The organism is Streptosporangium sp. NPDC000396 (assembly GCF_042898655.1).
In the GTDB taxonomy this organism is placed as follows: domain Bacteria; phylum Actinomycetota; class Actinomycetes; order Streptosporangiales; family Streptosporangiaceae; genus Streptosporangium.
Window position 1 is genome coordinate 56,229 of the sequence record NZ_JBIAZA010000035.1, and the last position, 55,486, is coordinate 111,714.

The following is a 55,486-nucleotide window of genomic DNA, read 5'->3' on the forward strand; positions in this document are numbered from 1 at the left end:
GTGTGGGGAATCGCTTCCCGCCTCCACCCGGACGTTAGTTCGGGCGTTTCTGGTTTTCGACGTATCCCTCGGTGATCGATAGTGGTGCGCCTGCGCAGGAAGCAGCGAAGTGGGACGAGGACCAGAAACGCCCATCCCACAGATGCCTGCGAACATGCGCGTCGTACTCCTTGCGCGACGGCCACGCCGATACTTGGGGATGAAGATCAAATGCACGTGCAAGGCGTAGGCCAGGGTCTGGCTTCGGCGAATATCGGGGTGGATTCCCAACGCGGCGACATGGGCTGAATGTTAGTTTGCTCGATATGCGGCTGGTGGTGCAGGTGAGACTCCTGCCGACGCCCGAGCAGGCGACGGCGTTGGAAGCGACCCTGCGCGCGTGCAACGACGCCGCCAACTTTGCCTCGGCCATCGCGTTCACCAGCGGAGCCCGGCGCGAGTACTCCCTACGCAAGCACACTTATGGCGCATTGAAGGCGCGTGGCCTGGGGGCGCAGGCAGCCCAGCAGGTGATCAAGAAGGTCGCCCACGCCTACACCACCCTCAAGGCCCGCCTCACAGGCGGCACCTACGGGCCACGCGAGTCAGCACGGCGAGCGGCGATCGAGAGCAAGCCGATCACCTTCCGCGCCGATGCCGCACAGCCGTTCGACGACCGGTGCCTGTCATGGGACCACAGCACCCATACCGTGTCGATCTGGACCACCGCCGGGCGGCTGAAAAAGGTCGCGTTCACCGGCTCGGCGGCCCAGCTCACCCAGCTGGCCATCCACCGCAAGGGCGAAACCGACCTGATCCACCGCGACGGCAAGTGGTTTTTGTACGCCACCTGCAACCTGCCCGACGTGCCGGTCACTGAGCCGGACGGGTTCGTGGGCGTGGATCTGGGCATCGTCAACATCGCCACCACCAGCGACGGGACCAGGCATGCCGGCAAGGGCCTCAACGCTCACCGGCATCGCCAGCGCCAACTGCGCCGCCGCCTGCAGCGTAAGGCCACCAAGTCCGCCAGACGGCTCCTCAAGAAGCGCCGCCGCAAGGAAGCACGCTTCGCCGCTGACACCAACCATCGCATCGCCAAGTGCATCGTGACCGAGGCAGAACGCACCGGACGCGGGATCGCCCTGGAAGACCTCCAGGGCATCCGCGACCGGGTACGGCTCCGCAAGCCCCAGCGGGTCACGCTGCATTCGTGGAGCTTCCACCAACTCGGGAGCTTCATCGCCTACAAGGCCGCCCGCGTCGGCGTCGCTGTTATCCGCGTCGATCCGGCCTACACCTCACAAGCGTGTTCGGCCTGCGGCCACGTGGACAAGAAGAACCGGTCTGACCAGGAAACCTTCACCTGCACGTCGTGCGGCTTCGCTGAGCATGCCGACGTCAACGCCGCCCGTAACATCGCCGCACGCGGTGTCATGGGCTGGGCAGTGAGTCACGCTGCCGACGACGCGGCCCGAACCGTATCCGCCAGGTACGGCGAGGAGTTGCAAGCTCGGTCGTTTATGACTGGGAAGCTGACGTGCGGGTTGATGGTACGGAGTGAACTTCTCCGGTCATGAGAAAGGCGGCATCCTTCACGGATGCCGCCTTCCCCGAAATTTCCTACCAGCCGCGCTCGGCAAGGCGGTGCGGGACCGGGATGTCGTCGACGTTGATGCCGACCATGGCCTCGCCCAGGCCTCGGGAGACCTTGGCCAGGACGTCCGGGTCGTCGTAGAAGGTGGTGGCCTTGACGATCGCGGCGGCGCGCTGAGCCGGGTTGCCGGACTTGAAGATGCCCGAGCCGACGAACACGCCCTCGGCGCCGAGCTGCATCATCATCGCGGCGTCGGCCGGGGTGGCGATGCCACCGGCGGTGAAGAGCACGACGGGCAGCTTGCCGGTCCTGGCGACCTCGGCGACCAGCTCGTACGGCGCCTGCAGCTCCTTGGCCGCGACGTACAGCTCGTCCTCGGGCAGCGAGGACAGGCGCCTGATCTCGTCGCGGATCTTGCGCATGTGGGTGGTGGCGTTGGAGACGTCACCGGTGCCGGCCTCGCCCTTGGAGCGGATCATCGCCGCACCCTCGGTGATGCGGCGCAGCGCCTCACCCAGGTTGGTCGCGCCGCAGACGAAGGGCACGGTGAACTTCCACTTGTCGATGTGGTTGGCGTAGTCGGCCGGGGTGAGCACCTCGGACTCGTCGATGTAGTCGACGCCGAGCGCCTGCAGGACCTGCGCCTCGACGAAGTGGCCGATGCGGGCCTTGGCCATGACCGGGATCGAGACGGCGCTGATGATGCCGTCGATCATGTCGGGGTCGCTCATCCGGGAGACGCCACCCTGCGCGCGGATGTCGGCGGGAACCCGCTCCAGCGCCATGACGGCGACCGCACCGGCGTCCTCGGCGATCTTCGCCTGCTCGGGCGTGACGACGTCCATGATGACGCCGCCCTTGAGCATCTCTGCCATACCGCGCTTCACCCGGGCGGTTCCGGTGACGGCGGTCTCGGTGACTTCGGGCGTGCTGCTGGACACGGTCTCTACCTCACGACGGCTGGTTGCGGATCACGGGCCGTCCGCGAGGGCGGCCACCACTCATCCATGGTAGGCGCTGATCAGCATGCCCTCTTACACACCATATTGTCGCCTTCAGGCGATCTTCTTGGACATCGTGTAGGGCCCGGGACCGCCCGAGATCAGGGAATCACCGGCTTGGGGGCGGCCAGGACCACCCACACCTGGCCGGGGGCGAAGTTCATCGGCTCCCCCGTCTCGGTGGTGAAGACGGTGCCGTCCTCCTCCGTCTCGCGCGACCACCTGGCCTTGAACGCCTTCCCCTCGCGGAGCACCAGCGCCCTGCCCTTGCCGACGGTGTGAACCAGGGGCGTGTAGCTCTGGTTCTTGTCGTGGAACTCCGAACGCTCGGTCTTCGCGTACTGCACGACGATCGTGGGCGCGCCCAGCTGGCCGCCCTCGGCGGCCATGTCCTTCTTCCCGTCCTGCCAGACCAGCCACTTCCCCTGGGCCTGCGACCAGCCGAAGGTGAAGCGGGCCGCCGGATACTTCACGTTGAACATCTTCTTGGGCACGCCTCCCTCGGGGGCGTCGCCGAAGGTGAAGCCGATGTCCTTGGCCTTGCTCGCCTTGGGCGCCTGGGTCAGCAGCTGCCTGGTGTTGGCGAACAGGTTGTAGGGCGCGTAGCGGCCGGGCTGGCGGAAGTAGGCGCCCGGGGCCCTGCTGTCGGAGACGTCGAAGAGCGACGCCGCCTGAACCTTGGGGATCATCTTGGTCTGCACACCCGAGTAGGCCAGGGCCGGCTTGCCGAACTGCGGAAGGATGTGCAGGTCGGAGATCCGGGCACTGCGGACCGGGCCTATCTTGGCCGGGATCTTCGAAGAGAAGATCGCCATGATGCGTGTCAGGCCCGCCTCGACCTGCTCGACGTAGACGATGTCGGCGCTCTTGAGGCCGAGTTGCGGCTTGCCCGCCGAGGTGTTCTCGATCTTCGCGGCGAGCACGGGCCTGCGGGCGGAGCCGGGAAGCCCGGTGAAGGGGTGGGCAGGCTCCGGGGTCGGGGTCGGGTCCGCCGGCGGGGGCGTGGCCGCCTGCGCGTTCTTTCCCGGAGCGGGCTCGTCGGAGGAGCAGGCCGCGGCCGGGGCAAGAACGGCCACTCCCGCCAGTGTGACGGCGATCATCCGGGGCACCCGCACGGCTCATCTCCTCAAATCGGCCACGAAACGCCCATGAGCTTACCTGTGCCCGACTTACCGGATATCCCGCTTTGAGGATGACCCTATTCGGCGGCGAGAGCCTGCGGAGGCGCGTCGTCGATCTCGAAGAAGCTGGGGTACTCCGTGTATCCGGCCAGTCGCAACGTGCGGGCCAGCCAGCGGCGCTGAGCGGTGCGAGTCACGGCGACGGCGTTGTTGTAGAAGCGGCGGGCGTAGAGCACCTTGGCCACCGCGGCGCCGAGCTCCTCCAGCAGGTCCGGGCCTGCCGGAGTCGCGGCCAGCCGATCGCGGAAGCGCTCCTGGTCGACCACGGCCCGCAACGTGCGCGACAGGTCGCTTTCGGCGTGCTCGCGCTCCTCGGGCCCCGCCGTACGGGCCTCGTGAGCCGCTGCGGCCAGCACCAGGCTCGTCGCCGGATCCAGCAGCCGGGAGGCGGCCAGCTCCAGGCAGACGGCGGTCCGCCGGACCAGAGCGGCGTCCAGGGACTCGCGGGCCAGCTCCAGCCGGATGTGCAACCGGTCCAGCCGGCCCGCCCGCCAGGAGATGTAGACGGCCATGAGCAGCACGAGCGCGCCCACCACCAGGATCAGCGTGGTCGTCACGGCGTGTCGTCCTCCTGCACCCCCACCGTGCTCGCCACGGTCTCGTAGACGCGGAGAACATCCCGGGCGACCGTGGACCAGTCGTATTTCCGTACGGCCTGGCGGGCCTCCTGCGAGAGCTTGGCCCGGCGCTCGGGATCGTCGAGCAGCTCGGCCGCCTGGCGGGCGAGCGACCCGGCGTCGCCGGTCGTGAAAAGCGCCCCGGCCTGGCCCTCGCCGAGCACCTTGCGGAAGGCCGGGATATCGCTGGCCAGGATCGCGGCGCCGGCCGACATCGCCTCGGTGAGCACGATGCCGAAGCTCTCCCCACCCAGGTTGGGCGCGCAGAAGACGTCCACCGAGTGGTAGGCGCGCACCTTGTCCTCCTCGCTGACCATGCCGAGCAGGCCGATCCGGTCGTGGAACCGGGCCGGAACCTTCTCCAGCACCTCCTGCTCGTCGCCGGGCCCGGCGATGAGCAGGCGAAGCTTGGGCCGCTCGGCGGCCAGCAGGGCGAAGGCCTCCAGCAACACCGGAAGGCCCTTGCGCGGCTCGTCCATGCGGCCGAGGAAGCCGATCACCTCGCCCTCGTCCCAGCCGGGAAGGGGCTCGGCATGGGAGTAACGGCCGACCGTCACCCCGTTGGGGATGAGCACGGCGTCACCGCCGATGAACTCCACCAGGGTCTTCCTGGCCGCGTCCGAAACCGCGATCCGAGCGGTGATCTTCTCCAGCGCGCTCATGATCACAGGAGACGCGACCGAGAACGCGCGCGAGCGCCCGTAGGAGGCGTGGAAGGTGGCCACGATCGGCCCCTTGGCCACCCAGCAGGCCAGCAACCCCACCGAGGGGATGAACGGCTCGTGCACGTGCAGGACGTCGAAGCCGCCCTCACGCACCCAGCGGCGCACCCGGTTGGCCGACAGGAACCCGAACGACATCCTGGCTATCGACCCGTTGAAGGGCACGGGGACCGCACGGCCCACCGAGGTCACGTAGGCGGGCAGCGCCGCGTCGTCGCCCGCAGGCGCGATCACCTGAACCTGGTGACCGTCTTCGATCAGGGCCTCGGCGAGGTCGCGGATGTGCACCTGGACACCGCCCGGCACGTCCCACATGTAGGGACAGACAATGCCGATCCTCATGGCTCCCTCACCACTCCTCGCTCACTTCGCGGAGAGCTTGCTTCGCCGCGCTCTCCACTCCGCTCGCTGCGTCGGGTTCGGACAGCTCCCATGGCTCCCTCACCCACGTGGCTCCAAGTCCTCGAGCCAGAGCCGCTGCAGCATGTGCCAGTCTTCGGGGTGCTCGGCGATGCCCTTCTCGAAGACGGTGGCCAGGCTCTGCACGGCGGCGGCCACCTTCTCCTTCTTGGTGCCCTCGGCGGGAACGACGATCTCCTCGTGGAAGTGGAGTCCCCAGTCGCGCCCCTGGAAATAGAGGGTCACCGGGATCAGCGCGGCCCCGGTGTGCACCGCCAGCATGCCCGGTCCGGCGGGCATGCGCGTGGCCGAGCCGAAGAACTGGACCTCCACGCCCTTGGCGGTCAGGTCCCGCTCGGCGGGCAACGCGACCGGGCGGCCGGCCCGCAGCCGCTGCGACAGGGTGCCGAAGGTGTGGCCGTCACCACCGGTGAGCGGCAGCACCTCCATGCCCAGCCCCTCGCGGAAGGCGGTGTATCGGTGAAACAGCGACTCGGGCTTGAGCCGCTCGGCGACCGTGGTGAACGGATATCCCTTCGCGGCGAACCAGGCGCCCGCCTGGTCCCAGTTGCCCATGTGCGGCAGCGCGAGGATCACGCCCCGGCCCCCGGCGAGGGTCTCGTAGACCGCCTCGTCCCCGATGACGTGCATGCGGGAGAGGATCTCTCCGGCGGACATGGAGGGCAGCCGGAACACCTCGTGGAAGTAGCGGAAGTAGGAGCGCATGCCCTCGCGGCTCAGCGCCCGGATCACCGGGTCGTCCGGCGAGGTGCCCTTGACGCGGGCGAGGTTGGCCTCCAACCGGAGCACCGACTTGCCGCGGCGCTTCCACAGCCGGTCGGCGATCGCCCGGAAGGCCCAGGCCGTGAGACGTTCGGGAAGGCGGGGGACGATCGTCCAGCCGGCGCCGAACCCGGCCGCGACGAGACGATCCTTAAGGGACGGCTTGTCGTTCATCGCTCTCCCGATCAGCGGAGGGTCTGGGGCGGGGCGGAGACAGCCTGGCGGTAGACGTGCAGCAGCCGCTGGCCGACCGTGAACACGCTCGCGGCGGCGAGCAGCCAGAGCCCCACGGCCAGGATGTACGGCACGCCGAGACCCCCCAGACCGGCCGAGACCAGGACCACGACCAGCCGCTCAGGCCGTTCGGCGAGGCCGACGTCGCACGTCATGCCCAGCCCTTCGGCCCTGGCCTTGACATAGGACACCAGTGCCCCGGCCACGAGGCAGAACAACGCGACCCCGGCCAGCACTCGCTGGCCGCTCACCATGAACCAGATCACCAGTCCCGAGAAGATCCCGGCGTCGCCCGCCCGGTCGAGGGTGGAGTCGAGAAAAGCCCCCCAGACGCTCCCCGGCCCCGTCATCCTGGCCATGACCCCGTCGAGGAGATCCGCCAGCACGAAAAACGTGATCACCACTGTGCCGGGGAACAACTCTCCCCGGGGATAGAAGAAGAGGGCTGCGGCGACGGTGCCGAGTGTGCCGGCCGCGGTGACCACGTTGGGGCTGATCCCCCGGCGGGCGAGTGCCCTGCCCAAGGGGGTCAAGACTCGGGTGACGGCTGGGCGCAGAAGTTTCAGCATCGCGGTCTGATCGTAGGCCACGCGGCTGGTGAGCGCGCAGCCAACGCTCCGCCATCGGATTACCCCAGCCCTCTTGTGATATTCGCCACATGGGTATTTGGTGAACACACCGCGTCCTTGCGGTGTATGGACGCGGCGGCGGACCCGGGGTGTGGCCGCACCTGGCCGCGCTCCTTCGGCAACGACGCGGGAGGCGACGTGGCAGAGAAAGCAACGGGCGCAGCAGCGGGAGCCGCGGGGAGGGCACCCGCGGCCGACCGTCCTGACATGGTGCGCAATGTCGTGCTGGTCGGCCATTCCGGTTCGGGGAAGACGACTCTCGTGGAGGCGCTCCTGACCGCGACGCGGACCATCCAACGGGCCGGCCGGGTCGAAGAGGGCACCACTGTCAGCGACTTCGACGAGGTCGAGATGCGCCAGCAGCGCTCGGTGAACCTGACCGTGGCCCCGCTGGTCCACAACGACATCAAAATCAACCTGCTGGATACTCCCGGCTACGCCGACTTCGTCGGCGACCTGCGCGCCGGGCTGCGCGCGGCCGACGCGGCGCTGTTCGTGATCTCGGCGTCCGAGGGCGTGGACGGCCTGACCCAGATGCTGTGGGAGGAGTGCGCGGCCGTCGGAATGCCCCGCGCGGTCGTGATCACGAAGATCGACCACCAGAGGGCCGATTTCGACGAGGTCCTGACCAGCTGCCAGAGCGCCTTCGGCGAGGGCGTGGCCCCGCTCTACGTCCCGGTGGTGACCAACGGCCGGGTGAACGGCCTGATCGGGCTGCTGAGCCAGAAGTTCTACAACTACGCGACCGGCACCCGGACCGAGAACCCCGCCGGTCCCTCCTACCAGGGGTTGATCGAGGAGCGCCGCGGCGCCCTCATCGAGGGGATCATCCAGGAGAGCGAAGACGAGTCCTTGATGGACCGTTACCTCTCCGGAGAGGAGATCGACACCAAGGTCCTCATCGACGACCTGGAGAAAGCCGTCGCACGCGGTGGTTTCTATCCGGTGCTCGCCACCGGGACCGGCGTGGGCGCCCAGGAGGTCCTCGAACTCATCACCCAGGGATTCCCCTCCCCCCTGGAGCACCCGATGCCGGAGATCACCTCGATCGACGGCAAGCCGGTCTCCGGCATCTCCTGCGACCCCGAAGGGCCACTCGTGGCCGAGGTCGTCAAGACCACCAGCGACCCCTACGTGGGCCGGATCAGCCTGGTGCGGGTGTTCTCCGGGACGCTACGCCCGGACATGACCGTGCACGTCTCGGGGCACGGGCTGGCCGATCGCGGTCATGAGGACCACGACGTCGACGAGCGCATCGGCGCGCTCTCCTCTCCCCTGGGCAAGCACCAGCGCCCGGCCTCCAAATGCGTGGCCGGAGACATCGTCGCGGTGGCCAAGCTGTCCCGCGCGGAGACCGGCGACACCCTTTCCAGCAAGGACGAGCCGCTGCTGATGACCGCGTGGACGATGCCCGAACCGCTGCTTCCGGTGGCGATCCAGCCCAAGTCCAAGGCCGACGACGACAAGTTGAGCCAGGCTCTCCAGCGGCTGGTCGCCGAGGACCCGACGCTCCGGCTGGAGAACAACGCCGAGACCCGGCAGCTCGTGCTGTGGTGCATGGGCGAGGCGCACGCCGACGTCCTGCTGGACCGGCTGAGCAAGCGGCACGGCGTCGAGGTGGAGAAGATCGAGCTGCGAGTGCCGCTCCGCGAGACCTTCGGCGGCAAATGCCAGGTCATGGGCCGCAACGTCAAGCAGACCGGCGGGCACGGGCAGTTCGCCATCTGCCACCTGGAAGTAGAGCCCCTGTCCTCCGGCGGAGGGTTCGAGTTCGTGGACAAGATCGTCGGCGGTGTGGTGCCGCGCCAGTTCATCCCGTCGGTGGAAAAGGGCGTGCGCACCCAGATGCAGCGCGGGGTCCTGGCCGGATATCCCATGGTGGACATCCGGGTGACGCTCTACGACGGCAAGGCCCACTCGGTCGACTCCTCCGACATGGCCTTCCAGATCGCCGGGGCGCTCGCGCTCAAAGAGGCCGCGTCCAAGGTTCCGACGCTGCTGCTGGAGCCGGTCGACGAGGTGGCCGTGCTGGTCGCCGACGACTACGTCGGCCCGGTGATGTCCGACCTGTCCTCGCGCCGGGGCCGGGTCCTCGGCACCGAACCGGTCGGCGTCGGGCGCACCCTGGTCCGTGCCGAGGTGCCCCAGCTGGAGATCACCCGCTATGCGATCGACCTGAGATCGATGTCACACGGCACCGGGACGTTCCAGCGCACCTTCCTGCGCTATGAACCGCTTCCGTCTCACTTGGTGGACAAAGTCGCCGGGTGATCTGTGGGGGAGGCGCGCACCATCAGGATCGCGCCTCCCAAAAATTACTCGTGTAACAGTAGAATCACAAAACGATTTCTTTTTTCGGCTAAAGCATTCCGGTTCCAGTGCCAGACTGAGGAACCATGCGAACCGGACGCCCTCTGCTTGCCGCCGCCGCCCTCGCCCTCGTCACCACCGGGGCCGCCTACACCTTCGGGCCCGATGCCCCGCCGGCGGCCAAGGCCGCCACCCCCAAGCGGACCTCCGGCACGGCCACGACCTCCGAGACGACCACGGCCTCCCAGTCGACGTCATGCCCGGTGGACGCGAAATATCCCAAGCGGCAGATGCGCGGGGTCTGGATCGCCACGGTGAAGAACATCGACTGGCCCTCACGGACCGGCCTTCCGGTCGCCCGGCAGCAGGCCGAATACCTCAAGCTTCTCGACAGCGCGGTCAAGCGCCGGTTCAACGCGGTGTTCGTCCAGGTCCGCCCGGCCTCCGACGCCTTCTACAAGTCCGACCTGGAGCCCTGGTCGCAGTATCTGACGGGCAAGGCCGGCAAGGATCCCGGCTGGGACCCGCTGGCCTTCCTGGTCGCCGAGGCCCACAAGCGCGGGCTGGAGTTCCACGCCTGGTTCAATCCCTACCGCGCCGCCTACGACGGGGACGTGAACGACCTCCCGGCGAGGCATCCGGCCCGGGTCCACCCCGACTGGATCGTCAAGCACGAGGGCCGGGTCTACTACAACCCGGGCCTGCCCGAGGTCCGCGACCACGTCACCTCGGTCATCAAGGACGTGGTGACGCGCTACGACGTGGACGGGGTCCACTTCGACGACTACTTCTACCCCTATCCGGGCGCGGGCACGAAGTTCGCCGACGACGCCGTCTACCGGAAGCACGGCAAGGGCGCCAAGCTCGCCGACTGGCGCCGCGCCAACGTCGACAAGCTGATCGCGCAGGTCGACAGGGTCGTGCACGAGACGAAGCCGCACGTGAAGTTCGGCATCAGTCCGTTCGGGATCTGGCGCAACAAGTCCGACGACCCCACCGGCTCGGCCACCGGCGGCATGTCCGCCTACGACTCCATCTACGCCGACGCCCGCCACTGGATCCGCAAGGGCACCGTCGACTACGTCATACCGCAGCTCTACTGGCCGCGCGGGTTCAAGGCCGCCGACTACGACGTGCTGATGCCGTGGTGGGCGAACGAGGTCAAGGGCACCGACGTGCACCTCTACATCGGCCAGGCCCTCTACCAGGTCGGCAGCACCGGCACCCCGGCCTGGACCGAACCCGGCGAGATACCCTCGCATCTCGCGCTGAACCGCAGGCACAGGCAGGTCGGCGGCGACGTCTACTTCAGCGGCAAGCAACTCCTCACCAACCCGCTGGGCGTGCTGGACCGGGTCGTCAAGAACCACTACCACCGCCCGGCGCTGCTGCCCCTGATGAAGTCCCTCGGCGGCCAGGCACCCGCCCAGCCCGCCGACGTGAAGACGCAGGGCACCACGCTCAGCTGGAAGTCCTCCGCCGGCGCTCGTTCCTACGCGGTCTACCGGGTTTCCTCCGGCAAGGCCGGCCAGTGTGCCACCGCGGACGCACGCAACCTGGTCGCGCTCGTGCCCGCGGCAGACGGCGGGCGGCAGACCTTCGCCATCGAGGGCGGCGGCACCTACCTCGTCACCGCCCTGGACCGGCTGCACAACGAGAGCGCGCCCGCCGGGGCCGTCTAGCCGAGTTCAATAGGCTGGTCCTGTAGACCCGTGGCACGATCTTCCCCTACGGTGCCAGCATTTGCCCAAGGTCTGGGGAGGTCAGTGGTGAGGCGGACGCTTATCGCGTTTGTGCTGTTCCTGAGCGTGTTGTGGCCAGGGGCAGCGCAAGCCGCCGCGCCGGCTGACGGGCGGGTGGTGCTCATCGGCGTCCCCGGGCTGCAGTGGGGTGACCTCAGCCCCGAGAACACGCCGAACCTGTGGCGGCTGGCCGGCCAGAGTGCGGTCGGCTCGCTGTCCGTCCGCACGGTCGGGCGGGTGACCTGCCCCTATGACGCATGGCTGACGGTCTCGGCCGGTGTCAGGTCCGCGGTCGGCTACGGTTGCGGGCTCCCGCCGGTGCCCGAGCCCGGCACGACCGGCGCGGTCATCCCCGGCTACGAATACCTGCGCGATGTCGCCGGTCAGCGGAACGCCGGTGTGCTCGGCGAGGCCGTACACGCCGCGGGTGGGTGCACGCTCGCGGTCGGCCCGGGCGCGGCGCTGGCCCTCGCCGACCGGACGGGGAAGGTGGACCGCTACGTCCCCTCCCCCTCGCAGATCGGTCCGGGCGTGCTCACCGAGTGCCGGGTGGTCGCCGTGGACGTGGACGACCTGATCAGGCCGTACGCAGACGGCGGACGGCTGCCCGACACGGAGGAGAAGCTGGCCCCGGGGCAGCGGGCCGCGGCGCTGCGGCTGGCCGACGCCAGGGCCGGAGCGGTGCTGAACGCGCTGCCCGAGGATGCCGGTGTGCTGCTGGCGGGCCTGGCCGACCACGGGAACGCGCCGCATCTGCGGGTGGCCATGATGCGCGCCGGAGACGGGTCCGGCCGGTTTCTGGGAGCGGCCTCCACTCACCGCGAGGACATCACGATCCTGCCGGACATCACCGCCACGATGCTCACCATGGCCGGCATCCCGACGCCGCCGACCGTGATCGGCGTGCCCTGGCGGGCGAGCGAAAGCCGTACCGGCGGCATGGAGACGGCACGGGCCGAGCTGATGAACGCCGACGTGGCCGGCCAGACGATCAGGAACATGGGTGGGATCTTCTTCACCGCCGTCGCCGTGCTCCAGGTCGTCTTCTACGTCATCGCGTTCCTGCTGATGCGCCGCAGGCGGGGGCTGGGCGGGATCCGCGTGGCCGCGCTGGTGCTCGCGTCCGTGCCCGTGTCGACGTATCTGGTCAACCTCACCCCCTGGCACCACAGCCAGGCGCCGACGATCTCCCTTGTCGGCGGGGTCGTCGGATTCGCCCTCCTGCTGGCCGCGGCGGCGCTGGCCGGCCCCTGGCGGCGCGACCCGCTCGGACCCTTGGCCGTCGTGACGGGGGTCACCGCGGCGGTGCTCGCCGGTGACCTGCTGACCGGGACGACCCTGCAGCTCAACAGCCTGATGGGCTACACCGCCGTGGTCGGCGCCCGCTACTACGGCCTGGGCAACATCCCCTTCGCGCTGTTCGCCACATCGGTCCTGCTGCTGGCCACCACGATCGCGCACCGGCTGGTGGGGTGGGCCCGCAAGAGCGCGGCGGTCGCCGTCGTGGTGGTGCTGGGGTGCTCGGCGATGATCCTGGGCGGCTGGCCGGGTGTGGGCAGCGACTTCGGCGGTGTGATCGCTTTTGTGCCGGGCATCGCGGTGACCGCGCTTCTGATCGCGGGCAGGCGGGTCTCGATCGTCAAGCTGGGCGCGTTCTGCGTGGCGGGCGGCGTCACCGTGATGACCATCGCCTATCTCGACTACATGCGCCCGCCGGCTTCCCAGACCCATCTGGGCCGCTTCGTCGGCCAGGTGTTCACCGGCGAGGCGATGGAGGTGATCGGCCGGAAGCTCGGCGCGATGCTGGGCACGCTGCTCAACCCCAACCTGATGCCGATTGTGATCGCCGCGGTCGCGTTCCTGGTCTACGCGCTGCTGCGGCCGGGAGCGGCGAGTGCCGGAGTGCTTCCCGCCGCCTTCAGCCACTCCCCCGCACTGAAGGCGGGCCTGATCGGCACCCTGGTCAGCGGGGTGGTCGGCATGCTGGTCAACGACTCGGGCGCGGCCGTGCTGTCCATGGCGCTCGCGCTCGGCGTGCCGCTGATGCTGTCGGTGGGCATCAAGGCCCTCCACGACGGCACGGTGGGCTACGAGGTGGGCCAGGAGTCCGCGAGCAGTTCCCTGGTGTCGCGGAGCAGCTGAGGAAGCACCTTGGTGTGACCGACCACCGGCATGAAGTTGGTGTCCCCGCCCCAGCGGGGCACCACGTGCTGGTGCAGGTGGGCGGCGATGCCCGCACCGGCCACGCTGCCGAGGTTCATGCCCACGTTGAAGCCCTGCGCGCCGCTGGCTTTGCGCAGGGCGACCAGCGCGCGTTTGGTGAAGTCGGCGAGCTCGGCGGTCTCGCCGTCGTCCAGGTCCGCGTAGTCCGACACGTGCCGGTAGGGGCAGACCATCAGGTGCCCGGAGTTGTAGGGGTAGAGGTTGAGCACCGCGTAGACCGACTCTCCGCGGGCGACGATCAATCCGTCCTCGTCGCTCATCCGAGGGATGTCACAGAACGGGCAGCCGTCGTCCGGACCGGAGCCGGTCGGCTTGTTGGCCCCCTTGATGTAGGCCATCCGATGAGGAGTCCAGAGCCTTTCGAACGCGTCCGGCGTCCCTGCCCCATGCTGCGTCTCTGGCTCTTCGCTCATGGCGATTAGCATATTGCCAAGCGGGTTTGTTCGGCGTGGCGCCTCCTCGGCGGAGGCCCCGAACCAGCCGGGCCGTCCGGTGTGGCGTGCGCGAACGCCGATCGGCCTCCCCCGCCGCGGGGAGGACTCAGAGTACGGCCTCCGCGGCACGAGCGGACAAATGGGGCGGATTTCCGGCAGAATCCAGCCAGCGTGACCATCGACAGCCGAGGAGCACCCCATGACCGACGTCGCCGCCGAGGAACTCACCGAGGAGACCGCCGAGGAGATCGACTCTCCCGCTGAGACGACCACCGCCATGCGGCCGTTCTCCCTGAGCCGGTCGGACTCGCCCCTCGCCGAACCGCCCGCCGAGATGGTGGCTTCAGCCGTGGTGAAGGGCCGGATCAAGGTGGCCGACGAGGTGGTGGAGAAGGTCGCCGCCCTGGCCACGCTGGAGGTGCCCGGTGTCGCCACCCTGGGCGAGGTTTCGGATCACGCGTTCGAGGCCGTCCGCGAGCGGGCCGGCACCGGGGCCAGGCGCACCAGCCGGGGTGTGAGCGCCCACGTCCAGGACCGCACGGTCGCGGTGGACGTGTCGATCGTGGCCGAATACGGCCACGTGGTCATGGACATGGCCAACGAGGTCAAGACCAACGTGGCCCGCACGGTCAGCAGGATGCTGGGCATGCGGGTCGTCGAGGTCAACGTCAGCGTCGACGACGTTCGCCTGCCCGGCGAGCTCACCGCCGAGACCCCCCTCGCCGAAGGGTCCTGACCCCCGAGGCCCGCGCGAGGTCAGTGCCGGCGCGGGCCACGCATCTCAGAGAGCCTGATCATGGATGAGGCCACGGCCTTGTTCACCGCGTCGATCCGCGACACCGCACCGAGCTTGCCGAAGATGTTGCGGAGATGGCGCTTCACGGTGCCCTGGGAGATCGACAGGCGATTGGCGATCTGAGCGTTGCTGAACGCGTGGGCGACGAGGAGGAGGACCTCGCGTTCTCGCTCGGAGAGCATCACGGTCGTGGTCTGGCTGACGTATTCCATGCTGATCCGGGAGACCGAGAGCACCACCCGGCCCGGATCGGTCATCACCGTGCAGATCGCGGCGACCAGCTCGTCCCTGCTGATGCTCTTCAGGAGGTAGCCGTTGACGCCCAGGGCCAGTACGGCCTGCACCAGCTGCGGATCGTCGTACATGCTCAGCACGATCACACGGCTCTGTGGTGAGCGATCCAGGATGCGTTGTGCGGTGACGGTCACCTCGTCACCGGGAATGCTCACATCCAGCAGGACGACGTCGGGACGAGACTCCTCCACCAGCCGGATCGCCTGCTCGCTGTTGGCGGCCGCGCCCACGACGGTCAGGTTCTGATAGGTGTCCAGCAGTTCCTGCAGCCCCTGCCGGAACAGCATGTGGTCGTCAACGAGAAGGATCCTGGTCGGTTCAGCTGTATTTAACATCACGTACTCCGGGGAGAGGGATGCGCACCTGGATGCGTGCGCCGGCACCGGGTCGGCTGTGAACCGACACGGTGCCGCCCAGTAACTCGGTTCTCTCCTTCATCGACGTCAGCCCGATGCCGTTCCCTGAGCGCGTCGCCGTCGTGACGTCGAAGCCCTTCCCGTCATCCTCGATCATCGCCCGGACCTCGTGAGGGGCGATGTCGACCCATGCCGTCAGGTTCCTGGGCTCCGCATGCGTGAGAGCGTTGCGCAAGGCCTCCCGCAGCACCACGAAAAGCTCGTCCCGCACTCCGGCCGGAGCCCAGGCCTCGTCGCCGTTGACGAACACCGTCGTGGAGACGTCGTTGGGCGCCACCAGCGCCAGGTATTCGAGCAGCCCCTTCTCCAGGTCCTCCACCGGATTCCTCAGGCGCAGGTCGAGATTGATGTCCCTGATCCGGTCGAGGCATTCGACAAGGGCCGCCTTGGCCAGGGTCACCTTCTCGCTGGGTGACCCCGTGTGGTAGATCTCGTGCATCTCCAGATGGCGGAAGGCGACGTTCACCTGGTTGCCCAGCCGGTCGTGCAGTTCCCTGGCGATGCGCCGCCGTTCGTCCACATGCGCGCCGTGAATACGGTTGAGCAGATGACCGGCATAGGACATCGCCGCGCTTTGAACTCGTTCGACGAGGCTGAGATTGAGCGCGGTGGCCGCCACCGACAGAACCCGTGCCGCCACAGCGTCATCGGGAAGTGACTCTTCGACCACGGTGAGGATGACTTCGAAAAGAATCGCCGCGGCGCGCAGGGAGTCGCTGGTGTGCACGCCGTGCGATGCCCGGCTCACACCGATTGCCGTACTCAGGGAGAGCGTGGACTGGTCGATGACCGCCTGGCCGCTGCGCAGGCTTTCCTTTACGTCTTCCAGAATGTAGCCGGCCTGTTCCAGCGCCTGGCCCCAGGAGGCATCATTCATGACAATGGTGCTGTTCGCTTCACGAAGCTGCGCTTCATAGACAGAGAGAACTTCGGAACGGCGCAGTTCCAGACTCTCCGCGACACGCGCCCCCATGGCTTCGATCCCAGACATTTCCAACCCAGGATCTCCCTGCTTCGCACCCATCACCTTTATATAGGCGCGATCTTAGCAGGTCATGCCAAGGTTAGGACATCGCAAACTGCACTATTATAGTGATGTTCGCCAAGTATTGTGTGATCATAAAAATCAGATACGGTCTGCGCGCCTTGCTTCGCCCGCCGAGAGTGGACGGGCTGACCACCAGGCCGGCCACGGTCAAACCGCCGACGCAGAAGACGACGGCCGCCGGGATCAGGGAGTGCACCAGGCCGAGGGCGAAGAAGAGGAAGCCCAGCCCCACCCCCACGGCCGACACCCCGATCGCCGCGCGGGCCCGGGTCTGCCCCCAGGCCACCACCCATGTCCTGCGACCGGCCGCGCGGTCGCCCTCCTCGTCATGCAGATCCTTCGAGGTCGCCCCGACCAGCCCCATCCAGAGCACCGCCGCCGTGGCGAAGGCACCCAGCTCGACGCCGCCCGCCCCCCAACTGCCGGCCGCGTAGCTCAGGCCACCCATGCCGATCACGACGAAGATGGCACCCGGCGTCGAGCGCTTCCACCGGAACGGAGGGCCGGAATACAGATATTCGAGGGCGAGGAATAAGAGGACGAACCAGAAGAGGCCATTTCCTTCGATCGCCCCGCCGATCAGGGCGAGAATGGCATACGATATCGACACCGTGGCGGCCGCCCTAAGCGATACGTCACCACTCGCTATAGGCCGTTTTGATCCATTGACACGGTCCTCGACAACATCGGTAACACCGTTGAAAACATACACGGCGGTTGTAGTCAAATACCAGATGGTCACCCCCAGCATAGCCGATGCCACGTCCAGTTTGCCACCCAGGATCGCCCCCACGAGAAACCTCATCGCGAAGACGATCTGCACGACTGGCCTTGACTCGATGAAACAGTTTGATACGGCCGAGGCGACTCCGCGAGCCCGGAGAATTCGCGGCCGTTCTATTACGGGAAGCATGGGCTCAGATTAGTCCGCGGGTCCGCCCCGATGAAGCGATAAAGCTGAAGGTAGGACCCCGGATGTCACTTTATGGGCATCGTTTTGTGCGAGGCGAAGTCAATTGCCCATACGACCATAATTGAATTTCAATGAACAGTCGAATTAATGCGCTGTCAGGAATCGGCTTCGGATATGCCGGAAATCCGGCGGGTCTCCCGGAGAAACACGACCGCCACGAACGCGACGACGCCGAGGACCGTGATCAGCAGGGCGATCGGCCATGACGCGCCCCCGTACCGCTGGGTCAGCGCGGCCGCGACGAAGGGCGCGGGACCGCCGACGAGCGCCGCGCTCGCCTCCCTGGCCACGGTGACTCCGCTGAATCGGCCCGAGGTTTCGAACAGTTCGGGAAACAGCGCCGACTGGGCCGCCACCATCGCGGCCACGCCCACTCCGACCATGAGCGTCACCGCCATGACGACCCACGCGCCGCCACCGGATTCCACCAGCCGGAACATGGGGAATGCCGTGATGATCAAGAACGCGGAGCCGCCGAACCACACCGGCCGGCGGCCCACCCTGTCGGTCAGCACGCCGAACAGCGGCACGGTGACGATCGCCACGGCCGAGGCCACCAGGTTCGCGACCAACCCGGTCACCGCGCTCACACCCAGCGACTTGGTCGCATAGGACAGCAGGAACACCTGGGCGAGGTAGAAGATCCCAACGAACGGCCCGTTGGCGGCGAACACGAGGAACATGTCCCGCGGCTGACGGCGGATCACTTCCCAGACGGGGAAACGGTTCGCGCGCCGAGTGGTCCGCGTGTCGCTGAAAGCGGTCGTCTCGCTGATCCTCACGCGGAAGTAAAGGCCGATGAGCACGGTCACCAGGCTCAGAAGGAACGGCACCCGCCATCCCCAGGCGACGAACTGCCTCTCGGGCAGCAGGGACACCGCCGAGAAGGCGAGTGTCGCGAGCAGCACTCCCCCGAAGAAACCGGCCGCCGGCAGGCTGGCACGCAGCCCGCGACCGCGATGCCCGCCGGACTCGGTGGCGACCAGGATGGCGCCGACGTACTCGGCACCCGCGCCGATCCCCTGCAGGAGCCGCAAGATCACCAGCAGGACGGGGGCCAGGATGCCCACGGACTCATACGAAGGCAGCAGGCCGATGCCTATGGTCGCGCTGCCCATGAGCGACAGGGTGAACACCATGATCGGAACACGGCCGGCACGGTCGCCGAAGTGGCTCAGCACCAGGCCGCCGATCGGCCGCGCGAGGAACCCCACGGCGAACGTCGCCAAAGACGCGAGCGTCGCGACGCCGGGGCTGCCCGCGGGGAAGAATCTCCCACCGAAGACCAGGGCCGCGCCCAGTCCGAAGAGCGCGAAGTCGTAGGACTCGACGATCGTCCCGGCGACACTCGCGACGGTCACTCGTGGTCCTGGAGTGTCCCAGGTCCCGACCGACGATGGGTGCCCTTCAAGAGGTTCCCGACCGACCATAGGTGCCCCTTGAAAGTGACATCACCTGCGAGCGCTTACGTGGTCAGACCAAGATCGAGGCAAGAATACCCAAATCGAATCGTCGGCGACGAGGGAAGAATCAACACAAAGTCACCAACATTTCGATAAGTCTGGCCCTCGAAAATTCACTTTCCGCTTTTTGGTCTGCCCTTAAATGCGGAAAAAGCCCGGCCAGCCTCTGGAACACTTAAAGCCGGAAAGACCCTGGATCGGCCACCGGCACGTTCAGCAACATCGGGCCGTCCGCCGTCAGTGCGGCGGTCAGCTCCGGCCTCAGCCGGTCGGCCGACTCCACTCGGCGGGCAGGGCATCCGTAACCGGTGGCGATCGCGACCATGTCGAGCCCGTCCAGTCGCCAGCCGGACGCGAACCTGAGTGTGCCCCGGCCCTCACGCTGGAGTCTTCGCCTCGTCCTTCATTTTTTGTCGGTGACAGCCGATAGGTTGACCGTGGCGTGATCGAGCGGATCGACGGGGGTGGGTGTGCGCAGGTCGTTCAGATTCGTACTGCGGCCCACCGTCAAACAGGCGGTCGCACTCGGTGCGATGCTGGAGGACCACCGTCAGTTGTACAACGCGGCGTTGGAGGAGCGGCGCGAGGCCTATCGGCGGCGCCGGATCGGCATCCGATACGGGGAGCAGTCCGCGCAGCTGAAACAGATCCGCGCCGCCGATCCGGACGGGCAGGGCCGCTGGTCGTTCACCTCCCAGCAGCAGACGCTGCGCCGCCTGAACCGGGCGTTTGAGGCGTTCTTCCGCCGCATCAGGGCCGGGCAGACCCCCGGCTATCCTCGATTTAAGGGGCGGGGCCGGTTCGACACGGTCACGTTCGTCGAGGGGGACGGAGCCCGGTGGGACTCCCAGCTGCACCACCCCAACGCCGCCTTCGTGAAGCTGCACGGAGTCGGGCACCTGCGGGTCCACCAGCACCGCCCCGTTACCGGCCGGGTCAAAACCGTAGAGGTCAAGCGGGAGGGGCGGCGCTGGTACGTCATCCTCTCATGCGACGACGTACCCGCCCGGCCTCTCCCTTCCACAGGGCGTCAGATCGGCGTGGACATGGGGGTCACCCACTTCGCCACGCTCACCGAGCCACTGCCCGGGGTGAGCGACGGCCAAGGGCACATCCCCAACCCCCGTTACCTGAAAACGGTGAAGGAGGAACTCGCGGCGGCGCAGCGCGCCTACGCCCGCACCCAGCGCGGGTCGAAACGCCGTAAGAAGGCCGCCCGGAAGATCGGGCAGATTCACCGCAAGGCCGCCCGGCAGCGGGCCGACCACGCGCACAAGACTGCCTTGGCCCTGGTCCGCAACGCGGACTTCCTCGCGGTCGAGGACCTGAACATCAAGAACATGACCAAGAGCCCGGCTCCCAGGCCGGACCCCGGACAGGCCGGTTCCTACCTGCCCAACGGATCCGCCGCCAAGGCGGGCTTGAACAAGAGCATCCTGGACGCGGGTTGGGGGGTGTTCCTGAGCATCCTGTCGTACAAGGCTGAAAGCGCCGGTCGCCAGTTGATCTCTGTGGACCCCCGCAACACCTCCCGCACCTGTCCCAGCCCTGGTTGCGGACACGTGTCAGGCGAGAACCGTCAATCCCAGGCTGACTTCACCTGCGTCAGATGCGGATATGCCGCTAACGCGGACGTCGTCGGAGCGAGCAACACACTGAGGGTCGGGCTGGCCCTCCGCGACGCCCACGCGGCGTAGCGAGAAGCCCCCTCGCTCACGAGGGGGCGGAGTCACCGTCACGACCGCGGCCTCGTGCAGGCCGAGCACGAACGAGATGTCGGATGGCCACTCACGGAACAGCCGCATCTCGGTATGACTCGGATTGCCGAAGACCGTGGTCAGGCCGAGGCCTCGCAGCAACGACAGGGTCGCTTCGCGAACGGTGCCGTCGCCGGAGGCCCCGGCGCCCGGATTCATCTATCCACCCGCCGCGAGAGTCAGGATGTGCTGGTTGCCGGTCGCCCAGACGGCGGTCATCACCACTCGTGCGATCTTCCAGGTCCGCTCGGCGCGGACCAGGTCGAAGCGGTAGTGGCCGCCCAGCGTCCACAGCGGCCCGCCGTGCGCGTTGGGCAGCAGGTGGGTGGCCTGGAAGGCCGCCGTGCACACGGCCTCGTCACCCTGGACCTCGGCCAGGTGGTTGGTGATCAGGTGCTGGGTGGCCTCAAGCTTCCCCAGAAGCCCCGACCAGGCGGAGACGATCTGCTCCGGGGTCAGGGCGACGGGTTCTCCACCGTTGAGGCTGGTGTAGTCCAGAACCGTCTTCTCGGCGAACAGCCCGGTGAGGGCGTCCCATTCCCGCTGGTCGGTGTACCACCCCAGCCTGGTGCAGACGTCGATCACATCCAGGCGATCTTCGACAGGACTCATGGTCCTCTCCGTTCCTCTCGGTTTCGCTCAGCGCGTCGCGGCTCACCACGGGATTTCGCGACGCTCCCGGAAGAAGCCGCCGGTCGGCCCGTCGTCGGGCAGGGTGGCGAGCCAGACGATGGTGTCGGCGGCATCCCGTGGTTTGACCGGGGCGGCGGGCCCGCCCATGTCGGTCCGGACCCAGCCGGGGCATACGGCGTTCACCTTCACCGCCACCCAGGGCACCGCCGCGGACAGGCTGAGCGTCATCGCGTTCAGCCCGGCCTTGGCGATGCCGTAGGCGGGCGGACTGGGGACGTTGTGGGTGACGGCGCCCAATCCGGAGGAGACGTTCACCACCCGGCCGTACCCCCGATAGATCATTCCGGGGACCAGTGCCTGGCACATGCGCCAGGCACCGATCAGATTGACCTGGAGGGATTCGAGGAAGGTGGTCTCGTCAACCCGGAAGAACGACTGCGTGGGGTAGATCCCCGCATTGTTAACCAGAATGTCGACCGCTCCGACCCGTTCGGCGCAGGCGGACACGCTCGCCGGAGAGGTCACGTCGAGCACCTCGGCCACCACGTCGTGCCCTTCCGAGCGCAACCGGCCGGCCTGCCTCTCGCCCTGCCCGAGGTCACGCGCCGTCAGGATCACGCGGTATCCGGCCTCGGCGAGCTGCCTGCACACCTCCAGCCCGATTCCGCGGTTGCCTCCGGTCACCAGTGCGGTTCGCGTCATGGGCCGATGATCCAATTCTCCTGGACCACGAGCCGGTGAACGTAGCGCGGCTCGATGAACGTCTCCAGGTCCGCCATCGCCTTTCCGAACTCCGGACCGGCCAGCGCGGCGTCGAGATCCGCCACGCTGTCGAACCAGAGCTGGTGCGCGCAGTCCAGCGCCGTCTCCCCGATCGCGTAGGCGCCGTCGCGAACGTGACCCTGCCAGTAGCGGCGCAGCCCCGGGATCTCCCGCACCAGCTCCGCGAACCCGCCGAGGCTGGATTCGCGGAACTCCTGCAGCGACAGGCCGGCCCTGCGCTTGACCAGCATCAGCAGCTTCGTACCCGGCCGGTCGGCGCTCTGCGGTTCACCGGGGACCACCTCGGCGGCCTCCGTGTCGAGCACGAGCGTCTGCCAGAACGCCGCCCACCGGGGCTCGTCCAGCCGGGCGCCCTGGAGGAACTCCGGAGACTGGAGCGAGGCGAGCTGGTCGGCGTCGTTGGCGAGCCAGATCTCGGCCACACCGCCCCAGAGCGGTTCTCCCTTGTCGGAGGCGGAGTTCACCCGGGCGTCCACGCAGTATCGCTTGATCTGCGGAATCTTGGACGCGTAGCGTACGGCGTGCACCTCGATCCAGTAGCGCTGGAACTCCTCTTCGGTCATCCCCGGCCGGGGACTGGCGAAGATCAGTTGGTGGATCACGGAATCCTCCGCTCTAGGCCCCGGAACGAGTCGCCTGCTGGCCGGCGTCCCGCTCCGCGAGCAGGTCGATGATTGTGCGGGCGAACAGGTTGCAGGTGCCGCCGGTGCGGGCGGTCACCAGGTCGCCGTCCACGACCACGTCCTGGTCGACATACTTGGCGCCCATGTTGCGCACGTCGCCGAGCAGGTTGTTGTGCGCGACGAGACTGCGCCCGCTGACCAGCTCCGGAGTCGGCGCCATCAGCCAGAGGCCGTGGCAGATGATCCCCTTGATGATCGTGGGCTCGGCGAAGGCGCGCCGCATGAACTCGGTGGCGGGCGGGAGCTTGTCGATGTCCTCGGTGTAGCGGAGCCGGTCGGCGACGATGCCCGCGGGGACGATGATCGCCGAGAAGCTCCGCAGCGTCTCGTCGTCCATGTCCTCGAAGCTCTCGGTGCACTCGAAGGGGATCTTGTACTCGTGCCCGTAGAAGGTCACCGACGGCATGCCCCACAGCCTGCTGAGGAAGTGGACGTCGATCCCCTCCTCGGCGAACCTCAGCCTGTAGTAGAAGATCTCCTGCTCGTAGTAGTCGCTCTCCATGAGAACGGCGATCTTGTGGTTCGCCAGTGCCATGTCCATACTCCTCACTCCTCTCTCCCAGGGCTACGCCTTCGCCGCACCCGCCACCGACCGCAGGTCCGGCACCCGGCTCGCGATGACGAGGTCGATCAGGAAGGGCCCGGGGTGGGAGAGCGCCTTGCGGATGGTGGGGGCGATCTCCTCGGGGCGCTCGACGCGAGCGGCCGGTACGGTCTGCGCCTCCGCCAGCCCGTCGAACCGGAGCTGCGGGTGCGACAGGTCGAAGGAGGTGGGGAACCCGTGCGCGGGGATCCCCTGCTCGCGCCAGTACTCCTCAATATTGATCTTGAGGAGCTCGTAGGAGCTGTTGTTGCAGACGACGAACGTGACGTCCACGTCGTACCTGGCGGCCGTCCACAGCGCCTGGATGGTGTACATGGCCCCGCCGTCGCCGGTGAAGCCCACCACCGTGGCGGACGGATCGGCAAGCTTGAGGCCGATCGCGCCGGGGATGCCGACGCCGAGGGAACCGCCGCGGGTCTGGAAGTAGCCTCCCGGCCGGGAGGCCGGCAGGTAACGCATGAGATCCGGCGACGTCGTCAGCGCCTCGTCGAAGATGACCGCGTCGGCGGGCAGCTGCCGTGCCAGCTCGTCGGCGAACCGTGCGGCGTGTATCGGGTACGCCTCGCGCAGGGACTCGTCCCTGGCCAGTTCGGAGCCGCGCTTCTCGGCGTCCTCCTCCGCCATGACACGGACCCGCTCCGCGGCGCGGGCGCGCCCTTCGGGGGTGGTCACGGCGGTGAGCGCGTCGGCCAGCATGGCGAGGGTGACGGCCGGGTCGGCGACCAGGCCCACGTCCACCGGGAAGCTCTTGGCGATCTGGTAGGGGTCGAGGTCGATGTGCACCACCGGGGCACCGCTGGCGAAGACGCCGTCCAGTGAGGGGAACACCTCGGGGAAGACGTAGGTGCCGCAGATGAGCACCGCGTCCGCCTGCGTGGTGATCTCCTTGCTGTGCTCGCCGAACATGTGCCCGAGCATGCCCCGGAACTGCGGGTGGTTCTGGTCGAGGTTCACTTCCGCCCAGTCGGCGCCCCATACCGGGGCGCCGAGGATCTCGGCGACCGAGGCGAGCTCGGCCTGGGCGGAGGAGAACGCCACGCCGTCCCCGGCGATGATCAGCGGCCGGTCCGCCCCGGCGAGCAGCGCGGCGGCCCGGTCGATCTCCTCCTTCGGCGGTGCCGACCGCGTCACCGGGAACGAGGTCGGCACCACCGGTTCGTTGTTCGCCGCGTCGAGCACGTCGGCGGGAAGCGCGACGAAGACAGGGCCCGCGGGTGCGGTCATGGCGATCTTGAAAGCCCGGCGTAGTACGCGCAGCACCGAGCTCGGGTGGGTCACGCGGGTGGCCCACTTGGTGACGGGACGCGCCATGCCGACCAGATCGGCCGCCATCTGCGCGTCCATCGCGTCGTAGCGCACGCCCGCGTCACCGGCCAGGACCACCAGCGGGCTGTGCCCGCGCATCGCCTGGTACATCATGCCGATGCCGTTGCCCAGTCCCACACCGCTGTGCAGCTGGACCACAGTGGGCCGCCGGGCACCGCGCGCGTATCCGTCGGCCATCGCGACCGCGATGGACTCCTGCAGGGTGCAGATGTACTGGATCTCGGGGTGCTCCTCCAGCGCGTCCAGCAGCCCCTGCTCAACCGTGCCGGGATTGCCGAACACATGACGGACTCCGTCCATCGCCAGCTGTTCGGCGACGGCGTGTCGGCCTGATCTCGCCATGCTGTCTCCTTCGTCGTGTCCGCCGGCTAGGCCGTGAAGCCCCAGCGGCGCAGGCCGTGATCCAGCACCTCGACCACCTTCTGGCCGGTGAGGTAGGAATCGGGCGTCGACCGGCCGGTGATGAACGGGTAGTCGACGATGACCGACGTCTCCTTGCCGAAGTTCCCGATGTACGCGCCACCCGGGGCGGTCGCGTCACGCAGGATGTACTCCAGCGGGTACGGCGGGGGCCCCATCACGAAGTCGGTGCCCATGAAGCCGGTGCCGTCCTTGTAGTCGTATTCGATGCAGTGCCCGGTGACGTGCTTGCCCTGGATGATGCTGTGCCGGTCCTCCTGCTCGCGGGCGAAGGCCAGGCAGGCGACGCCGTAGCATTCGGCGGCGATGGGCTTGTCGAGGCGGCGGAAGGCCAGGATGAGCGCGTGCACCCGGCCGTTGTTGGCGAGGTCCACGATCGGGCCGCTGCCGCCCACGATGAGCAGGGCGTCGTACCGCTCGTCGAGCTCGCGCTGCAGCGCCGCCAGGTCGCGGTTGTAGGCCTCCAGCTTGCGCAGGAAGTCATCCTCGCTGCGGTAGGGCCGCTCGGGCACCCAGCTCGACAGGTCGATCGGGTTGTCCAGGCGGTCGGAGGCCTCCAGCTCCCTGACCTTGCGCGCGGTCTCGGCGCTGGTGACCGAGCGGCCGAGCGGCGGGTCGATGAAGTCGGGGTCCATGCTGACCGTGATGGCGACGGGCCGCTTGCCTGTGGGGGTGACGAAGTCGACGGTGTAACCGGCCTGGTCGAAGGTCTCCAGCGGCCCCAGGAGTTCCTCGCCCCAGTAGCCCCACTCCGAGAGGACGATGAGAATGCGCCGTGGCATCTGCTGCTCCTAAACCTTGTAACGCTTGTTGACGTCTTCGGCGAAGCCCAGGTAGTCGCGGAGCGGCCAGACCACCTCGAACTCCAGGTACTCGCGCATGGGCAGCCGTCCGAGCGCGGTGCGGTCCAGTTCCTCGGTCGACTCGGCGTCGATGATGGCGATCACTCGCTTCTGCGCGGCGACCTTCCAGATCCCGACGCACATTCCGGACTCGATGGTCTCCTTGGCGTGCTCGGTCTCCAGGGCCTCGACGTCCCAGAGTTCCTCAAGGCTGATGCGGCCTTCGTGGTTCCATCGCATCTGCACGTAGAAGAGCATTTCCGTGTCCTTTCAGTTCACGATCGGCGTGGTCTGCTGAACCAGGGGGTGGTCCGCGCCGAAGGTCTCCACCGCGATGTCCCGCGGCGTCTTGCCGTCGTGGCCGACGAGGTCGGTGCGGGCGCCGGCGTCCAGAAGGACCTGCGCGCACTCCGCGTAGCCGTGCCACAGGGAGTCGTGCAGCGGGCTGTAGCCGTTGGTCGCTCCCTGGAAGTTCAGGTCGCAGCCGCCGTGCTCGATCAGCAGCCGGGTGATGTCGGCGTGGCCGTTGTAGACCGCCTTGTGCAGCGGCACGGCGCCGAACACCGGCTCCACGGCGTTGACGTCGGCGCCCGCGGCGAGCAGTTCCCGGACGATCTCCCGGTGCCCGTCCCTGGCCGCGACCAGCAACGGGGTGTGCCCGTCGTTGAAGCCGTTGACCCGGGGGTAGCGGGCGTCGACCTCGACGCCCCGGCTCAGCAGCGCCTTGACCTCGGGCAGGTCACCGGCGACGACCGCCGCCATGAGAAGCTGCTCGGCCGCCTGCGCCTCGTCGGACGCGCTCCTCGCCTTGAGCAGCCGGTCGGCCTCGATCAGCCGGTCCTTGCCGTGCGTGTTGACGTTCAGCTCGTAGGCGAAGTGCTCCTTGAGCGTGAAGCCGTAGTGCGTGGAGAGGTTCAGGCCGGCGCCCTGGTCCAGCAGATACCCCGCGATGTCCGGCCATTTGAACCAGAGCGCGTCCATCAGCGGCGTGTGCCCTGTGGTCGGCGCGACGGCGTCCACGAACGCGCCGGCCTCGACCAGCGCCCGGACGACGTCGAGACTGCCGCCCTGAATCGCCTTGTGCAGGGTGCTGGCCCCGGCTCCCGGCTCGGCGGTCAGGACGTCCGCTCCGGCGTCGAGCAGGGTCGTCACCGAGGCCAGGTCTCCCCGGCCGGCGGCGATCATGAGCAGGGTGAGGCCGTTACCGGGGTCCCGGGTGTCGGGGTCGGCGCCGTCCTTCAGCAGGCGGCCCAGTTCGTCGGCCCGACCCGCGTGAACGGCCGCCAGCGCCTCGGCACTCATGCCGTGCCCCTCAGCGCCCTGATGATCTGCGACGGGTCGGTGTAGGACTTCCAGCGGACGATCTTCCCGTCGGAGATCCACAGCCGCTGGACGAACTCGATGTCGAACTCCATGCCGGTCGGGCGCACCACGGACCGCTCGCGGATGATCCCCGTGGCCTCGTCGCCGTCGACGAGGAGCCGGGTGAGTTCTTCGGACTTGACGTCGACCAGGCCGGTGAAGACCTTGAAGGACTCGAGGACCGCCTGCGGCCCCCGGTAAGTGCCGATCCACGGCATGTCGTCGTTGAAGCCGGGCACCGGCGTGTAGTTGATCCACTCCACGTCCTCGGCCAGGCAGCTCAGCGCCGTGTCGATGTCGCTCGAGGTCAGGGCCGTGAACCAGCGCTCCGCCACTTCTCTCGTGGTCGCCATGCCCGTCACTCCTTCCTGGATGAACTCGATGAGGTTGCCTTCGGGGTCCCGGATGAAGAACGCCGAGACCCCCAGTTCGGGGACCGTGACCGGGTCCATGGCCAGCGGGATGCCCGCCGCCAGGACCCGGTCGCGGGCCGCCTCGATGTCGTCGACGTAGCAGGCCAGCTGCGTGACTCCGTACACGAGCGCGTGGCCGGGGGGCGCGGGCAGCGTCAGGCCGACGCCGCCCGCGGGCTGGAGCAGTTCCAGCCTCTGCTCCCCCAGCGCCAGGTAGGCCACGCTCGCCCCCAGCTCGGGGAACTCGTGTCGCCTGGCCACCGTGAATCCCAGCGTGTCGGCGTACCACGCGGCGCACCGGTCGAGATCCCGTACGGCCAGGCAGGCCGAGAGCCTGGTCACTGACGCGCTCCCAGATCGATCACCTGGAAGGCGTCCGTGCTGCGAACCATGTCGGCGATGTCGGGGTCGGAGCACAGGACGGTGATCTGCTCGTCCATCGACATGTGCGCCTGCGCGACGAGGATCTCGTTCAGGGCCGCGCGGGAGAGGGAGGTCACGCCGCGCAGGTCCAGCTCGGTCTGCGTCACCTCGTCGTGGAGCGCGTGGTTGAGCGCGTGCCGGAGCTTGACGAGCTGGTCGCCGGTGAGGTCACCGCTGCAGGTGATCCTGGCGGTGCCGTTGTCCAGCGAGTACTGGGCGTCGGCGGTCATCTCCACCGGAGCGATCCGGACCCGCACCCGCAGGTCGGTCAGGGACTCGGGAAGCCGCACCTCCAGCGCCTCCGGGTCGAAGTCGGCGTGCGGCGCCCCCTCGATCCAGACGTGCGTGATGCGGACCTTGCCCTTGGGCAGCAGGTCGGGCGCCACCCGCAGGGTCCGGTCGGAGTCGGGCCTCGGCTTGAAGTGCAGTTCGAGCGGCGACTGCGCGACGAGCAGCCCGATGTAGACCGCCGACAGGTAGCACAGCTCCATGGAGTGGTATCCGGACATGGAGTGGCTGCCCTTGAGCCGCTCGGTGCCGACGAGGTACGGCAGGCCGTTCGCCAGCACGTTGAAGTAGACGCCGCCGTCGTCGTGGTCCAGGAAGTGGGCGTTGTAGAAGGACTGGGCCTCCCGCGCCAGGCGGAGGTATTCCTTGTCGTCCAGCGAGCCGGCGAGGATCAGGTAGGCCAGGATGGCCTGCTCCTGCTGCCACCAGGCCTTGCGGTCGTGCCAGACGAACCTGTGCTGGGTCTCCGAGCCGCGCAGCGTGCGCTCGACCACGTCGTACCAGCCGCCTCTGCGCTGGTCGCTGCCCACGCCGGGCATCGAGTCGGCCAGGCGCCGGGCCAGCTCGACGTACTTCTCGTTCGGGGAGTTGTGGTGGACCCGCATCAGGTTCCACGCGATCTTGAGGTTGTGCCCCACCACGGCGCGGTCCTGCTGCCAGCCCCAGGTGCGGTCGGGGCTCCAGTCTTCGTGGAACCGTTCCTGGACGAAGGGCGAGGTGGCGTCGGGGAACCGCTCCAGGATCGTGTCCGCGGTCCGGACCAGGAAGTCGGCCAGGTCCTGCCGCCCGGTGGCGATCACCGCGTTGATCAGGTAGGCGGGGGCGTGGTCGCCCACGGAGTTCCAGTTCTTGCGCGCCCGGTTGCCGCCCAGCCGGTCAGAGCGGGGGTCGAAGCTCACCGGGTCCAGGTGGGAGAAGTAGCCGCCGTTCTCGTCGTCGTGGAAGTACCGCTGGAACAGCGTGATCGTCTTGTCGACGTCCTCGAGGATGCGCGGGTCTCCGGTGGCCCGGAAGGTCTGCGTGGGGCCGGCGAGCGCGTAGATCTGCTCGTACATGGGGATGGCGTCGTAGTCGTCGCCGAACTCCGAGGCGTAGATCTTCCGCTGGCCGTCGGCCGAGATGTCGACCCCGTGGTACCAGTACGCGGTGCCCTCGCGGGTGTCCTTGACCCGCATGTGCTCGCGCAGGTACTCGGTGCCGCTCTCGGCCGCCTCCAGGAAGCGGTCCTCACCGGTGAGGAGGTAGGCGGTGGCCAGGCCGTACACCAGCCGGGAGATCGTGTCGGTCTCCTGGCGGTGCTCGGGGGATATGTAGTCGGGCGTGTGGGTTCCGGCCAGGGTGAGCTTGGTGCGGTAGTTGCGCCAGTCGTAGTTCCCGTCGGGGAACTGACCGCGCAGGTAGAAGTCGCCGATCGCCCGCGCCTGGTCGATCCACCAGCAGGGGTCCTCGAAGACGAACTCGCCCCGGTAGGTCTCGGGGAAGGTCAGCTGCTTGGCCTCGAAGCGGAACCCGCCGTTCTGCGGGTAGTTGATCCCGTAGGCGTACAGGAAGCGGCCGGGGACGAGCATCGACCGGGTTTCCCCTGTGGTGTCCCGGTACGGCTCACCCAGGTTGCGGACGATGCTGGAGGAGAGGTTGTCGGCCAGGTAGACCTCGACTGGATCGCCGCCGCTGGTTCTCAGCGTGACCCGGTCGTTGGCCGGATCAACGGCCTCCACATAACCGGCGACGGTGTCGGAGAAGGAATAACTCATGATTCCTCGCTTCGCGTCGTTTCTGTTCCTTGTGTCGGTTCTGACAGCAGGACGACCACGCTTCGCCCGGCGGCACGGTAGACATCGGCGTCCATCGTGATTCCTTCGCCGGGCGCTGTGATGTCGTCGGGGCCGGGCAACGAGGTGTCGACGGCTCGGCGCCACCTCCTTCCGGGGAGGGTGGGGATCTCGAAGTCCAGCTCCAGGTGGAACATGTTGAGGATCACGTGCAGATCTGGCTCGTCCCCCATGCCGGCCATCGTGTAGGCCAGCGCGTGGGCTCCGGGGTCGCCCCAGCCGGGGCTGTTGAGCCGTGTCCCGTGCCAGGTCACACCCGGTAGGCCCCGCTCGTTCGGGGCGTCGGAGAGGAATTCCGGAGACCTCAGGACCGACATCCGCCTGCGGAACTCGACCATCCGGCGGAAGAAGGAGAGGATCTCCGTGTTCTTGTCGACGAGGGCCCAGTCGAACCAGGTGGTCTCGTTGTCCTGGCAGTAGGTGTTGTTGTTGCCTCCCTGTGTGCGGCGGACCTCATCGCCGCTCAGGATCATCGGCACACCCCTGCTGAGCATCAGGATGGCGAAGAGGTTCTTGATCTGCTGGCGGCGCAGCGCCTCGATGGCCTCGTCGTCCGTCGGCCCTTCGACACCGCAGTTCCAGCTGTTGTTGTCGTCGGAGCCGTCCTGGTTGTTCTCCCCGTTGGCCTCGTTGTGCTTGCCGTTGTAGGAGACGAGGTCGTTGAGGGTGAAGCCGTCGTGCGCGGTGATGAAGTTGATGCTGTTGGTCGGCAGCAGGCCCTGCGGGCCGAACAGGTCCGCGCTGCCGCCGATCCGGGAGGCGATCTCGCCGACCAGGCCGGCGTCTCCGCGCACGAAGCGCCGGACATGGTCACGGAACGGGCCGTTCCACTCCGCCCAGCGCTTTCCGGGGAAACGGCCGACCTGGTAGAGGCCCGCCGCGTCCCACGGCTCCGCGATGATCTTCGTGTCGGCCAGCGCCCTGGACAGCTCGATCCCCCACAGGACCGGTGGCGACTCCATCTCGGCGCCGTCGATGCCCCTGGAGAGTTCCGAGCCCAGGTCGAACCGGAAGCCGTCGACGTGGTGCTCGGTGACCCAGTACTCCAGGCACTCGATGATGAACTTGGCGGTCATCGGGTGATTGGCGTTGATGGCGTTTCCGCAGCCGGAGTAGTTCATGTAGTACGACCGGTCCGCGGGCCAGAGGTGGTAGAACAGCTCGTTGCACTGCCCGCGGAAGCTGACGGTGGGGCCGCGTTCGTCGCCCTCGGTGGTGTGGTTGAAGACGACGTCCAGGATCACCTCGATGCCCTCGCGGTGCAGCGCCTTGACCATGTCCCGAAATTCCGTGACATGGGTACCGGCGTCCGGTGTCTGGCAGTAGTCGGAGTGCGGGGCGAAGAACCCGAAGGGGTCGTATCCCCAGTGGTTGCGGAGCGGCTGGCCGTCCGGCCCGTACCGGAGCACCTCCTGTTCGTCGAAGTCGAAGACCGGCAGCAGCTCGACGGCGGTGATTCCCAGGCTCTTGAGGTAGGGGATCTTCTCGATGACCGCCGAGAACGTGCCGGGGTAGGCACAGCCCGAGGTGTCCGACCGCGTGAATCCCCGGACGTGCATCTCGTAGATGATCGTGTCGGCGAGCGGGACGCCGAGGGGGGTGTCCCCCTCCCAGTCGTAGTGCTGGGTGTCGATGACCACGCTGCGCATGGACGTCGCGACGTTGTCCTCGGTGCCGACCGCCAGGCCCCGATCCCACAGGGTGTTGACGTTGCCGCGGGCGTAGGGGTCGATCAGCACCTTCGAGGGGTTGAACCGGGTGCCGTTCCTGGCCGGGTCCGCGGGGCCGTCCACCCGGTAGGCGTAGATCTGTCCCGGCCGCAGGCCGCGGACGTAGCAGTGCCAGAAGTGGAAGCTCTTGTGCTCCAGCGGGATGGTGCGGGACGGCGTGGGCGCCCGGTCGGAGTCGAAGAGGAGCAGGTCGACGCTCGTGGCGTGTTCGGAGTACAGGGAGAAGTTCACCCCGTCACGGTCGGGTGTCGCGCCGAGCGGCTGCGACCTCCCGGGTTCCACCCGTAGTTTCGTTTTTCGCATTGGTACCTACCACCTAGGCATAGGTGAGATCGGCCCTGGCTATGCGGCCGTCTCGGATCTGGAAGTCGTAGTAGGCGCGGAAGCCCCCGCTGCCGCCGGGTGCGAACTGCACGAGCACACGGTTTCCGCCTTCGCGCGGGGTGTTCTCCAGCACGTCCAGGCGGCCGCCGATCACCTCGTTGTCGACCCAGGCCCTGATGGCGTCGGCGCCCTTGATCTCACGGCCGACGTCGGAGACGACGCCGTCCGCGTGGAAGGCACTGACGACCTTGTCGAGGTCCTTGCTGTTGACGGCGTCGACATACTGCTTGACTGCGGGGTCCAGCGTGGCCAAGGCGTCTCCTTGTTTGGCGGACGGGGGGTTTGCCGGAGCGGCGGAGGAGGCACCGCCCGCCGGGGCCGCGCCCGCGTCAGGAGCCTTCTCCGTCCCCGCGCACCCGCTCGCGGCGGCGAGGGCGAGAACGAGAAGGGATGCGGGAAGAATCGATCGCAAATTCATGGCTCTCCTTCTTCTCGGTCACGTGCAAGACCTGTCATCCGGTCGCTTGCAGGACCTCTCGGCGATGGATCCAGGACAGGGCATCCTCCGCGCTGGACAGCTCGGTCCCGATGGGAAGCCGGACCTCCGAGGGAACGGTGATCCGGGGATAGACCTTCACCCCGTCCAGCAGGACGCCGGGCATGACCCGTACCTCGTCCCCGAGAGCGGTGAAGTTGCGGGCGATGACGGGCTGGCTCCGGGTGGAGCGCAGGTCCGACATCGCGCCCACGTAGACGTCGGTCAGCTGCGCGTACGGCCCGACCGTCGTGCCGTCGTGACACGCCACGTTCTTCAGCACGGCGCCCTCGCCGATGTCGGCGCCGTCGCCGATGTCGGCACCGCTGAGCCGTACGCCGGGCCCGATCTCCACGTGCCGGCCGATACGCACCCGGGGACCGACCACCACCAGACCGGTAGCGATCTTCTCTGCCAGGGTGGTGCCGGTCAGCGGATCCCTGGCCCGCAGGCTGCTCTCGTGGATCCAGCAGTGGGCGCCGAAGGGGCTCACCTCGCCCAGGCCTTTCTCGACCCGGGTGTAGCCCCCCGCGAGCACGGCTCGCATGGTGTCCAGGTAGTCGACCGGGGTGCCCAGGTCGCCCATCCGCTGGACGTCGTGACACTGGACGTGGTGGCCGTTCGTCACCAGCCACGGCAGCAGGTCGTGTCCCCAGTCGAGCCGGCTCCGGGCCGCCTCGACGAGCCGCGGATCACGCGCGATGCGACGCAGCGCGCCGCAGTCGATCAGATACATGCCCGCGCTGGTCGGCAGCGTGGTTCCCGAGGGCGTCCAGCGGGCCAGCCTGGCTCGATCGGGCTTCTCCATGAACCCGGTCACCCGGCTCCGCTCGTCGACCCTCATCACGCCGTACTTTCCGGCGATCTCCTCGGGCAGCCGCTGGACGGTGGCGACCGTGACCACCGCCCCGCTCTCCCGATGCGCGGCCGCCATCGCGGCCAGGTCGAAGTCGAAAAGGGAGTCGACAGGAAAGACAAGCGCCGTTCCTGAGAGGTCGCAGTACTCGATGTTGTGCAGCGTCGCGGCCGCCGATCCCGTATTGACGTGATCGAAGCGGGTGCGGGAATACTGAACGTCTATTCCATGCCGCTCACCGTGCCCGATGAGCTGACGGATCTGCGCGTGGTTCTCCCGGCCTTTGGCCACCACGTGGAACCGTCCCACGCCCTGCTCCCGCAGATCGTCCACGATCCACTCCAGAAGAGGGCGTCCGACGATCGGGATCAGTGCCTTGCTTCGCAGATAGTCCTGTGATTCCAGAGTGAGTGGCAGCGCACGCTCGCCTCGGCCGCCCGCGAGGGCGAGACCCGTGATCTCTTTGGACGAGCTACCGCCGTAAACCTGCGTCAGTCCGTCCAAAGCCACGGAGAGCGACAGTCCCTTCCCCATTTGGCTCCCCAGTCCACGCGTTCCGGGAACGCGTTCTTCGCTATGGAGCCATCGAATCTCCGGGGAAATGGCAGATCAATGCCACGGACCATAGATGAGATTCGTTCACACCGAAGGGATGATCAAGGGTGTCTCTTTGGAGGCATTTACTAAATCCATGGAGATTTGTCAATCTGTCAGTAAGGAATCAGAAGGGCTCCCCACCCAGAAGAAACCTGCGAGAAAAGCAGGCGGCCCGCGCCTCCCTCCGGGGGAGACACGGGCCGCCTGTGACAGGAGATCAGACCTGGATCCGGCGCTCGACGGCGTCGGCGATCTCGTTGATCGCGTCCTCGATCGGAATGCCGTTCTTCTGCTCGCCGTTGCGGAAGCGGAAGGAGACCGCGCCGTTGGCGATGTCCTCGTCGCCGGCGAGGAGCATGAAGGGCACCTTGGACTTCTGCGCGTTGCGGATCTTCTTCTGCATCCGGTCGTCGGAGGCGTCCACCTCGATGCGGATGCCCCGCTCGCGGGCCTTCTTGGCCACATCCTGCAGGTAGGGCACGTGAGCCTCGGCGATCGGGATGCCGACGACCTGCACCGGGGCGAGCCAGGGCGGGAACGCGCCCGCGTAGTGCTCGACCAGGACGCCGAAGAAGCGCTCGATCGAGCCGAACAGCGCACGGTGGATCATGATCGGCTGCTGGCGCGAGCCGTCGGCCGACTGGTATTCCAGCTCGAAGCGCTGCGGAAGGTTGAAGTCGAGCTGGATGGTCGACATCTGCCAGCTCCGGCCGATGGCGTCGCGAGCCTGCACCGAGATCTTCGGCCCGTAGAACGCCGCACCGCCCGGGTCGAGGACGAGTTCCAGGTTCTCCGACTCGGCCACCTCGCGCAGGGTCTCGGTGGCCTCGTCCCAGTCTTCGTCGGTGCCGACGAACTTGACCGGGTCCTTGGTCGACAGCTCAAGGTAGAAGTCGTCGAGCCCGTAGTCGCGCAGCAGGTCCAGGACGAACCTGAGCAGCGACTTCAGCTCGTCGCGCATCTGGTCGCGGGTGCAGTAGATGTGCGCGTCGTCCTGGGTCAGGCCGCGGACGCGGGTCAGGCCGTGGACGACGCCGGACTTCTCGTAGCGGTAGACGGTGCCGAACTCGAACAGCCGCAGCGGCAGCTCGCGGTAGGACCGCCCGCGCGCCCTGAAGATCAGGTTGTGCATCGGGCAGTTCATCGGCTTGAGGTAGTAGTTGGCGCCCTCAAGCTCCATGGGCGGGAACATGCCGTCGGCATACCAGTCGAGGTGGCCGGAGGTCTTGTAGAGGTTCTCCTTCGTGATGTGCGGGGTGTTGACGAAGGAGTAACCCGCCTCCTCGTGCCTGCGCCGCGAGTAGTCCTCCATGACGCGGCGGATCACGCCGCCCTTGGGGTGGAAGACCGGCAGGCCCGAACCCAGCTCGTCGGGGAAGGAGAACAGGTCGAGCTCGGCGCCCAGCTTGCGGTGGTCGCGCTTCTCGGCCTCCTCCAGCAGGTGGAGGTATTCGTCCTGCCTCTCCCGCGACTCCCAGGCGGTGCCGTAGATCCGCTGGAGCTGCGGGTTCTTCTCGCTGCCCCGCCAGTAGGCGCCGCCGGAGCGCATCAGCTTGAACGCCGGGATGGACCGGGTGCTCGGCACGTGCGGGCCGCGGCACAGGTCCTTCCAGCACAGGTCGCCGGTCTTGGGATCGAGGTTGTCGTAGATGGTCAGCTCTGCGCCGCCCACCTCGACGTCGGCCCCGTCCTCCGCGCCGGCACCGCCCTTGAGGCCGATGAGCTCCAGCTTGTACGGCTCCGCGGCCAGCTCCTCGCGCGCCTCCTCGTCCGAGACGACCCGGCGGGAGAAGAGCTGCCCCTGCTTGACGATCTCGCGCATGCGCTTCTCGATGCGCTTGAGATCGTCGGGGGTGAACGGGCTCTTGACGTCGAAGTCGTAGTAGAAGCCGTTCTCGACCGGCGGGCCGATGCCCAGCCTGGCCCCGGGGAAGATCTCCTGGACGGCCTGGGCCATGACGTGCGCGGTGGAGTGGCGCACGATGGCGCGGCCGTCGGGGCTGCCGGCCGGGACCGGCTCGATCACGTCGCCCTCGGCGACGAGGGCCGCGAGGTCCTTCAGCTCGCCGTTGGCGCGGGCGGCGACCACGGAGCGGCCGTCGGCCTCAAGGGCGTCGCCGTACGTCGTGCCCTCCGCCACCACACGCTCGGCTCCGGCGAGGGTGACACGAAGTTCTGGCACGGCGGACACGGTTGCTCCTTGAGAGAAGACGACGGTTAGGTCTAGCCATCGATGCTACCGGTGTCCGCCACGGAATATCTCAGGCGCTGCGGCGCCGGCGGTACCCCAGTGAGGTGAGTTCGGCCCTGGTGCCCAGGAAGACGTTGCGGTCCAGGGGCCTGGTGGAGTGCTGGTGAATGGTCCATCTCCGCCACGGCCCCGGAACGTCCGGCCTGCCCGTGGGGTGGTCGGGCGCGGAGATCCAGAGCGGATAGCCCTCCAGACCGTCGCAGTTGCCCTTCTGCGCGAACGTCAGATACGTGTAGACCACCGGACGCACCTCGGCCTGCGCGGTGACCACCTGGCACCAGCGGCGGGCGAAACGGGCCACCTTGTGAGGGGGCATACGGTCGCTGGTCTCCAGGTCGAGCGCGAGCAGATCGCCTCGGCGTAGTCCCCCTGCCTGCCCTACGACCTGCAGGAAGTGGTTCGCCTGGGCCTCCGGGTCCCCGGTGGGACGGGCGAAGTGGTAGGCCCCGCAGACCATCCAGTTCTCCCGCATGCCCGTCCAGTTCCGGCCGAACCACCGGTCGGTGAAACGACCTCCCTCGGTCGCCTTGGCGAAGGCGAAGGCGACCCCGTTCCTGGCGTGACGGTCCCAGTCGACGGCGCCCTGCCAGTTCGACACATCGATGCCGTGCAACATGGCGGCCACGCTATTGATCGGGAATGCGGGGCACACGCCCAACGCTCCCTCGGCGTACTGCCATTGCGGCGGCTTTGACTAGGCTTGGCCGGTGTGAACGCAGCAGCTCAGACCACCGGCGCCCACGGCGTCGGCATCGCGACCATCACCTCCGGCGGGACCGTGCTCGACACCTGGTTCCCCTCCCCCCAGCTGGGTGAGCCCGACTACCCGGGCACCAGGCGCCTGACCGAGGAAGAGGCCGTCCGCGCGCTCGGTTCCGGAGTGACCGCGCTGCTCGGCCCGGACGAGGACCGCGGCGTGGAGGTGGTCGCGGTGTACACCGGGATCGCCAAGCTGTCGGAGGCGCCCGCCGACGCGCACGACGCCTACCTCCGTCTCCACCTGCTCTCGGCCCGTCTCGTCCAGCCCCACGGGCAGAACCTGGACGGCCTGTTCGGCGTGCTGAGCAACGTGGTGTGGACCAACCACGGCCCGTGCCCGGTCGAGGACTTCGAGACGGTACGGCTGCGCCTGCGCGCCCGTGGCCAGGTGACCGTCTACGGCGTGGACAAGTTCCCGCGGATGATCGACTACGTGGTGCCCAGCGGCGTCCGGATCGCCGAGGCCGACCGCGTCCGCCTCGGCGCGCATCTGGCCAGCGGCACGACGGTGATGCACGAGGGGTTCGTCAACTTCAACGCCGGGACCCTGGGCACCTCGATGGTCGAGGGCCGCATCTCGGCGGGCGTGGTCGTGGATGACGGCTCCGACGTCGGCGGCGGCGCCTCGATCATGGGCACCCTGTCCGGCGGCGGCAAGCAGGTCATCTCGGTCGGGCGCCGCTGCCTGCTCGGCGCCAACAGCGGCATCGGCATCTCCCTCGGCGACGACTGCGTCGTGGAGGCCGGCCTCTACGTCACCGCCGGGACCAAGGTCACCCTCCCCGACGGCCAGGTCGTCAAGGCCGCCGAGTTCTCCGGCGCGTCCGGCCTGCTGTTCCGCCGCAACTCCGTCTCCGGCGCCGTCGAGGTCGTCCCCCGCGAGGGCACCGGCGTGGAGCTCAACAGCATCCTGCACGCCAACGACTGACGGCCCGGAGCGGGCCGCGCATCTGACAAGGTTGATCCACAAACCTCGTACCCCTGAGGAGTGGCATGACCGGTCGGAAAGCGGCGCGCGGTGAGAGGGTCGCGGCGGTGGCCGCCCGATGGCTCACCGGATTTTTCGCCCCGCAGGTGCTGGTCATCGTGTTGCCGCCGCTCGTCGGGCTGGTGACGGACGGCTGGTCCGGCGCCGGGTGGGGGCTGGTGGCCTCGATGCTGTGCGGCGGGGTCCCGGCCGGGGTGATCCTGGCCGGGGTCCGCTCCGGACGGCTGGACTCCCACCACCTGGTCGACCGGGCGAGCCGGACGAAACCGCTGCTGGTGGCGGTCGTGGCGGTGCTCGTCGCGCTGGTGCTGCTGATCTGGCTGGGGGCGCCCAGGCTGCTGGTCGCCACGGTGGCCGCGATGCTGGCCGCGCTGGCGGTGACGGTGCCGATCACGCTCTGGTGGAAGATCTCCTTCCACGCGGCGGTGTCGGCGGGCACCGTGGTGGTGCTCGCCCACGTGCTGCCGGCCGTACCGGCCCTCGGGGTGGGCGCGCCGATCGTGGCGACGGTGTGCTGGGCCCGGGTACGGCTCACGCACCACACCCCGGCCCAGGTCGTCGCCGGAGCCCTCATCGGCGCCGGTACGGCCTGGGCGACCCTGGCGGCCTTCGGCGCCTGATCCATGAGCATCCGTGAAGGCGGGATGGAGCATGATTGCCGTCATGTCGAAAAATCATGACTCGCTATGGTCGATCCGCTCGGACAACTCGATCCTGTCCATCGGTTCGACCAACTCGATCCTCTCGATCGGGTCCGTGGGCTCGGTGCTGTCCATCGGCTCCATCGGCTCGGCCGCGTCGGCGTTCTCGATCGGCTCCGTGCTGTCGGTCGGCTCGATCCTGTCGGCGCTCGCCCCCTGGTCCATCATGTCCTGGCGGTCCAAGAAGGCGATCATGAAGGCCGGTCCGGTCAGAGCAGGGTCTTGAGGAACTCCCGCGTCCGGCCGTCCGGGCTGTACTCGGCGGCGACGAAGTCGGTGACCCCGGCCTCGGCCAGCGACTCGATCTGAGCGGACACCTCGCCCTCGTCGCCGACGATCGCCACGTCGGCTGGGCCCGCGGCGCCCTCCCTGTCGAGCATCGCCCGGTAGGACGGCAGCTGGCCGTAGATCTCGAACACCTCTCCGGCTCGGGTCCTGGCGGCCTCGACGTCGTCGGTGACGCAGACCGGGAGCGCGCAGACGATCCTCGGCGCGGGCCGCCCGGCGGCCCGCGCGGCCTCGGTGACGGCCGGCGCCACGTGCTGGGCCACGGTCCTGGGACCGGTCATCCACAGCACGGTGCCGTCGGCCATCTCCCCGGCCAGCCTGAGCATGCGCGGGGCCAGCGCGGCGATGAGCACGGGCATCTCCCCCGCACCCGGCGTCGTCAGCCCGAGCTGCGCCTTGAGGGTCTCTCCCTCGAACGCCACCTGCTCCCCGCGCACGAGCGGGACCAGGACGGACAGGTACTCACGCATGTGCCGGGCCGGCTTGTCGAAGCTGTAGCCGTACATGTTCTCGATCACGATCTGGTGCGACAGGCCGATGCCGAGCGCCAGCCGCCCCCGCAGGGCGGTGTTGACCGTGAGCGCCTGCTGGGCGAGCACCGCCGGATGACGCGGGTAGGTGGGGACGACGGCTGTGCCGAGCTCGATCCCCGGCACCTGGCGGCCGGCCACGGCGAGCGCGGTCAGTGCGTCGAGGCCGAAGATGTTGGACATCCAGGCCGAGGAGAAGCCGTCGTCGGCCGCCCGGGCGATCCGCTCCTGAAGCCTGTCCAGCGCGTCCGGTCCCTCTAACTGGTCGAGAAGCAGCCCGATTCGCATCACTACCGAACTCCGTTCTAGTCGTTCGGGCCAGTCTAGGACGCGACCCGGCGGCCGGCCCCGGCCACGGGCCTGGCGCCCCGGCCACCCCCTTGGCCTATACCCCCTCCGACTTGAGCCCTCGCCGCTCGTCTCAGAGACGGGCGCCCGCCGCCATCGGCGTGACGTCGAGACGGCCGTCGTCACAGACCGTGGCGGTGAAGGGGATCTCAAGATGCGCGACCTCGTCCGGCGGAATGATCATCAGTCGCGCCGACGCCGGGCAGGTGGTTTCGCGCCCGCTCTGGATCACGGTCCAGTGGAGCCGGGCGTGGGCGTCGGCGCCCGGTCGCAGGGTCACCCTCTGCGGCCGGATGTTCTGCCTGCGCGCCCTGGTGCGCAGCGCGTCGCCGTTGCCGTCGAACATGACCAGGCCGACGAAGCCGTAGACCCAGCAGGTCTTCGCGGAGGTGTTGGTGAGCACCAACGGCGCATACCGCTGCCCCGCTCCCGCGTCCACCGTGCCCACGCGCGCCCGGAGTTCCTCCGTACGGCAGCGTTTCACCGCCTCCGCCGTGGAGGAGCCCGCGGCCCTGAACGTCACGTCCTCGACCCCGGCCCGCGTCCTGGGGGCCGGATCCGCGACCGCCGTACGTCCTGGAGGTTTCGCGAGGGCGGAGCCCGCCGGCGCGCCGTCCGGCCCGAGCCGCCCGGGTGCGGCACACGCCACGCCCGCCGCCAGCACCCCCGCCGTCACAAAGGAAACGGCCGAAAGCCGCCCCGCCCTGCTGATCCGTTTCATAGCTTTTCAGACGCGCGTCGCATGGATTTTGTTCGCCTGATCGCCACGCGGCCCTTCCTCCGGCGATCACTGCTTGCCGGACCTCGGCGGCGGAGGGCTCGGGCACACGTCACCCGCGTGTTGGACCCGCATATAGCCGGACCAGGGTGTATGAGTTGTGGTGTGAGGGCGGAAGCCGGACGTTCCTTCGTCAAACCGCCCCACCGGACGGCCGCTGGAGGCGCGTGAGACCTCCGTCTGGCCGTTTTCATGAGGCTCGGGCCCTCCAAGGCGGCACCCAGCCGGTGAGGCCCGTCAGGCGGGCGTGGTGGCGTGAGTTTGGAGGGACGGCGCCACCACGCCTCGGACCGAGGCCCTGACCCGCCCGGCGCCCCGGAGTGGATCATCGGACGGCGTCCCGGGACGACCCGGAGACGGAACGGCCGCGAATCGATCGTCACCGCCACCCTTGGCCGGGCGGGGTTCGCCGCCGGCGGAAGCGAGGGCGTGATGGCGACGAGGGAGCGAAACCATGCCGCGGGGAGCGGATCCCAAGATCCCGTCTCAAAATCTGGTACCGAACGGCCCGGAACAGTAAAAAGCCCGGAGATTGTTGACAACCTCCGGGCCCTTACCTTGTGGGCGATACTGGGATCGAACCAGTGACCTCTTCGGTGTGAACGAAGCGCTCTCCCGCTGAGCTAATCGCCCGCCCTGTCTGGCTCCTTGCGGTGCCGACGTGGAAAACCATACAGCAATCTGGAGCCGCTGGCGAAGTGACGCCTTCAAGGGAAGATGATCTTGAGGGCGACACAACCGGAGACCAAAGGCCTGAGGATGCGTCCAGCGGGGCGGTACGGTGTCATACCATCGTCCTCATCCGAAGACACACCGTACGACCCAAGCTAGACCCGTATGCCCGAGACGCCCCCCTAGGGGAGTCGACGGTGACCAAAACGATACGCAAAACCCTTGTAAATAAGGCCCTGTTGGTGATGTTTAGCCAGGTAGATGCCTAAATGTCGCGCTGTGATGTGTGTTACAGAAGGGCCTGGAGGCGGAATCTTTCCTACAGGTTTCTTTGTTCCGCGTCTTAGCTCGGGACAGAGTCCGTCCGAGCAGTGAAAGCCCCGAAGAGGGGACCGACGACGAAAAAGGTTTGGCTGACGATGAACAGCTCCACCGTCTCTGCCGAGCTGGGCCTTCGGCTTGTGGTCCCCGACCGTACTACCGTCCCCCTGCTCGCCGGACTGAGCTACACGGCCGACGATCCTTACGCGATCCGAATGGCTTTTCACGTGGGGAACGACGAACCGGTCGAGTGGATCTTCGCTCGCGAGTTGCTGACAGTCGGCATCGTGCGGCGAGTTGGTGACGGAGACGTCCAGGTGTGGCCGGCGCGCGCCGACGGCGAGCGCACCCTGCACATCAGTCTCACGTCACCGTTTGGACAGGCCCTGTTCGAGGTGCCGCTGGCTCCCCTCACGGAGTTCCTGCACCGGACCTACGAACTGGTTCCAGCCGGTCGCGAGACCGACTTCATGGACCTCGACGCCGAGCTCAGCAACATGCTCTGGAGTTCCTGACCGGCCGGCTCCCTCCAGGCCGGGTGTGGCGGCACCGCGCTCCCGGAGCGCGGTCTCAGCCGCCGAGCAGCTCGCGCATCCGGGCGATCTCGACACCCTGCCCGGAGAGGACGTCCTTGGCGGTGGCCAGCATGGTCCGGTCCGTACCGTCCTGGAGCTGCCGCCTGGCCATCTCCAGCGCCGCCTGGTGATGAGTGATCATCAAACTCAGGAAGAGCCTGTCGAAGGCGGCTCCCCTGGCGGCCCTGAGCCGGTTCATCTGTTCCTGGGTGACGGTGTGGTCGTCATGCCCCTCCCAGGTCCTGCCCACCGCTTTCAGCCATGACGTCATGGCCGCGATCTCGGCCCGCTGCGCGACGGTGATCCGCTCGGCGAGCGTCCGCAGAGCCCGGGACGACGATCGAGGGGCGACCAGGGCCGCCATCTCCAGCGCCTGCCGGTGATGCGGGATCATGCCCTCGGCGAACCGCACGTCCGCTCCCGTCACCTGGGCCTCGGATTCGCCGAGGCGCTCGCCCGGCTTCGCCGTACGGCCGGCCTCACCCGGGCCGCCCGGGATGATCACCGGTGCTCCGGTGCCCGCGACCAGCGGGGTCCGCTGCCCGGTCTCGCTGCCCGCGCAGCCCGCCAGGAGCGATGCCATCAAGATCATGGCGATAACCTCATACGGCCCGCACATCCATCGCATAAGCCCAATAATGGGGCAAGACGACTACCTCAATGGGGGCACTGTGCGATCGATCGCGGCGTTCGGACTGGCGGCACTGCTCCTGGTAGCCGGATGCGCCGCGGATCCCGAACCTTCGGCCCCCCAGGCCGCCCCCACCGCCGCCTCGGCGAGCCCGGCCGGCTCCGGGGACGTCATGCACAGCGCCAACGTCACACACGTGGCCAACGTGCCGCTGCAGGCACCGCTCGACGGACCCCAGGCGTGGGGTACCGACCTGGCCTTCCAGGACGACCACGTGTTCGTCGGCAACTACGACGGCTTCAGCGTGTTCGACGTCTCCGATCCGGCCAAGCCGGCCGTGGTCAGCCGGGTGCTCTGTCCCGGTGAGCAGAACGACGTGTCGGTGAGCGGGAACCTGCTGTTCCTGTCCGTCGACTCACCCCGCGGCGGCCCGGAGTGCGAGAGCAGACGAGGCGGGCAGGGCGAGGGCTGGGAAGGCATCCGGATCTTCGACATCACCGACAAGACCCACCCCACCTTCGTCTCGGCGGTCCGCACCGAGTGCGGCTCCCACACTCACACCCTCGTCCCGGGCAAGGACGACGGCACGATCTACCTCTACGTCTCCTCCCCCGGCCCGATCCCCCAGTCGAGGACCTGCCCGGCCCCTCACAACACCATCTCCGTGGTCGAGGTGCCCATCAAGAACCCGGCCGGCGCCAAGGTGGTGTCACAGCCCGTGCTGTCCGGCGGGGACGGCGGGAGGGCCCGGAAGATCGGGGACTACACGGACGGCCTCGGCGGCTGCCACGACATCACGGCCTATCCCGAGAAGAACCTGGCGGCGGCCGCCTGCTTCGGCGACGGAATCCTGCTGGACATCTCCGACCGGGTGAATCCCAAGGTGCTCCAGCACGTGCGTGACGAGGAGAATTTCTCGATCTGGCACTCGGCCACCTTCGACAACACCGCCACCAAGGTGGTCTTCGGCGACGAGCTGGGCGGCGGAATAGGCGCGACCTGTGACTCCTCCACCCCGAAGAACCACGGGGCAAGCGCCGTGTACGACCTCACCGCGGACCGCACGCTCAAGCTCCGCGGCTACTTCAAGATCCCCAGGGAGCAGCAGCCCGACGAGAACTGCGTCGCGCACAACGGGGCGCTGCTGCCGATCCCCGGCAAGGACGTCATGGTCCAGTCCTGGTATCAGGGCGGGGTGTCGATCTGGGACTTCACCGACCCGGAGAAGCCGCGGGAGATCGGCTTCTTCGAGCGCGGCCCCGTCAACGGGGTCGGCGGTTCGTGGTCGGCCTACTACTACAACGGCTACATCTACTCCAGCGACATCACCAAGGGCCTGGACGTGCTCCGGATCGACGACCCGCTGACCGACCCGGCCAAGAGGGTCACGCTGAAGGAGCTGAACGCCCAGACCCAGGTGTCCTACCCGGAGTGACCCGTCACGGGTCGAGGTCGGCGGCGCTCCGCTCGGCGAAGACCTCCATCGCCTTGGCGGTGATCGGGCCGGGCGCGACCGGCAGCACGGTCTGGTCGACCGCGCGGATCGGCTGGATGTCGCGGGTGGTGGAGGTCAGGAACGCCTCTTCGGCCTCGTAGAGGGCCGACAGCGGGACGTCCTCCTCGGAGCCGCCGCACCACTCGAGCACCAGCGCGCGGGTGACCCCGGCCAGGCAGCCGGAGGCCAGTGTGGGGGTGATCAGCCGGCCGTCGCGGACGATGAAGATGTTGCTGCCGGTGCCCTCGCAGAGGTTCCCCGCCAGGTTCTCGAAGATCGCCTCGCCGCCGCCCCTGGCCTTGGCGTAGAAGAGAGCCTTGGCGTTGTCGCCGTAGGAGGTGCTCTTCACCCCGGCGAGCGCGCCGCGCTCGTTGCGCGGCCAGGGCACGACGGTGACGTCGGCGGTGGCCGGGAACGGCTTCTGCTCGTCGACGATCACCACGCTGGTGCAGCCCTGGTCCCCGCGGTCGGAGCCGAGCGGGCCGGGACCGCTGGTGTAGGTGATGCGGATCCGGCCGAGCCGCCATGGGGGCGCCTCGGCCAGGCAGGCCCGCACGCCCGCGGCGATCGCCTCGACGTCCGGCTCGGGCAGGTCCATGCGCTGGGCCGAGAGCCGGAGCCGATCCAGGTGACGGGTGAGCGCGAAGGCCGCGCCGTTCTCGCATTTGGCGGTCTCGAACACGCCGTCCCCGACCATCAGGCCGTGGTCGAACACCGAGACGGTGGCCTGCTCCGGTTGAATAAGTTTCCCGTTGACCCATACGGGCACTTTCATGCAGTTCCTCCTGAACCTGCTGAACCTGACGTGGAAGCGAGGGCGATGAGCCGCGAGGCCTTCAACTCGGTCTCGAACCACTCACGCCGTGGATCGCTGCCCCAGGTGATGCCCGCGCCCGTGCCGAAGTGGATCTCATCGGATGAGAGCCAGAAAGTGCGGATGCCCACGGCCAGCGACGCTCGGCGACGGTCGGCGTCGACCCAGCCCACGGCTCCACAGTACGGCCCGCGCGGCTCGGGTTCGAGCTCATTGATGATGCGCAAGGCAGAATATTTTGGGGCACCGGTCACGGAACCGGGAGGAAATGTTGCAGAAAGCAGCTCAGGCCACCCGAACTCCGGCGCGAGCCGGGCCCGGACCGTGGAGACCAGGTGCACCAGGCCCGGATGCTCCTCGACCTCGCAGAGCGCGGGCACGCTCACCGAGCCGACCTCGGCGACCCGGCCCAGGTCGTTGCGGACCAGATCGACGATCATCACGTTCTCGGCGTAGTCCTTCTCCAGCAGGTCCCCCGCGACGACCCCGGTCCCCTTGATCGGCCTGGACTCGATCACGTCGCCGTCCCTGGACAGGTAGAGCTCCGGAGAGGCCGACACCACGCTCAAACCGGGCAGGCTCACCGTGGCGGCGTAGGGGGCGGGGTTGCCCTCCGCCAGCCGTACGGCCAGCGCCAGCGGGTCCGCCTCCCCGGGCTCCCCGGGCAGCGGCGCGGACAGCACCCGGCACAGGTTGGCCTGGTAGACCTCGCCCCGCTCGATGTAGTCACGGATGCGGCGCACGCCGTTCTCATAGGCGGCCTGATCCAGCGAGCTGCGCCACGACGACGGGTGCGGCCCGCGCCAGGTGCCGCGCGGCGCGGGCAGCGGCGCGAGCCGGACGTCGTCGAACCTGGCGCACGTGACCTTGCCCTCGTAATCGACCACGACCGCCCACCACCCCTCGCCGTCGAGCGCGGCCAGGTCGGTGGTGACGTCGCGGAGCTGGGTGGCCAAATAGCCACTTACGTGGACAAATGAGTCGTGCACTCCGCTATTGTCCCGCTGCCTCGCTCAGGTAACGCACCAGCGTCCGGGCTGCGGGCAGAATCGTGTGCGGCAGGGCGGCGTAAACGGTCCGGCGCGGGGCGAGGTCGCCCAGGGAGCGCAGCACGAGCTCCGGCGGGACGGCCCGCGCGGCGATGGCGGGCACCAGCGTGACGCCGAGCCCCGCCGCGACGAACCCGAACTTGCCCGTCCACTCGCTGATCCTGACCGTGGCGCGGGGGGCGAATCCCGCACGGGCGCAGGCCTCGGCGAGCATGGTCGTCCGGCCGGGCGGGGGCGCCTCGATCCAGGTCTCCTCGCGCAGCTCCCGCAGATCGACCCTCTCCCCCTCCGCCAGCCGATGGTCGCGGGGGAGCACGACCATCAGCTCGTCGACCACCAGCTCGACGAGCTCCACCTCGTCGTCGTACGGCAGGCCGGACGGGTAGTCGCTGATCACGGCGACGTCCAGGCTTCCTTCACGCATCCGGCGCAGCAGGCCTCCGCTGGGGCCCTCGACCGGGACGAGCTCGACCTCGGGGAACTCCCGGCGGAAGGCCCGCAGAGCGCCCGGGACCAGGGCGACGTTGGCGGTGGCGAACGCGCCGACGCGCAGCCGTCCCCGGTAGCCGCCATGGATGCCGGCCAGCTCCTCCTCCGCCCTGGCCAGCTGGTTCAGGACGACCAGCGCGTGGTGGTGGAGCGCCTCACCGGCGGGCGTCAGCCGTACGCCGCGGGCGAGCCGCTCGAACAGCGGGCCGCCCGCCTGCTGTTCGAGGGAGGCGATGCGCCGGGAGACCGCGGACTGGGTGTAGTTCAGCAGGGCCGCCGCCCCGGTGAAAGAGCCGGTCCGGGCCACGGCGTCCAGCAGTCGCAGCGCGTCAGCGTCGAACACATTCCTCCTTCGCATGGCTCATATGAAAACTAGTCGCTGGTGGAATACCTCGGGACTTCCTACGGTGAAGACCATGATTTCTTTTCTTGGTTTGGGACATATGGGCGCCCCCATGGCTCGGCGGCTCGTGGAGGCCGGGCACAAGGTGACGGTGTGGAACCGCACCCCCCGAACGGTCGAGGGGGCCGCCGCCGCGGCGTCGCCGGCCGAGGCCGTGGCCGGCGCTGATGTGGTCATCACGATGCTCAGCGACCCCACGGCGGTGAAGCGGGTGCTCGCGGACGCGGCGCCCGGCCTGCGTTCCGGAGCGCTGGTCGTGGAGATGTCCACGATCGGGCCCGAGGCGGTGGCCGAACTCCGTGACCGGCTTCCCTCACAGGTGGGCCTGGTGGACGCGCCCGTGCTGGGCAGCGTGCAGCCCGCGGCGGACGGCACGCTGACGGTGCTGGCCGGTGGTCTGCCCGGGGATCTGGCGCGCTGCCGTGCGGTGCTGGAGGTGTTCGGCCAGGTCCGGGAGGCAGGCGGGCCGGGTGCGGGAGCAGCGATGAAGCTGGCGGTGATGAGCGCGCTGGTTCCCGCCCAGGTGCTGCTCGCCGAGACCGTCGCCTACGCCGAGGCGACCGGCGTGGACACCGGGGCGCTGCTCGACGTGCTCGGCGGGACCCCGCTGGGAACGCTCGTCGAGCGGGTCCGCCCGGTTGTCGAGAACGGCCCGCCGGCGACGCGCTACGCCCTCGGCCTGGCGGCCAAGGACCTGGTGCTGGCCTCGCACGAAAGGCAGACACTCGCCGCGGCGGCCAGGGACAGGCTTCTGGACGCCTCCGCCGCCGGGCTGGGCGAGGCGGACCTGACGGCCGTCTTCGGGCACGTGGGCACGGCGCGCCGCCCCCGGGTGGAGAAGCTGAACCCGGCGTCGGTCCCGGCGACCAACGGCTACTACTCCCACGCCGCCAGGGCGGGGGACCTGCTGTTCGTCTCCGGCCAGGTGGCGCTGGACGCCGAGGGGCGGGTGGTCGGCGAGGGCGACATGAGGCGCCAGTCGGAACACGTGATGGAGCTCCTGGCGCGCATCCTCGCCGACCAGGGGTGCACCTTCGACGACGTGACCCATATCCGGACGCACCTGACCGACATGTCGCTGCTGCACGAGTACGGGAGCGTCCGGAGCCGCTATTTCACCGGACAGCCCCCGGCCAGCACGACCGTGGAGGTGTCACGGTTGTTCCGGCCGGGGCTGCTGATCGAGGTGGAGGTGATCGCCGCTATGCCAGCGAGCCGGTGACCGACTCCGCCGCGGCGACGATCGCGTTGCCCGCGACGAGCTGGACCACCGACTCGATCTCCGGGGCGAGGAAGCGGTCCGGGCCGGGGCCGGGGACGGTCTCGCGCAGGGAGGCCACCACGGCTCCGGTCGCGGGGGCGGGCCGGTGCGGCGCGCGCAGGTCGAGCGCGCGGGCCGCGGTGAGGACCTCGATCGCGAGGACCCGGGTGAGGCCGTCGACCGCGCGGCGCAGCTTGCGCGCGGCGGACCAGCCCATGGAGACGTGGTCCTCCTGCATGGCGGAGCTCGGGATGGAGTCCACGCTCGCGGGCGCGGCCAGGCGCTTGAGCTCGGAGACGATCGCCGCCTGGGTGTACTGGGCGATCATGTGCCCGGAGTCGACGCCGGGGTCGTCGGCGAGGAAGGCGGGCAGGCCGTGGCTGCGGGCCACGTCGAGCATGCGGTCGGTGCGGCGCTCGGACATGCTCGCCACGTCGGCGACCACGATGGCGAGGAAGTCGAGCACGTAACCCACGGGGGCACCGTGGAAGTTGCCGTTGGACTCCACCCGGCCGTCGGCCAGGACCACGGGGTTGTCGATCGCGGAGGCGAGCTCCCGCGCGGCGACCGAGGCCGCGTGCGCGAGGGTGTCGCGGGCGGCCCCGGCGACCTGCGGGGCACAGCGCAGGGAGTAGGCGTCCTGGACTCGGGTGCAGGAGCCGTCCCGGTGGGAGTCCATGATCCCGGAACCGGCCAGGAGGGCCCGCAGGTTGGCGGCGCTGGCGGCCTGGCCCGGGTGCGGGCGCAGGTCCTGCAGGTCGGCGGCGAAGACGCGGTCGGTGCCGAGCAGCGCCTCCACGCTCATGGCCGCGCTGATGTCGGCGGTCTTGAACAGCCGGTCGAGGTCCTCCATGGCCAGGATCAGCATGCCGAGCATGCCGTCGGTGCCGTTGATGAGCGCGAGCCCTTCCTTGGCGGCCAGCTCGACGGGCTCGATGCCCGCCCGCTTGAGTGCCTCGGCGGCGTCCACGCGCTCTCCGGACGCGTCACGGACGACGCCCTCGCCCATGATCGTGAGCGCCACGTGGGAGAGCGGCGCGAGGTCGCCCGAGCAGCCGAGGCTGCCGTACTCGTGCACTACGGGGGTGATCTGCGCGTTGAGCAGGCTTTCCAGCACCTTGGCGGTCTTCGGGCGCACACCGGTGTGGCCGGTGGCGAGGGTGTGCAGGCGCAGCAGCATCAGCGCCCGGGTGACCTCGGTCTCCACCTCCGGGCCCGACCCGGCAGCGTGCGACCGGACCAGGGAGCGCTGCAGCTGGGCGCGGAGCGAGGGGTCGATGTGCCGGGTGGCCAGGGCGCCGAAGCCGGTCGACACCCCGTAGGCGGGGGTGGGGCTCTCGGCGAGTTCGTCGACACGGGTGCGGGCCGCGGCCATGGCCGCCACGGCGTCGTCGGTGAGACGTACGGGGGCACCGTACCGGGCCACCCTGATGACCTCGTCGAAGCTCAGCGGCTCCGGCCCGATGTTCACGACCGCGTTGTCGCCCATGGTGTCACTCTCTCGCGCTAGGTAACTGGCGTATGCGATGTTAGCCCCTTACAGGTAAAGATCGCCGCTATGACTTTCATGCCCGATTAGGTAATTTTCACCGCCCGCCACACTGGCCGGCGCCGAAATTGGGTACGGTCGGGCAACTCATCGAACATTTGAGCGAAACTATTCGCACGACAGGCGGGCTGACACGCTCCGGTTTGGGGAGTCGGCGAGTATTCGCTAGAGTTCTACCCGTGAGCCCGGGGCACCTCCCGGGTGACACATGCGGAAGTGGCTCAGTGGTAGAGCATCACCTTGCCAAGGTGAGGGTCGCGGGTTCGAATCCCGTCTTCCGCTCGGAAGGGGCTCCGGCCCTCACTCGGTGGAGTGGCCGAGAGGCGAGGCAACGGCCTGCAAAGCCGTGTACACGGGTTCAAATCCCGTCTCCACCTCTGGTTTTCAGCGAGGACGATTAGCTCAGCGGGAGAGCGCTTCCCTGACACGGAAGAGGTCACTGGTTCAATCCCAGTATCGTCCACCACCGCCCATGACATCTATGGGCTGACCAGGTCGAATGGCCGTCAAGGTCCCAATTCGGGGGCTTTGGCGGCCTTCTGGTTTTCTGGCCGGTGTCCGTTGTTCCGGGCTGTTGCCGGTCTCGGTGCTGGTGTTGTGCCGACCCGCGACGACCCTCGACCCGCTTGGGCGTTCCCCCAAAGGGACTTGACTGTTCTCCGCACGCAGCGAAACATCCAGACGAATCCGATCTCCGACTACACCCGGTTCGGCATGGCGGTAGACCGCCACAGCATCCCCGCTGGTGATCAGATTCATTACCTCGATCGAGTGGCGGCCGAGCGGCCTGCGCCGTTTCCAGGTTTCAGCGCTGCCTGAAGGCCCGGCGGTAGTCGCGGGGCGGCACGCCGCGGCGGAGCGCGAACTGCTCCCGGAACACCGCGGCGCTGCGATAGCCGACCTGGTGAGCGATGTTCTCGACCGATAGATCGGTGGTCTCCAGGAGCTCCTCGGCGAGGTTCAGCCGCTGGGCCAGCAGCCAGGCGTGCGGGGTCGTGCCGGTGGCGGCCTTGAAACGACGGGCGAAGGAACGGCGGCTCATCAGAGCGCGGGCGGCGAGATCGTCGACGGAGATCCGGCGGTCCAGCCCGGCCCTGGCCCAGGCGATCACCTCGGACAGACGCTCGTCATCACCATCGTCCGGGACGGGCGCGGGCAGGTACTGCCGCTGACCACCGCTGCGGTAAGGCGTGGTCACCAGGTCGCGGGCGATCGCGTTGGCTCGCCCGGCACCGTGCTCGCGACGGATCAGGTAGAGGCAAAGATCGATACCCGCCACGGCACCCGCACCGGTGACGATGCGGCCCTGGTCGACATAGAGGGACTCGGGACGGACCCGCACGGCCGGATGGCGGGCGGCCAGATCGGCGGCGAAACGCCAGTGGGTGGTCGCCTCCAGCCCATCCAGCAACCCGGCGGCGGCCAGCAGGAACGAGCCGACACAGTGCGCGGCGATGATCGCTCCCCTGCCATACGCGGCGCACAAGGCGGCAAGAACCGCCCGCGGCGGATCCGCGCGAAACTCCACCCCCGGCAGAGCCAGCACCAGATCCGCACCGGCGAGCCGGTCCAGGCCGTGCTCGACCGGCAGGGGCAGACCGAGATCGGTGCGCAGCGTACCGGGCCGCTCGGCACAGATGACGAAATCGAACCCGGGGCGGCGGAAGATCTCGTTCACGACGCCCAAGCCCAGCGCGGTGACCCCCTGCGGGGCATAGGCGGCGACCGACCGAAACTCTGGCACGAAACCCACGATAATGAGTATTTCAGCCACTGTTGGAGCGATCGCGCCGCCGTCAGACTGCTTTCCATGACCGACGCACCCAGCGGCCGCTCGGCCGCCTTCCATATCCTCGCCACCGGCTACACAACCTCCACGGGACCCGGCGTAGCCGCAACCGTGTCCTACATCACCGAGGGCGACCTCAAAATCGTGGTGGACCCCGGCATGGTCGCGAGCCAGTCCGTGATCACCGACGCGCTCGCCGGCCTCGGCCTCACCACAGACGACATCACCGACGTGGTGCTCAGCCACCACCACCCCGACAACACCCTCAACGTCGGCCTGTTCGGCCAGGCCCGGGTCCATGACCACAAGGCGATCTACCGGGGCCATGAGTGGACGGATCGGGACGCCGAGGGCCACGAGTTCTCCCCCTCCATCAAGCTGATCGCCACTCCCGGCCACAGCACCGAGGACATCACCCTCCTGGCCGGTACCGCCGAGGGTGTCGTGGCCTTCGCGGGCGACCTGTGGTGGCGGGCCGACGGCCCCGCCGACGACCCGGTCACCATCGACCGCCACGTCCTCCGGGCCAGCCGGGAGCGCGTGCTGGCCATCGCCGACCTCATCGTCCCCGGCCATGGCGCACCCTTCGCCCCGACTGCGACCACGCCGCGCTGACACCCGGGAACGCCAAGGCCTACGACCGGACCAAGACCTTCACCGACCCCCGCCTCTGGCGCCGCCATCATCGACCGGCCCACCTTCGGCGGCAACATCATCGAAACCGGTACCCCGTCCTACCGCCTCGCCGGACAAGGGCTCGAGCCGGGGAACGAGGACGGCGGAACAACCCCCGGTTCTGAGGGGACTTTCGCGAGATGCGACCAGTTCCGGCGGCCGTCACAACCGGTGGTTTCTGAGGAGAGTAACTTCTGGTGCATCGCCGCGCCGTGCTAGCCGTGTGCGGCGCGCTTCGCGGCATAGGCCTGCCGCCACTCCTCGGCCGCCTGGATCATGGTCTGACCGACGTGCTCGAAGAAGTGGCCGATGTCCTGCAGCCGGGAGCCGGCGGGTGTGGTTGCGCCGAGGATCTGGGCGCCTTGACGGGCGAAGTCGGCCAGCATGGCGTTCTGGCGGGCGCTGGCCATCCAGCCGCGGAACCAGGCGTCCGCGTCGATGACGTAGCGGTCGCGCCGCCGGCGGGGGTCGCGTTCGCGGCGTATCAGCTCCTGCTGTTCGAGTTCGCCGACGGCCTTGGAGATGGAGGCGGGGCTGACCTGGAGGCGCCGGGCGAGCTCGGCGGCGGTCAGACTTCCGCTGTCGGTGACGTACAGGCAGGTGAGCACCCGGGCCGTCATCCGTGACAGACCCGTGCCGACCATCATCGCGGTGAACTGTTCCTCCAGCTCGTGAACCGCCTCGGGGTCGCGCCCGTGCGCGTCGACTGCGGCAGGCGGGGCCTTGGCCGAGGTCGGCTTGTGGCGGCGAGCGCGCCCTTGGGTCGCCTGCTGTGCCTGGTCGGCCCGGTAGCCGCCGGGGCCGCCGTTGCGGGCCACCTCCCGGGTGATGGTGGAGATGGGCCTGTCCAGAGCGCCGGCGATCTCGGTGTAGGTGAGTCCTTCGGCCAGTCCCTCGGCGATCTTCTGCCGGTCCTGGTGGGTCAGTCTGCCTCCGGGCATCGGTCTTGCCTCCGTGTCACGTCTTCTGGTGTGGCCAGTATTGCGTTCGCAGGCACTCCATTGCAAACAAGTCGAGACTGGACTTGCATTCGCCTTCATCATCATTGCAAGACTTGATGGCCTTTACCTGCAAGTTCGCGATTTTCACTATTTTCTAGATTGACAAATTTATGAAAGCAAATTAGCTTTTAGTCATTCGCAAACAAGCGACGTGGTCGGAGCCCCCGGACGAGGGCGGCTCGTCGCCGTGATCGGAGCCCCCTCATGACTTCCTTCCTCACCCCCTTGCGCACCTGGCACCGCCCGCTGGTGGTCTGCGCGACCCTCATGCTGGGCCTCGTGCCGGCCGCCGGCGTCGGGCTCGTGGTGGACGGCCGGACCCTGCTGGATGAGTCGGTGTGGGTCAAGCCGCTCAAGTTCGGCTTCGCCTTCGCCCTCTACGCCGGCACGCTGGCGTGGCTATTGACCAAGCTGAGCAAGGGAAAGCGGCTGGGCTGGTGGGTCGGCACCGTCTTCGCTCTGACCGCGATCATCGAGGTCGGCGCCATCACGATCCAGGCGGCGCGCGGCACCATCAGCCACTTCAACGCCAGCCAGAGCGACCCCGTCACCCTGGCTCTGGTACCCGTCCTCACCTACGGCGTAATGATCATCCTCATCACGCAACTGGTCCTGGCGATCGTCGTGCTGATCCAGCGCACCGGCGGCGCCGCGCTGAACCGGGCCATCCGCGCCGGACTCGCCCTGGCCGTCTACGGCATGCTCGTGCCTGTCTACTGGATGGTCACCGAGATCCACCCCCGCACGGTGACCGACGCCAACGGCGCCCAGGTCCCGATGTACCAGGGCCACGGCGTCGGCGACCCCGACGGCCACGGCATGCCCCTGACCGGCTGGAGCGTGACCGGCGGCGACTTCCGGGTACCGCACTTCTTCGCCCTGCACGGCATCCAGGCGCTCCTCCTGCTCGCCGCGGTGCTGACCGCCCTGGCCGCCAAGCGCGCCTGGCTGCGCGATGAGAAGGTGCGCGCCCGCCTGGTCGGCGTCGCCGCCTTCGGCTACGCCGGGCTGGTCGCGGTCGTGACCTGGCAGGTCGGACGCGGCCAGTCCCTGATCCACCCCGACGCCCCGACCCTCGCCGCCTTCGCCGCGCTGGCGCTGATCACCGCGCTGGCCGCCGCAGGGGTGATCGCCGCCGCCAAACGAGTCTCCGCGACTACGGCCGAGCCTGTGCGGCATCGCCAGATGGCGCGCTAAGAACCTCCGCTTGACCCGATATGTGATCGGGCTCAGGTGGGCTCGATCTTGCTGAAAGGAACTGAAATGACCAGAACTCTTTCTGTTAAGGCAGGGCTGCTCATCGCCGCGTTGGCCGTGACGGCGTCCACGGTGGCGACCCCCGCAGCATCCGCGGACACCGCGCCCGGTCACCCCGCGATGCAGCGCGCCCTCGACGCTGCCGTGGCCGAGGGGGGCGCCCCCGGCATGGTCGCCGAGGTCCGTGACCGCCGCGGCAGATGGTTCGGCTCGGCGGGCGTGGCCGACACCACGACCGGCCGCAAGCGGCAGCAGCGCGAGCGGTTCCGCATCGGGAGCACCACCAAGACCTTCACCGCCACTGTGGTCCTGCAACTGGTCGCGGAGCGGAAGCTGAAGCTCGACGACACCGTGGAGAAGTGGCTGCCCGGCCTTGTCCAGGGCAACGGCTACGACGGCAGCAAGATCACCATCCGCATGTTGCTCAACCACAGCAGCGGGATCTTCAACTACGGCAACGACGAGGAATTCTTCGCCAAGGGCGTAGGTGAGGCCTGGTACGAGCACCGCTACGACTCCTACACCCCCGAGCAGCTGGTGAAGATCGGCCTGGCCAACGCCGCCGGGCCCTACTTCGATCCGGGCAAGGGCTTCGGCTACTCCAACACCAACT

At 68.4% G+C, this 55,486-nt stretch carries 53 protein-coding genes and 4 tRNA genes (1 of these 57 running past the window's edge); 19 read left to right on the forward strand and 38 right to left on the reverse strand.

Annotated features, from left to right (window positions below; all coding sequences use genetic code 11):
* Positions 1-34 precede the first annotated feature (34 nt).
* Complete coding sequence (locus tag ACFY2X_RS39275) at positions 35-412, reverse strand: transposase (RefSeq protein ID WP_389948165.1); 378 nt, start codon at positions 410-412, stop codon at positions 35-37.
* Between ACFY2X_RS39275 and ACFY2X_RS39280 the strand changes: the two genes are divergently transcribed.
* A complete protein-coding gene (locus ACFY2X_RS39280) occupies positions 306-1,559 on the forward strand; it encodes an RNA-guided endonuclease InsQ/TnpB family protein (protein WP_389948166.1) in 1,254 nt (417 codons plus the stop codon). The two genes, ACFY2X_RS39275 and ACFY2X_RS39280, sit on opposite strands and share 107 nt — an antisense overlap.
* 43 nt (positions 1,560-1,602) lie before the next feature.
* Here the strand turns inward: ACFY2X_RS39280 and pdxS are convergent, their stop codons facing one another.
* From pdxS to pgsA, 6 genes are all read right to left on the reverse strand, one after another.
* On the reverse strand, positions 1,603-2,517 hold the full coding sequence (pdxS, locus tag ACFY2X_RS39285; protein WP_389948167.1) for a pyridoxal 5'-phosphate synthase lyase subunit PdxS: 915 nt from the start codon (positions 2,515-2,517) through the stop codon (positions 1,603-1,605).
* Between the two features lie 161 nt (positions 2,518-2,678).
* Positions 2,679-3,692 carry a DUF3048 domain-containing protein gene (locus ACFY2X_RS39290; RefSeq protein ID WP_389948168.1) on the reverse strand — a complete coding sequence of 338 codons (1,014 nt, stop codon included), beginning with the start codon at positions 3,690-3,692 and terminating at the stop codon, positions 2,679-2,681.
* Positions 3,693-3,775: 83 nt separating this feature from the next.
* Positions 3,776-4,315: a hypothetical protein gene (locus tag ACFY2X_RS39295; protein ID WP_389948169.1), complete on the reverse strand. Its 540-nt coding sequence runs from the start codon at positions 4,313-4,315 to the stop codon at positions 3,776-3,778.
* Positions 4,312-5,439, reverse strand: a complete 1,128-nt coding sequence (locus ACFY2X_RS39300) for a glycosyltransferase family 4 protein (RefSeq protein WP_389948170.1) — start codon at positions 5,437-5,439, stop codon at positions 4,312-4,314. Before ACFY2X_RS39300 ends, ACFY2X_RS39295 begins: the two co-directional genes overlap by 4 nt.
* A 99-nt stretch (positions 5,440-5,538) precedes the next feature.
* Entirely contained in the window at positions 5,539-6,453 is a 915-nt protein-coding gene (locus tag ACFY2X_RS39305) for a phosphatidylinositol mannoside acyltransferase (RefSeq protein ID WP_389948171.1), read from the reverse strand.
* 11 nt (positions 6,454-6,464) lie between these two features.
* Positions 6,465-7,082 (reverse strand): phosphatidylinositol phosphate synthase, encoded by a 618-nt coding sequence (gene pgsA / locus ACFY2X_RS39310; protein ID WP_389948172.1) that lies wholly within the window; start codon positions 7,080-7,082, stop codon positions 6,465-6,467.
* Positions 7,083-7,280: 198 nt separating this feature from the next.
* On the opposite strand from pgsA, the gene ACFY2X_RS39315 reads away from it, so the two are divergent.
* The 3 genes from ACFY2X_RS39315 to ACFY2X_RS39325 all read left to right on the forward strand — a co-directional run bounded on the left by ACFY2X_RS39315 (position 7,281) and on the right by ACFY2X_RS39325 (position 13,336).
* A complete protein-coding gene (locus tag ACFY2X_RS39315; protein ID WP_389948173.1) occupies positions 7,281-9,413 on the forward strand; it encodes an elongation factor G-like protein EF-G2 in 2,133 nt (710 codons plus the stop codon).
* 125 nt (positions 9,414-9,538) lie between these two features.
* On the forward strand, positions 9,539-11,134 hold the full coding sequence (locus ACFY2X_RS39320) for a glycoside hydrolase family 10 protein (RefSeq protein WP_389948174.1): 1,596 nt from the start codon (positions 9,539-9,541) through the stop codon (positions 11,132-11,134).
* Between the two features lie 87 nt (positions 11,135-11,221).
* Positions 11,222-13,336 carry a hypothetical protein gene (locus ACFY2X_RS39325; protein ID WP_389948175.1) on the forward strand — a complete coding sequence of 705 codons (2,115 nt, stop codon included), beginning with the start codon at positions 11,222-11,224 and terminating at the stop codon, positions 13,334-13,336.
* Here ACFY2X_RS39325 and ACFY2X_RS39330 read toward each other — a convergent pair.
* A complete protein-coding gene (locus tag ACFY2X_RS39330; protein ID WP_389948176.1) occupies positions 13,282-13,830 on the reverse strand; it encodes an HIT family protein in 549 nt (182 codons plus the stop codon). The genes ACFY2X_RS39325 and ACFY2X_RS39330 overlap by 55 nt on opposite strands.
* 220 nt (positions 13,831-14,050) lie before the next feature.
* Between ACFY2X_RS39330 and ACFY2X_RS39335 the strand changes: the two genes are divergently transcribed.
* Positions 14,051-14,587 (forward strand): Asp23/Gls24 family envelope stress response protein, encoded by a 537-nt coding sequence (locus tag ACFY2X_RS39335; protein WP_389948177.1) that lies wholly within the window; start codon positions 14,051-14,053, stop codon positions 14,585-14,587.
* A 20-nt stretch (positions 14,588-14,607) separates the two neighbouring features.
* On the opposite strand, the gene ACFY2X_RS39340 is transcribed toward ACFY2X_RS39335, so the two are convergent.
* The 5 genes from ACFY2X_RS39340 to ACFY2X_RS39360 form a co-directional block, all read right to left on the reverse strand.
* Positions 14,608-15,276 (reverse strand): response regulator, encoded by a 669-nt coding sequence (locus ACFY2X_RS39340; protein WP_389948178.1) that lies wholly within the window; start codon positions 15,274-15,276, stop codon positions 14,608-14,610.
* A complete protein-coding gene (locus tag ACFY2X_RS39345) occupies positions 15,260-16,381 on the reverse strand; it encodes a sensor histidine kinase (protein ID WP_389948179.1) in 1,122 nt (373 codons plus the stop codon). The genes ACFY2X_RS39340 and ACFY2X_RS39345 overlap by 17 nt, the downstream gene beginning before the upstream one ends.
* A 40-nt stretch (positions 16,382-16,421) precedes the next feature.
* Positions 16,422-17,228, reverse strand: a complete 807-nt coding sequence (locus tag ACFY2X_RS39350; protein ID WP_389948180.1) for a UbiA family prenyltransferase — start codon at positions 17,226-17,228, stop codon at positions 16,422-16,424.
* A 245-nt stretch (positions 17,229-17,473) separates the two neighbouring features.
* The gene (locus tag ACFY2X_RS39355) at positions 17,474-18,739 is read right to left on the reverse strand and encodes an MFS transporter (protein ID WP_389948181.1); all 1,266 of its coding nucleotides are present in this window, start codon (positions 18,737-18,739) and stop codon (positions 17,474-17,476) included.
* Positions 18,740-19,016: 277 nt separating this feature from the next.
* Positions 19,017-19,181, reverse strand: coding sequence for a thiamine pyrophosphate-dependent enzyme (locus tag ACFY2X_RS39360; protein WP_389948240.1), 165 nt, complete (start codon positions 19,179-19,181; stop codon positions 19,017-19,019).
* Between the two features lie 130 nt (positions 19,182-19,311).
* Here ACFY2X_RS39360 and ACFY2X_RS39365 point away from each other — a divergent pair, with 130 nt between their 5' ends.
* Positions 19,312-20,538: an RNA-guided endonuclease InsQ/TnpB family protein gene (locus tag ACFY2X_RS39365; protein ID WP_389948182.1), complete on the forward strand. Its 1,227-nt coding sequence runs from the start codon at positions 19,312-19,314 to the stop codon at positions 20,536-20,538.
* Positions 20,539-20,757: 219 nt separating this feature from the next.
* Here ACFY2X_RS39365 and ACFY2X_RS39370 read toward each other — a convergent pair whose 3' ends face one another.
* The 15 genes from ACFY2X_RS39370 to ACFY2X_RS39440 form a co-directional block, all read right to left on the reverse strand.
* Positions 20,758-21,210 carry a nuclear transport factor 2 family protein gene (locus tag ACFY2X_RS39370; protein WP_389948183.1) on the reverse strand — a complete coding sequence of 151 codons (453 nt, stop codon included), beginning with the start codon at positions 21,208-21,210 and terminating at the stop codon, positions 20,758-20,760.
* Positions 21,211-21,252: 42 nt separating this feature from the next.
* Positions 21,253-21,933: an SDR family oxidoreductase gene (locus tag ACFY2X_RS39375; protein ID WP_389948184.1), complete on the reverse strand. Its 681-nt coding sequence runs from the start codon at positions 21,931-21,933 to the stop codon at positions 21,253-21,255.
* Positions 21,930-22,616, reverse strand: coding sequence for an EthD family reductase (locus ACFY2X_RS39380; protein WP_389948185.1), 687 nt, complete (start codon positions 22,614-22,616; stop codon positions 21,930-21,932). Before ACFY2X_RS39380 ends, ACFY2X_RS39375 begins: the two co-directional genes overlap by 4 nt.
* Positions 22,617-22,629: 13 nt before the next feature.
* Positions 22,630-23,232: a DJ-1/PfpI family protein gene (locus tag ACFY2X_RS39385; RefSeq protein WP_389948186.1), complete on the reverse strand. Its 603-nt coding sequence runs from the start codon at positions 23,230-23,232 to the stop codon at positions 22,630-22,632.
* Between the two features lie 30 nt (positions 23,233-23,262).
* Positions 23,263-24,969: a thiamine pyrophosphate-binding protein gene (locus tag ACFY2X_RS39390; RefSeq protein ID WP_389948187.1), complete on the reverse strand. Its 1,707-nt coding sequence runs from the start codon at positions 24,967-24,969 to the stop codon at positions 23,263-23,265.
* A 26-nt stretch (positions 24,970-24,995) separates the two neighbouring features.
* Positions 24,996-25,829, reverse strand: coding sequence for a type 1 glutamine amidotransferase domain-containing protein (locus ACFY2X_RS39395; protein WP_389948188.1), 834 nt, complete (start codon positions 25,827-25,829; stop codon positions 24,996-24,998).
* A 9-nt stretch (positions 25,830-25,838) separates the two neighbouring features.
* On the reverse strand, positions 25,839-26,147 hold the full coding sequence (locus ACFY2X_RS39400; protein WP_389948189.1) for a muconolactone Delta-isomerase: 309 nt from the start codon (positions 26,145-26,147) through the stop codon (positions 25,839-25,841).
* A gap of 12 nt (positions 26,148-26,159) precedes the next feature.
* Positions 26,160-27,191, reverse strand: a complete 1,032-nt coding sequence (locus ACFY2X_RS39405) for an ankyrin repeat domain-containing protein (RefSeq protein ID WP_389948190.1) — start codon at positions 27,189-27,191, stop codon at positions 26,160-26,162.
* Complete coding sequence (locus ACFY2X_RS39410) at positions 27,188-28,006, reverse strand: VOC family protein (protein ID WP_389948191.1); 819 nt, start codon at positions 28,004-28,006, stop codon at positions 27,188-27,190. Before ACFY2X_RS39410 ends, ACFY2X_RS39405 begins: the two co-directional genes overlap by 4 nt.
* Complete coding sequence (locus ACFY2X_RS39415; RefSeq protein ID WP_389948192.1) at positions 28,003-30,129, reverse strand: AGE family epimerase/isomerase; 2,127 nt, start codon at positions 30,127-30,129, stop codon at positions 28,003-28,005. The genes ACFY2X_RS39410 and ACFY2X_RS39415 overlap by 4 nt, the downstream gene beginning before the upstream one ends.
* Complete coding sequence (gene glgX, locus ACFY2X_RS39420; protein WP_389948193.1) at positions 30,126-32,240, reverse strand: glycogen debranching protein GlgX; 2,115 nt, start codon at positions 32,238-32,240, stop codon at positions 30,126-30,128. The genes ACFY2X_RS39415 and glgX overlap by 4 nt, the downstream gene beginning before the upstream one ends.
* Before the next feature lie 13 nt (positions 32,241-32,253).
* Positions 32,254-32,739 (reverse strand): nuclear transport factor 2 family protein, encoded by a 486-nt coding sequence (locus ACFY2X_RS39425; protein WP_389948194.1) that lies wholly within the window; start codon positions 32,737-32,739, stop codon positions 32,254-32,256.
* A gap of 34 nt (positions 32,740-32,773) precedes the next feature.
* The gene (locus ACFY2X_RS39430; RefSeq protein ID WP_389948195.1) at positions 32,774-34,186 is read right to left on the reverse strand and encodes a sugar phosphate nucleotidyltransferase; all 1,413 of its coding nucleotides are present in this window, start codon (positions 34,184-34,186) and stop codon (positions 32,774-32,776) included.
* 280 nt (positions 34,187-34,466) lie between these two features.
* Positions 34,467-36,440, reverse strand: coding sequence for a threonine--tRNA ligase (gene thrS / locus ACFY2X_RS39435; RefSeq protein WP_389948196.1), 1,974 nt, complete (start codon positions 36,438-36,440; stop codon positions 34,467-34,469).
* A 70-nt stretch (positions 36,441-36,510) separates the two neighbouring features.
* Positions 36,511-37,116, reverse strand: a complete 606-nt coding sequence (locus tag ACFY2X_RS39440; RefSeq protein WP_389948197.1) for a glycoside hydrolase family 25 protein — start codon at positions 37,114-37,116, stop codon at positions 36,511-36,513.
* A 93-nt stretch (positions 37,117-37,209) separates the two neighbouring features.
* On the opposite strand from ACFY2X_RS39440, the gene dapD reads away from it, so the two are divergent.
* The 3 genes from dapD (at position 37,210) to ACFY2X_RS39455 (ending at position 39,174) form a co-directional block, all read left to right on the forward strand.
* Positions 37,210-38,187, forward strand: a complete 978-nt coding sequence (gene dapD, locus ACFY2X_RS39445) for a 2,3,4,5-tetrahydropyridine-2,6-dicarboxylate N-succinyltransferase (RefSeq protein ID WP_389948198.1) — start codon at positions 37,210-37,212, stop codon at positions 38,185-38,187.
* Positions 38,188-38,252: 65 nt separating this feature from the next.
* Positions 38,253-38,867: a hypothetical protein gene (locus ACFY2X_RS39450; RefSeq protein WP_389948199.1), complete on the forward strand. Its 615-nt coding sequence runs from the start codon at positions 38,253-38,255 to the stop codon at positions 38,865-38,867.
* A gap of 43 nt (positions 38,868-38,910) precedes the next feature.
* Complete coding sequence (locus ACFY2X_RS39455; protein WP_389948200.1) at positions 38,911-39,174, forward strand: hypothetical protein; 264 nt, start codon at positions 38,911-38,913, stop codon at positions 39,172-39,174.
* Here ACFY2X_RS39455 and ACFY2X_RS39460 read toward each other — a convergent pair.
* The 3 genes from ACFY2X_RS39460 to ACFY2X_RS39470 all read right to left on the reverse strand — a co-directional run bounded on the left by ACFY2X_RS39460 (position 39,158) and on the right by ACFY2X_RS39470 (position 41,525).
* Positions 39,158-40,054 (reverse strand): LLM class F420-dependent oxidoreductase, encoded by an 897-nt coding sequence (locus ACFY2X_RS39460; protein ID WP_389948201.1) that lies wholly within the window; start codon positions 40,052-40,054, stop codon positions 39,158-39,160. The genes ACFY2X_RS39455 and ACFY2X_RS39460 overlap by 17 nt on opposite strands.
* A gap of 133 nt (positions 40,055-40,187) precedes the next feature.
* The gene (locus ACFY2X_RS39465; RefSeq protein WP_389948202.1) at positions 40,188-40,835 is read right to left on the reverse strand and encodes a DUF4232 domain-containing protein; all 648 of its coding nucleotides are present in this window, start codon (positions 40,833-40,835) and stop codon (positions 40,188-40,190) included.
* A gap of 618 nt (positions 40,836-41,453) precedes the next feature.
* Positions 41,454-41,525 (reverse strand) — tRNA-Val (locus ACFY2X_RS39470).
* A gap of 458 nt (positions 41,526-41,983) precedes the next feature.
* Between ACFY2X_RS39470 and ACFY2X_RS39475 the strand changes: the two genes are divergently transcribed.
* Positions 41,984-42,400: an SsgA family sporulation/cell division regulator gene (locus ACFY2X_RS39475; protein WP_089210725.1), complete on the forward strand. Its 417-nt coding sequence runs from the start codon at positions 41,984-41,986 to the stop codon at positions 42,398-42,400.
* 55 nt (positions 42,401-42,455) lie between these two features.
* Here ACFY2X_RS39475 and ACFY2X_RS39480 read toward each other — a convergent pair whose 3' ends face one another.
* Entirely contained in the window at positions 42,456-43,052 is a 597-nt protein-coding gene (locus tag ACFY2X_RS39480; protein ID WP_389948203.1) for a DUF305 domain-containing protein, read from the reverse strand.
* Positions 43,053-43,131: 79 nt separating this feature from the next.
* Between ACFY2X_RS39480 and ACFY2X_RS39485 the strand changes: the two genes are divergently transcribed.
* Entirely contained in the window at positions 43,132-44,526 is a 1,395-nt protein-coding gene (locus tag ACFY2X_RS39485) for an LVIVD repeat-containing protein (RefSeq protein WP_389948205.1), read from the forward strand.
* Between the two features lie 4 nt (positions 44,527-44,530).
* Here the strand turns inward: ACFY2X_RS39485 and ACFY2X_RS39490 are convergent, their stop codons facing one another.
* Genes ACFY2X_RS39490 through ACFY2X_RS39500 form a run of 3 tightly spaced genes read right to left on the reverse strand, consistent with a single transcriptional unit; the run spans position 44,531 to position 47,281 of the window.
* Complete coding sequence (locus ACFY2X_RS39490; protein ID WP_389948207.1) at positions 44,531-45,361, reverse strand: aminotransferase class IV; 831 nt, start codon at positions 45,359-45,361, stop codon at positions 44,531-44,533.
* Positions 45,358-46,389, reverse strand: a complete 1,032-nt coding sequence (locus tag ACFY2X_RS39495; protein WP_389948209.1) for a chorismate-binding protein — start codon at positions 46,387-46,389, stop codon at positions 45,358-45,360. The genes ACFY2X_RS39490 and ACFY2X_RS39495 overlap by 4 nt, the downstream gene beginning before the upstream one ends.
* Before the next feature lie 4 nt (positions 46,390-46,393).
* Complete coding sequence (locus ACFY2X_RS39500; RefSeq protein WP_389948211.1) at positions 46,394-47,281, reverse strand: LysR family transcriptional regulator; 888 nt, start codon at positions 47,279-47,281, stop codon at positions 46,394-46,396.
* A gap of 73 nt (positions 47,282-47,354) precedes the next feature.
* On the opposite strand from ACFY2X_RS39500, the gene ACFY2X_RS39505 reads away from it, so the two are divergent.
* Positions 47,355-48,563 (forward strand): NAD(P)-binding domain-containing protein, encoded by a 1,209-nt coding sequence (locus ACFY2X_RS39505; protein ID WP_389948213.1) that lies wholly within the window; start codon positions 47,355-47,357, stop codon positions 48,561-48,563.
* Here the strand turns inward: ACFY2X_RS39505 and hutH are convergent.
* Positions 48,544-50,091, reverse strand: a complete 1,548-nt coding sequence (hutH, locus tag ACFY2X_RS39510; RefSeq protein ID WP_389948215.1) for a histidine ammonia-lyase — start codon at positions 50,089-50,091, stop codon at positions 48,544-48,546. The two genes, ACFY2X_RS39505 and hutH, sit on opposite strands and share 20 nt — an antisense overlap.
* A gap of 270 nt (positions 50,092-50,361) precedes the next feature.
* On the opposite strand from hutH, the gene ACFY2X_RS39515 reads away from it, so the two are divergent.
* From ACFY2X_RS39515 to ACFY2X_RS39530, 4 genes are all read left to right on the forward strand, one after another.
* Positions 50,362-50,433, forward strand: a tRNA-Gly gene (locus tag ACFY2X_RS39515).
* 24 nt (positions 50,434-50,457) lie between these two features.
* Positions 50,458-50,528 (forward strand) — tRNA-Cys (locus tag ACFY2X_RS39520).
* Between the two features lie 14 nt (positions 50,529-50,542).
* Positions 50,543-50,617, forward strand: a tRNA-Val gene (locus ACFY2X_RS39525).
* Between the two features lie 131 nt (positions 50,618-50,748).
* Positions 50,749-50,970: a DUF6879 family protein gene (locus ACFY2X_RS39530; protein WP_389948217.1), complete on the forward strand. Its 222-nt coding sequence runs from the start codon at positions 50,749-50,751 to the stop codon at positions 50,968-50,970.
* On the opposite strand, the gene ACFY2X_RS39535 is transcribed toward ACFY2X_RS39530, so the two are convergent.
* A complete protein-coding gene (locus tag ACFY2X_RS39535) occupies positions 50,957-51,895 on the reverse strand; it encodes a GlxA family transcriptional regulator (protein WP_389948220.1) in 939 nt (312 codons plus the stop codon). The two genes, ACFY2X_RS39530 and ACFY2X_RS39535, sit on opposite strands and share 14 nt — an antisense overlap.
* Before the next feature lie 66 nt (positions 51,896-51,961).
* On the opposite strand from ACFY2X_RS39535, the gene ACFY2X_RS39540 reads away from it, so the two are divergent.
* Entirely contained in the window at positions 51,962-52,555 is a 594-nt protein-coding gene (locus ACFY2X_RS39540) for an MBL fold metallo-hydrolase (protein WP_389948222.1), read from the forward strand.
* Positions 52,556-52,830: 275 nt separating this feature from the next.
* On the opposite strand, the gene ACFY2X_RS39545 is transcribed toward ACFY2X_RS39540, so the two are convergent.
* A complete protein-coding gene (locus tag ACFY2X_RS39545) occupies positions 52,831-53,556 on the reverse strand; it encodes a helix-turn-helix domain-containing protein (protein ID WP_389948224.1) in 726 nt (241 codons plus the stop codon).
* A gap of 264 nt (positions 53,557-53,820) precedes the next feature.
* On the opposite strand from ACFY2X_RS39545, the gene ACFY2X_RS39550 reads away from it, so the two are divergent.
* Entirely contained in the window at positions 53,821-54,813 is a 993-nt protein-coding gene (locus tag ACFY2X_RS39550) for a hypothetical protein (protein WP_389948226.1), read from the forward strand.
* 66 nt (positions 54,814-54,879) lie between these two features.
* Positions 54,880-55,486, forward strand: the 5' portion of a protein-coding gene (locus tag ACFY2X_RS39555; RefSeq protein WP_389948228.1) for a serine hydrolase domain-containing protein. 590 nt of this gene lie beyond the right edge of the window; 607 of the gene's 1,197 nt are visible here — the first part of the coding sequence; its start codon is at positions 54,880-54,882; its stop codon lies beyond the right edge, outside the window.

What these genes read in the sequence shown, in the direction of transcription:
- ACFY2X_RS39415 (WP_389948192.1), bottom strand. Translation starts at nt 30,129, where the DNA reads ATGAGTTATTCCTTCTCCGACACCGTCGCCGGTTATGTGGAGGCCGTT.
- ACFY2X_RS39345 (WP_389948179.1), bottom strand. Translation starts at nt 16,381, where the DNA reads ATGGGTGCGAAGCAGGGAGATCCTGGGTTGGAAATGTCTGGGATCGAA.
- ACFY2X_RS39440 (WP_389948197.1), bottom strand. Translation starts at nt 37,116, where the DNA reads ATGTTGCACGGCATCGATGTGTCGAACTGGCAGGGCGCCGTCGACTGG.
- ACFY2X_RS39400 (WP_389948189.1), bottom strand. Translation starts at nt 26,147, where the DNA reads ATGCTCTTCTACGTGCAGATGCGATGGAACCACGAAGGCCGCATCAGC.
- pgsA (WP_389948172.1), bottom strand. Translation starts at nt 7,082, where the DNA reads ATGCTGAAACTTCTGCGCCCAGCCGTCACCCGAGTCTTGACCCCCTTG.
- ACFY2X_RS39460 (WP_389948201.1), bottom strand. Translation starts at nt 40,054, where the DNA reads ATGCGAATCGGGCTGCTTCTCGACCAGTTAGAGGGACCGGACGCGCTG.
- ACFY2X_RS39330 (WP_389948176.1), bottom strand. Translation starts at nt 13,830, where the DNA reads ATGAGCGAAGAGCCAGAGACGCAGCATGGGGCAGGGACGCCGGACGCG.
- ACFY2X_RS39335 (WP_389948177.1), top strand. Translation starts at nt 14,051, where the DNA reads ATGACCGACGTCGCCGCCGAGGAACTCACCGAGGAGACCGCCGAGGAG.
- ACFY2X_RS39455 (WP_389948200.1), top strand. Translation starts at nt 38,911, where the DNA reads ATGTCGAAAAATCATGACTCGCTATGGTCGATCCGCTCGGACAACTCG.
- glgX (WP_389948193.1), bottom strand. Translation starts at nt 32,240, where the DNA reads ATGCGAAAAACGAAACTACGGGTGGAACCCGGGAGGTCGCAGCCGCTC.
- ACFY2X_RS39425 (WP_389948194.1), bottom strand. Translation starts at nt 32,739, where the DNA reads ATGAATTTGCGATCGATTCTTCCCGCATCCCTTCTCGTTCTCGCCCTC.
- ACFY2X_RS39465 (WP_389948202.1), bottom strand. Translation starts at nt 40,835, where the DNA reads ATGAAACGGATCAGCAGGGCGGGGCGGCTTTCGGCCGTTTCCTTTGTG.
- hutH (WP_389948215.1), bottom strand. Translation starts at nt 50,091, where the DNA reads ATGGGCGACAACGCGGTCGTGAACATCGGGCCGGAGCCGCTGAGCTTC.
- ACFY2X_RS39385 (WP_389948186.1), bottom strand. Translation starts at nt 23,232, where the DNA reads ATGGCACTGGCGAACCACAAGATCGCCGTTCTCATGGAGAGCGACTAC.
- ACFY2X_RS39505 (WP_389948213.1), top strand. Translation starts at nt 47,355, where the DNA reads ATGATTTCTTTTCTTGGTTTGGGACATATGGGCGCCCCCATGGCTCGG.
- ACFY2X_RS39390 (WP_389948187.1), bottom strand. Translation starts at nt 24,969, where the DNA reads ATGGCGAGATCAGGCCGACACGCCGTCGCCGAACAGCTGGCGATGGAC.
- ACFY2X_RS39545 (WP_389948224.1), bottom strand. Translation starts at nt 53,556, where the DNA reads ATGCCCGGAGGCAGACTGACCCACCAGGACCGGCAGAAGATCGCCGAG.
- ACFY2X_RS39395 (WP_389948188.1), bottom strand. Translation starts at nt 25,829, where the DNA reads ATGCCACGGCGCATTCTCATCGTCCTCTCGGAGTGGGGCTACTGGGGC.
- ACFY2X_RS39280 (WP_389948166.1), top strand. Translation starts at nt 306, where the DNA reads ATGCGGCTGGTGGTGCAGGTGAGACTCCTGCCGACGCCCGAGCAGGCG.
- ACFY2X_RS39490 (WP_389948207.1), bottom strand. Translation starts at nt 45,361, where the DNA reads ATGAAAGTGCCCGTATGGGTCAACGGGAAACTTATTCAACCGGAGCAG.
- ACFY2X_RS39540 (WP_389948222.1), top strand. Translation starts at nt 51,962, where the DNA reads ATGACCGACGCACCCAGCGGCCGCTCGGCCGCCTTCCATATCCTCGCC.
- ACFY2X_RS39320 (WP_389948174.1), top strand. Translation starts at nt 9,539, where the DNA reads ATGCGAACCGGACGCCCTCTGCTTGCCGCCGCCGCCCTCGCCCTCGTC.
- ACFY2X_RS39405 (WP_389948190.1), bottom strand. Translation starts at nt 27,191, where the DNA reads ATGAGTGCCGAGGCGCTGGCGGCCGTTCACGCGGGTCGGGCCGACGAA.
- ACFY2X_RS39340 (WP_389948178.1), bottom strand. Translation starts at nt 15,276, where the DNA reads ATGTTAAATACAGCTGAACCGACCAGGATCCTTCTCGTTGACGACCAC.
- ACFY2X_RS39430 (WP_389948195.1), bottom strand. Translation starts at nt 34,186, where the DNA reads ATGGGGAAGGGACTGTCGCTCTCCGTGGCTTTGGACGGACTGACGCAG.
- ACFY2X_RS39475 (WP_089210725.1), top strand. Translation starts at nt 41,984, where the DNA reads ATGAACAGCTCCACCGTCTCTGCCGAGCTGGGCCTTCGGCTTGTGGTC.
- ACFY2X_RS39450 (WP_389948199.1), top strand. Translation starts at nt 38,253, where the DNA reads ATGACCGGTCGGAAAGCGGCGCGCGGTGAGAGGGTCGCGGCGGTGGCC.
- ACFY2X_RS39300 (WP_389948170.1), bottom strand. Translation starts at nt 5,439, where the DNA reads ATGAGGATCGGCATTGTCTGTCCCTACATGTGGGACGTGCCGGGCGGT.
- ACFY2X_RS39275 (WP_389948165.1), bottom strand. Translation starts at nt 412, where the DNA reads ATGGCCGAGGCAAAGTTGGCGGCGTCGTTGCACGCGCGCAGGGTCGCT.
- ACFY2X_RS39480 (WP_389948203.1), bottom strand. Translation starts at nt 43,052, where the DNA reads ATGATCTTGATGGCATCGCTCCTGGCGGGCTGCGCGGGCAGCGAGACC.
- ACFY2X_RS39370 (WP_389948183.1), bottom strand. Translation starts at nt 21,210, where the DNA reads ATGAGTCCTGTCGAAGATCGCCTGGATGTGATCGACGTCTGCACCAGG.
- ACFY2X_RS39375 (WP_389948184.1), bottom strand. Translation starts at nt 21,933, where the DNA reads ATGACGCGAACCGCACTGGTGACCGGAGGCAACCGCGGAATCGGGCTG.
- ACFY2X_RS39550 (WP_389948226.1), top strand. Translation starts at nt 53,821, where the DNA reads ATGACTTCCTTCCTCACCCCCTTGCGCACCTGGCACCGCCCGCTGGTG.
- ACFY2X_RS39305 (WP_389948171.1), bottom strand. Translation starts at nt 6,453, where the DNA reads ATGAACGACAAGCCGTCCCTTAAGGATCGTCTCGTCGCGGCCGGGTTC.